Source organism: Pseudoalteromonas sp. J2K-J599, assembly GCF_059295115.2.
The window spans coordinates 749731-790956 of record NZ_CM200272.1 but is presented as its reverse complement, the minus strand read 5'-3'; the positions used below and the strand labels follow the sequence as shown (position 1 = coordinate 790956).

The window sequence follows — 41226 nt, the reverse complement described above, 5'->3', positions numbered from 1 at the left end:
AAAGGCCACATATTGTGGCCTTTTTAACATAATAGCTATCGGTCAACTTGTTCTAAATATAGCCTATCAACTAAAAAATCATACTCACGTTTTCGAGGATGAGCTTCGGGTTTTTTATAATCAGGTAAGATACCTAGTTTAACGTCTGGTTCTGGATTAATCAGAATAAATGGTAATGCGGCGCTCACATGATAGCGGTTTTGTGCTGTGTATCTCACATTAACTTGAGGGCTTACGCGAGTAGGGCGACGAATTCTTAATTTTTTCTTTTCACCTAAACTAGCAACCCGTAATTGTTCTTGAGCTACAAGTGATTGCCATTTTTGCTGATCTATCATTCTTGGATTTCGATAACTGGCCGATTTTTCGAGCATTTCGAGGGCCATTTTTTTAGTCAACGTTTTAGTTGCGTGCTTGTGCATCCAAGTAAACCTAACGGAAAATGGTGATTCGCTCTCACTGTGAATCTTACGATAAGCAGCAAGTGTTATTAAATTTGGTATTGCATTATGAACAGCCTCAAATCGGGCATCGTTATTATCAATTGCCAATATACACTCTTTGAAACTAGCTTTAGCTTTGTTAACTTGTGCTATACGATTATTTAAAGCTTGTTTATCTGCATTTTTAATAACAAGTAAACCAGGGTGCCTTTTTAAAACGCGACTGCTTAAGCCCGATTTTTTATAAATGTCAGAAAAGGAGTTTAAAATTGACTTTTGAGCCGGCGCTCCAGTTATTTTAGAGACAAGTATGGACTCAGGAACCTTATTTTCATCTAAATTACTTACATCAGGTAACTTATAGTACTCTGCTCTGGAAAACTCACATTCGTTTAATTCCTCAATTAACCTTAAAGTTAATTCGTTCATTAAATCAAACTGACTCCTAATTTGCACTTTAGTAACCACGACACACCTCAAAGAACACATCTTACTAATTCTATATTATTGCATGCACTTTGCATTGAGTAAATATTTAATAAAATAATGTTCGGTGTTCAGATAACGTATGAAGCAGTATACGTATGATGTGTTCTTGCTGGGTGAGTGGTTCTACCTATTCCTGTAATTTAGTACTGTTTTATTGATTAAAGAGTTAGTCCACTTAGGGCTTAATTGCCTAATAAATGAGGTATGTAATATGAACTTGGTGCGGTTGTGTTCTAAATAATAGTGTTAGTTTTGGTTGTTTCTCTAATTAGTGATTAATATTATAACGTGTTTTACTATGGGTTTATCATCCAAAAGCTTAGAATGTCATACATGCTTTTTGCATGCGAGCCATTTAAGGCATCACTGGCAGTTAAGTTTTTAGTTATGACAACTTGCTAAATAACGTTGGCGGCTGGGTGGGAAGATGAGTGGTGAATCAGCAGATTAACCTTGTGTAAGTTGTAAGTATATTCTGGCATAAGAATAATCAACAGCGTTATTCTACTAGGTTTAAAGTGCATATAAATAAGCAATACAAAATCCCTTATCATATATTTAAACCTGCACATAGCCCCTGTTAGTTAATAATTAATTTAGCGCGTAAAGTTAAGCTTACATTTAACGCAATTTTAGTATGATGTGTTCTTAGGTAAAATACATATAATATACCCTTGTGCCTTATTTATTCTCAATGTATTAAAATTAAAACTAATTAACTCTAATTGTTTGTTTTAAATCACTTTAGTTTATTTGAAATAAAAATAAAGTGATTGTTATATAACCACCTGAGTTAAGTAAAATTACTTTTATACTTAACTCATAACTAAATAATTGGAAAATAGTGAATTTAGTCCTTGAACATAGGGGTCTGCATACGTTAATTTCTTCTTATCAGGTAATGTAGGAATGAGGAAAAATTATGTCATCGTGGAACCCAAATAGCTGGAGAGAGCTGCCAATACTGCAGCAGCCACAGTACCCAGATCAAGAAATACTTAAATCAGTTGAAGGCCAATTAAAAACGGCTCCGCCTCTAGTTTTTGCAGAAGAAACAAGAAGCCTATTCAAACAACTTGAAGACGTGTGCGAAGGTCGTGCATTTTTACTTCAAGGTGGTGACTGTGCCGAGTCGTTTAGCGATTTTAATGCCGCTAATATTCGCGATACATTCAAAACAATTTTACAAATGGCTGTTGTATTGACTTACGGCGGTAAATGCCCTGTAGTTAAAATAGCGCGTATGGCTGGTCAATACGCTAAACCTCGTTCAGCAGACTTAGAAACAATTAATGGCGTGTCTTTACCATCTTACCGTGGCGACATCATTAATAATATTGAGTTTACAGAAGAGGCGCGCATTCCAGACCCACAACGTTTAATGACTGCATACCATCATAGTGCTGCTACGTTAAACTTATTACGTGCATTTGCACAAGGTGGCCTAGCCGATCTTCATCAGGTTAACCGCTGGAACATGGGCTTTGTTGCTGCAAATCCACTTAAAGAAAAATACCAACAACTTGCAGATAAAATTCAAGACGCACTAGAGTTTATGGAAGTGTGCGGAATTAACTCTACAATTGCGCCAAGCTTAAAAGAAACCGATTTATACACTTCTCACGAAGCTTTACTACTTGGTTACGAAGAGGCACTAACACGTCGTGACCATTTATCGGGTGATTGGTACGATTGTTCTGCTCACTTTGTTTGGATTGGTGAACGTACACGCCAACTAGACCACGCACATATTGAGTTCTTTAAAGGCATTAAAAACCCAATTGGTGTTAAAGTTGGCCCAGGTATGGACCCAGACGACCTAATTCGTTTAATTGACGCATTAAACCCTGATAACATTCCTGGTCGTTTAACGCTAATTACGCGTATGGGTGCAGACGTACTGCCAGAAAAACTCCCAGCTCTAGTAAGAAGAGTTCAACAAGAAGGCCGCAAAGTAATTTGGAGTTCTGATCCAATGCACGGTAATACTGAAAAAGCGACTTCAGGTTACAAAACGCGTAACTTCGATAATATCATGCGCGAGATCAGTCAATTCTTCGCTGTACACAAAGCTGAAGGTTCATACGCAGGTGGTGTTCACCTAGAAATGACAGGTCAGCACGTAACAGAATGTACAGGCGGTGCTTACGGTTTATCTGACGATGACTTAGCACAGCGTTACAAAACACAGTGTGATCCACGCCTTAACGCCGACCAAGTATTAGAGTTAGGCTTTTTAGTCGCTGATTTACTAAAAGACGCACGTAAATAATATTTATTGATACAAAAAAAACCGCTTAGTTGCGGTTTTTTTATTTCAAATTTGATGAGTAAGTCAGTACTTACGTCGCTCCAAGTCTGTCTCTATCAGTATTTTTGCAGAAATCTCTTCAACAGAATGATGCGTAGAATTAAAGTAAGCTATTTTGTGACGCTTATACAACATTTCTACTTCGCGCACCTCAATACGGCACTGTTTAATTGAAGCATACTTAGAGTTAGCCATACGTCGATGCCTTATAGCCGCAAGCCTCTCAGGGTCAATCGTCAGTCCAAATAACTTATGTTTATAAGGGACTAAACATTTAGGCAAACCTTCATTATCTAAATCTTCTTCTGTAATAGGGTAGTTAGCCGCTTTAATGCCGTACTGCAGTGCTAAGTATAAGCTTGTCGGTGTTTTACCACTTCTGCTAACGCCAATTAAAATGATGTCTGCTTCGGAAAAGTTTTTAATATTTCCACCATCATCATTCATAAGAGCATAGTTAACCGCATCAATTCTAAAATCATAACTTTTTTCGTGGATAGAATGCGTACGATGCATTTTTGGAACAGGGGCTACATTGAGCTCTTTTTCTATTTTTTCGCTATACGTAGTTAAAAAATCATACGTAACTGCATCAGCCGATTTTATAATTTCACTTAAATTGTGATTTACAAAAGTAAAAAACACGAAAGGCTTTTCACCTGTTTTTGCAGCGGTTGCATTAATTAAAGCTTTAATTTCGTGCGCTTTTTCTTCAGTTTCTACAAATGGAATTGTTTTATGATTAAAATCGATAGGAAACAACGACAAAGTCGCATGCCCAAATACCTCTGAAGTAATTGCTGTTCCATCTGATATATAAAAAGCAGTTCTCATAATTAACCTTTTTATTGCGTTTAAATCCCTAAAATGGGTTTCCCACGGTTTACGTGAGGACTGTTGCCAGTGTAGAATGATGACGACCTTTATAAAAGGTTTTCTTTCTTAACTCTCACAGTTAGACCTACAATTTGTTTTTTTTGGAGAAAGATCCGTGCAAGAATACGTTCTCTGGTATCAAGAGCTTGGTATGCAAGATGTTCCTCGAGTTGGCGGTAAAAACGCGTCACTTGGCGAAATGATTTCAAACCTCGCAAACGCAGGTGTACAAGTACCGGGTGGTTTTGCAACTACCGCAGATGCTTTTAATGAGTTTCTAGATCAATCAGGACTCACCGCCAAAATTCATGACATCCTAGATACACTTGATGTTGATGATGTAAATACACTCGCTAAAGTCGGTGCCGATATCCGCCAATGGATAATCGACACACCATTCCAACCAAACCTAGATCAAGCCATTCGCGACGCATATAGCCAACTCCATGGCGATACTGCAGCAGATGTTTCATTTGCAGTACGTTCATCAGCTACCGCTGAAGATATGCCAGATGCATCATTCGCAGGCCAACAAGAAACTTTCCTTAACGTTGTCGGTATCGATTCAGTCATGGTCGCTATTAAACACGTATTTGCTTCATTATTTAATGACCGTGCAATCTCATATCGTGTTCACCAAGGTTACGATCACCGTGGTGTAGCGTTATCAGCAGGTATACAGCGCATGGTACGTTCAGATAAATCAGCATCTGGCGTAATGTTTAGTATTGATACAGAGTCTGGTTTTGAAGACGTTGTATTTATTACATCAAGCTATGGCTTAGGTGAAATGGTTGTACAGGGCGCGGTTAACCCTGATGAATTTTATGTTCATAAACCAACACTCCTTAAAAACAAACCTTCAGTAGTACGTCGTAATATTGGTTCTAAAGCCATACAAATGATTTACTCAGAAGATAAAGCACATGGTAAGCAAGTAGACATCGTTGATGTTGACCCTGAGCTTTCTAATAAATTTTCGATTACAGATGAAGAAGTGCAAGATCTTGCCAAACAAGCTGTAATCATTGAAAAACATTACGGTCGTCCTATGGACATCGAATGGGCAAAAGACGGAAACGACGGCAAACTATATATAGTTCAAGCACGTCCAGAAACTGTCCGCTCAAACGAAGACTCAAACGTAATGGAACGTTTTCAATTAAATGGCACAAGTAATGTACTTGTTGAAGGCCGTGCAATTGGTCACAAAATTGGTAGCGGTGTTGTACGTGTTCTTGATTCAATCAAAGAAATGGACCAGGTACAAGTAGGCGACATTTTAGTAACCGATATGACCGACCCTGATTGGGAACCAATCATGAAACGTGCAGCAGCGATTGTTACAAATCGTGGTGGCCGTACGTGTCACGCGGCAATAATTGCACGCGAACTTGGTATTCCAGCAGTTGTTGGTTGTGGTAATGCAACTGATTTAATTAAAGCGGGCCAAGAAGTAACAGTATCGTGCGCCGAAGGCGATACCGGCTTTATTTACGAAGGTATTTTAGATTTTGAAATACTAACGTCACGCGTTGATAAAATGCCAGAACTACCAATGAAAGTAATGATGAACGTGGGTAACCCCGATCGCGCCTTTGACTTTGCACGCTTACCGCATGCAGGTGTTGGCCTTGCGCGAGTTGAATTTATTATTAACCGTATGATTGGCGTTCACCCTAAAGCGTTATTAAATTTTGATGCGCAAACCGATGCATTAAAAGCAGAAATTACTGACATGATTGCCGGTTACGAATCACCAGTAGAGTTTTACATAACAAAACTGGTTGAAGGTATTTCAACGCTTGGTTGTGCTTTTGCACCGGAGCGTGTAATTGTGCGTATGTCTGATTTTAAATCAAACGAATACGCAAACCTAGTTGGCGGCCAGCAATACGAGCCTGAAGAAGAAAACCCAATGATTGGTTTTCGTGGCGCCGCACGTTATATCTCTGAAGACTTCCGCGATTGTTTTGCACTAGAATGTGAAGCTATAAAACGCGTAAGAAACGACATGGATATGGCAAACATTGAAATCATGATCCCATTTGTACGTACCCTTGAAGAAGGTAAACGCGTAATTGAATTACTAGAAGAGCATGGCCTTAAACGTGGTGAAAATGGTCTTAAAGTAATCATGATGTGTGAGCTGCCTTCAAATGCATTACTTGCTGATGAATTTTTAGAAATGTTTGATGGTTTTTCTATCGGCTCTAACGATTTAACACAGTTAACGCTTGGTCTTGATCGTGATTCAGGTTTAATCGCACATTTATTTGATGAGCGTAACCCAGCAATTAAAAAACTACTTTCTATGGCAATTAAAACAGCTAAAGAAAAAGGCAAGTACGTAGGTATTTGTGGTCAAGGTCCTTCAGATCACGAAGACTTTGCTGCATGGTTAGTAGAGCAGGGCATTGACTCTGTTTCACTCAATCCAGACACAGTAATAGAAACATGGTTATACCTAGCTAAAAAATTAGCAAAGTAATAAATAGGTAAGCTATAAAAAATGCCAGCAATGTATTGCTGGCATTTTTTTATACCCAATTAAAAGTTAAATTAACGGGCTAATTTTTTATCTAAATAAGCACATGATTTAGTTAACGCCTTTTGGCAAAGTGATAAGTAATGTCGCGCTTTAGGGTAATAAAACGAAAAACACAATAAACCCGCCATAAAAAATATAAGTGATGGTCCTGGTACAACCGCAAAAAATAACCCTAGTAAAATAAATAGCACGCCACTGATCTGTAATAGTAATTTTTTCATATAACACACCTCATTACTCGTTAACTTGAGTATAATTTAAGCTGCATTAAAATCGACTAAAAGAGTGTTACAAACTGTAAAATCTTCAATTTCTATTCGCCATCACCATGATATAATTAGTCAAATGCCCTAAAATATCGCCGTCATGATAGCAACAATTACACAGCAAGATGCCGCGACAGAACTTGTCGCAAATTACCTAAACACCATTGCAAACCAAGGTTTTAGTGGAGATACCGATGCAAGTTATGCAACGCGTATTACTGCTTCAACCGATAACAGTGTGTATCAGGAAATACCCCAAGGTGTTATTTTTCCAAAAAGTGAAAAAGATATTCAACTCGCACTGCAAACTGCATCTCGCGACCCATTTTTATCTTTAACTTTTGGCCCTCGTGGTGGCGGAACAGGTACTAACGGTCAATCGTTAACACCAGGTATTGTTGTAGATTTGTCTCGCTATATGCGCGAAATCCTCGAAATAAATGTAGAAGAAGGCTGGGTACGCGTTCAAACCGGCGTAATAAAAGATCAACTTAATGACTTTTTAAAACCTTATGGTTTTTTCTTCTCGCCCGATTTATCTACTAGTAACAGGGCAACTATTGGTGGCATGATAAGTACTGACGCCTCTGGGCAAGGTTCGTTAGTTTACGGAAAAACAAGCGATCATGTTTTAGGGCTTACAACTTATTTAGTCGATGGTACACCTATGTGTACCTCACCAATAAACATCGACAAAGCAAAAATTATAGCCGAGCAAGACTCTCTAATTGGTAGTTTATATAAAACAGTTTTAAATATTTCAATTAATGAACGCGCTGCTATTTTAGCTAAGTTTCCACGGTTAAATAGGTTTTTAACCGGCTACGACCTAGAGCATGTGCTAAGTGATGACTTACTAACTTTTGATATGAGCCGACTAATAACAGGTTCAGAAGGCTCATTAGGTATAGTAACTGAAGCTAAATTAAACCTAACGCCTATTGCCGAATTCAAAACGCTTATTAATATCAAGTACGATAGCTTTGACTCAGCACTTCGTCATTCACCGTTTTTAGTTGATGCACGCGCAACATCGGTAGAAACCGTAGATAGCAAAGTTTTAAACTTAGCGCGTGAAGACATCATTTGGAATTTAGTATCGGACTTAATAACCGACGTGCCAAATAAAGATATGCAAGGCCTTAACATGGTCGAGTTTAATGCAGTATCAAACGATGATATAAAAGACAAAGTAGACACACTTTGTAAGCTTCTAGATGAATGCGTAGCAAAGCAAACTAATGGCGTTATTGGATATCAGTTAACCAGTGATAAAAGCGATATACTAAAAATTTACGCAATGCGTAAAAAATCAGTGGGTTTATTAGGTAATGTAAAAGGCACTCAAAAACCACTCGCCTTTGCAGAAGATACCGCTGTACCCCCTGAAAATTTAGCAGATTATATTGTCGAATTTAGAGCATTACTCGACAGTCATAATTTACAATATGGTATGTTTGGCCATGTTGATGCTGGGGTTTTACACGTACGCCCAGCACTTGATATGTGCGACCCAGAACAAGAAAAACTACTTAGAACTATTTCAGATCAGGTAGTAAAACTAACCGCTAAGTACGGTGGTTTAATGTGGGGCGAACACGGTAAAGGTTACCGAAGTGAATATAGTCCTGAATTTTTTGGTGAGCATTTATATACGCAACTTCGTAAAATAAAAACAGCTTTCGATCCTAACAACCGCATCAACCCCGGTAAAATATGTACTCCTATCGATAGTGAAGACTCACTAGTTAGTGTTGATGGACAAAAGAGATCGCACTTCGATAAGCAAATATCAATAGAAGTTAAAACCAGTTTTAACAATGCAATGACCTGTAATGGTAATGGCATATGCTTTAATTACGATGAAAATTCACCTATGTGTCCATCGTATAAAGTAACTGGCGATCGTCGTAATTCACCAAAAGGACGCGCAAGTTTAATGCGCGAATGGCTTCGTTTACAAGAGTCAAAAAATGTAGATTTACTCGAAGTAGAAAAGCAGCTTAACAAAGGTGAAGTAATCACCTGGTGGGAACGTTTTGTTCACAGCCGCGAAAAACGAAAAGGTATTTACGACTTTTCTCACGAAGTAAAAGCGTCAATGGATGAATGTTTAGCGTGTAAAGCATGTACAACTGCCTGCCCAATTAAAGTAGATGTTCCTACTTTTCGTTCGCGCTTTCTAAATTATTATCATAGTTATTATGCGCGTCCGCTAAAAGATTACCTTGTTGGTAACATAGAGAACAGCGCGCCATTAATGGCAAAGTTTGCAAAAGTTATAAACCCAATTGTTAAAACATCATTAGTAAGCAATGTTATTAAAAAAACAGTTGGCTATGTTGATACACCACAGTTAAGTATTCCTGCACTTTCAAAGCGTGTTACTAAAACACAAAAATTTGATTTTGATTTATTAAATAAATTAAATGCAGAGCAACAAAGTGAATATGTATTAATAGTACAAGACCCATTTACGAGCTTTTACGAAGCGGAATTAGTAGAAAGTTTTATTACTTTAATAATCCAACTTGGCAAAAAACCAATGCTATTACCTTTTAAACCAAATGGTAAACCGCAACACGTAAAAGGTTTTTTGCATGAATTTAAAGTTACAGCTAAAAATGCAGCTGAGTTTTTAAATAAATTAAATGATATTAATGCACCGCTAGTCGGTTTAGATGCGTCACTCGTTATGTGTTACCGCGATGAATATAATACAATTTTAGAAAATAACCGTGGTGAATTTAATGTGCAACTTGCGCATGAATGGTTAGAAACACAATCGTTTAAAACACTCAGTGCAAAACAAAATACAGATACCGAATTTACATTATTGAGTCATTGTACTGAAACAACTGCACTGCCAAAAGCAGCAAATGTTTGGCAAACAATCTTCAGTGATATTGGTTTAACATTAAAAACAACAAATACAGGTTGCTGTGGAATGGCGGGGACTTATGGCCACGAAGCACAAAATCAAGATAACTCACGTGCGCTTTACGAAATGAGCTGGAAACCAATTGTAGATAAAAATAAACCTGAGCAACTTTTATCTACGGGCTTTTCTTGTCGTAGCCAAGTTAAACGTTTTGAACAATTTAAACCAAAACACCCAATTGAATTACTAGCACAGGTACTTAGCTAATAAAAGTTAAAAAAAGGCGTAACTTAAAAATAAGTTACGCCTTTTTTTATTAATACCCATTCGCTTAATTAAATGATCGTTTTTGAGGCTGGAAAAACGCCTTGATACCTCGGCAAAAAATTCACTAATTTTTATAAAAGCTATTTAGATTTTTTAGCGAAACTGTCTGCAATTGGCTTTGTACTTATACCGTGAATAAATACACTAAACAAAATAGTCGTCATTGCTATTGTCGCTATTTGATATTTGTTTTCTATTTGCGTATCAATCACCATCAATGTAAAAACAATTGATGCTAATCCTCTTGGTCCAAACCACGCAAATGTAAAACGCTCTTTAATATTCAATGCCGTAAACTGCAGTGACAACATAACTGGAATTATTCTAATCAATGTTGTACTTAACAAAGCGTAAATTATAATTTCAGTATTTAATTTCGGAATAACTAAGTAAGCACAAACAAACCCGAACAAGCACCAAATCATTAGCGATGTAAAATCTGCAATGTGCTCTGAGTCTTCAATTAATTCTGTTCTAACTTCTTCAGTCGAAAATTTATCAAATAATAAGCCTGCAATAAACACCGCAATAAATCCACTGCCATGAAAATACTGAGTGACAGAAAAAACAGCCATAGCAAAACCGAGTAATAAAAATGGACTGGTATTTTGTGCAAAGTAATGACGTTTCATTGCAAAGTTTAAACTCGGTATAAAAACAGCGATACTTGTAATAGCTATTAATAGAGCCAGGCCAAGCTCTCGGCCAAACACACTTAATGTTTGTGTTGCAGTAATAGCTGAGTCAGGATTTTTAGCGAGTAATATAAATATTAAAAATATGGGCACACATAATCCATCGTTCAAACCACTTTCAGTATTTATTCCTTCGCGTATTTTTTCAGGCACTTGTGTACTTGCTAGTAACCCTTTACTTAATGCCGCATCGGTAGGTGTTAAAATAATAGCGAGCAACGCCGCTTGAATAAGTGAAAGCTCAGCAAAGAAAAATAAAGCAACAGCAATACCGAGTAATAAAGTTAAGGGTAGGGCAACAAACAACAGTAAACTAGGATACTGAAAACTATGCCTTAACACACTTAGCTTTGATTTAGCTGCATCAGAAAATAAAAATATACTTAGCGTAAGCTCTATAAATGGTAATAAAAGATCAACGCCTTCTTTTATTTTATTCCCTTCGTTGGGTAGCATTAAAGCTAAACATATTCCCCCAACAACAAAAAACATTGGGCCTGTTACTTCTGTTTTTTCTAACTGGCGAAGTGTTAAAGAATAAATTAAAAATAGTCCGCCTATAAATGATATTACTAAATACTCCATTAAATTTTCCTTTTAAGTCCTGATTTTGCTCGCTCTTTAATATTTGTTTGAATATAAATTTGATCGGTAGTCGCAATTTTAGAATGGCCTAAATCTTCTGATAAATGTTTGAGCGGTCTGGTTTGCGCATCATGTGTAGCACCAGTATGACGAAGCCAATGTGCAGTTGCAGCGCCAAGTTGTTCAGCGTCATCTTTAAAACCATCATCAAGTAATGATTGCTGAGCATAATCAAAACTTTGTTGAACTAAACGCCTAATTTGCCTTACGGTCATACCACCTTGACCGCGAATTTTATGAACTAACGGCTCAGATTCATCAACCCGAGGAAGGGCAGGTAGACCTCGATATAATCTGTATCGTTTTAAATATTCAACAAAATCATCACTTAAGGTTACATCTCGTAATTTATTACCTTTACCCATTATACGTAAAAACCAAAATCCATCATTATCTTGCCAAAAATGAGACATCACCGGCGACCATTGTGGGCGCTCAGATAATTCTGAAATTCGTAAATAAAGACCTTTTAAGCAGGCAAGCGTAAACAAATTTCGCTCAAAATCAGGGTTATGTTCGCATAAATCACGCGTTACACCAAAAACGTATTCCCATTGAATATCACTTAATGTATCAGGAATTTGAATTTGTGATTGAACAACTAAATACGGGCTATTTTTTTTAACAACAGGGACAAAGTTCGCGAATGTTTTTTCTTCGAGTAGGGCAAACTTATAAAATACATTTAAGGCAGTAAACATGGCCGATAAAGTTTGTTGGCTGGCAGTCGATTCTTTTAGCATAAAAGGGCGCCAATTTTGATTTAATCTACGAATTCCTTGCTCATCTTTATAACGCCATTGCACTGAAGTTGCAGCCCATTCTTTATCAGGTTCAACCATAAAATCAACGTAAGCTTCAACATCTTCACGTTTTAAATCGAATACTGATTTTTCTGCTATTAACCACGACCATAAATAAAAGCGTTCAAGTTCATTTCGAAAACGGCTATAAGTCGCTTCTGATTTTCTGCCATAAACATATAAAAACTGATATAAGAATGTCAGATCGGCTTTTGATTCAGTTACAGTCAAGCCAACTTCCTGTATAAAGGATGCAAGTTCTGGGTATTCTGAATTTAGAGTACCGTCATCTAGATGGGCAATTTGATATCTTAATTGTTTTAACGTATCAACCAAAGCAACAAGCATAATGTATAAATATTCAATTAAATAATAGGCTTACAGAATAACGTTAAAGTCCGATACTGTCTAGTATTGGACATAGTAAATCTCTAATTATTTTAATGCCGTGATTATTCTATGGTTGTTGGTTGCTATATCTTATTAAGGAAAACATTATGAAAAAACTAATTATACTAAGCATACTTGCTTTAACTGTTGCGTTAACTGGGTGTGCTACTACAGGTAGCGCATCACCAAGCGAAAAACGTTCACTTGTACAAAGTATGAAAACAAATACATTAGATAAATTATACGCTGAAAAACCTGATGTTAAGAAACAAATTGCTAATTCGGCTGGTTACGCTGTTTTTGATAACGCGAACGTAAATGTTGTTTTAGCCAGTTTTGGTGGCGGTTACGGCGTAGTTAAAAATAACCTTACAGGTAAATCGACTTACATGAATATGGGTGAAGCCGGTTTAGGGCTTGGTTTAGGTGTAAAAGATTTTAACGTTGTAATGGTTTTTCATAACCAAGCTGCATTAAATAGATTTATTGAACATGGTTGGGCTTTTGGCGGAAACGCTGATGCAGCAGCTAAATACGAAGATAAAGGCGGTGCACTGGTTGCCGAAGCGATTGCAGATCAAGTGACTGTATATTCTGTAACCGAAAATGGCCTTGCACTACAAGCTGTATTAAAAGGTACTAAGTTTTGGGTTGATTCAGAGCTTAATTAACCACCAAATTACTCTCCTAAAAGCGGGCTGGTTTGTATAATCACGCTCGCTTTATTAAAACCCATGCTATTTAACATAACGTATTTTATGGGTTGAAATACAATTCCTAGATAATGAGAGTTTCAATTATTTAGGTCAGGTCTCTTAGTTAAATTCTCCTATTGTTTCATGAATAGCATTCCAAGCAGATTCTTTATCCCCACTAAGGAGGTAAACCAGTTTATTAAGACTAATAGCGCAGAAGTTTCTTTTGTTTAAAAAGTCTAATTGTGATGGATGAATAAATTTATTAAGACGTTCATTAAAGTCATGTCCAATTGGGCCATTGAAGATAAATAATCCTTTATGTGGTGTTGGATGTTTAGTCATACCACCACTCCAAGTGAACTGCTCAGAAGACCCGAGCCCATGTTTTCTAGCATTTTCTTCACCTGATAAGTTAAAAACCCAGTCATCTAACTGTCTAAGATCACTTAACTTTGGAGATATATTTTTAGAAGATTTAACCTCAATTACAATACTATCTTGGATTGAGAAGTTATTATCTGGAGAGATAGTAAAATCTTCATATCCATTTCTACCGTTTTTAATATTGAAACCCGCTTTTTTAAAAAGTTCTTTAACCCTTAACTCTAAAGGTTTACCTGATAGATCTTTGTCATTACCTAATGATAGCTCTCCAGTTTCATGCAGTTTTTCTAAATTGGACCTCAGGAATTCTTCGGCTTCTCCGATAGTTAATACACTAGCTTCTTTTAAAATAGCTAAAAGCTTTTCTTCATATTTCATTTAAACCTACAAACTTAAAGTTGTAAAAAAATGTACAGAGTTTTCATCATACATCTAATTAATTTTTACATTTCCTACTAAGAATTTAACAGCGTTTAAATCTTCAGGCAATTATTAAATGATATTTAATAATTTTACGACTTAGTTTGGCGTGAAAGTATTTTATCAAACGCTTCAGCCAATTTTTCGGTTTCACTAAAAATGGTATTCCAATATTTAATGCGTGTATCGGCATCGAGATCGGTAAAGTCATTTCTGTCTGGAATTTTTCCGTAAGGTAAGCTTGCTACAAATTCTTTTGATGGGGTAATCATCACTACGTTGTCGTAATTAAGTGGTGATACTTTACGTTTTAAATTTTTATCAAACCACCCTGCTTTTGGCTCTGAATTAAAATGCGGATATAAAATTAAGCCTGGGTTATTAATTTTTAAGTCAAAGTGGTAATCGATAATTCCGCCGTCGCGATATATAAATTTTTTATACTTTTTTATTTATATTTTTGTATTGGTAATAGCCTTAGCTTTAAATAAAAAAGGGCTACACGCCCTTTTTTATTTAACTATATTGCTTATATAAATTATATTTTTCTTTTGTGTGTTCAGAAAAGTAGTCTGTGTATAATCATTTTTTAGTAAAATTAAATAACTATATTTCAATTATTTAACTAATATATATAATAAAGCTGCTAAAACACTCCCTATTATTGGACCAACTACCGGGATCCATGAGTAACCCCAGTTACTATCAATTTTACCTTTTATTGGTAATAAAGAATGTACAATTCGCGGGCCTAAATCTCGAGCTGGATTTATTGCATATCCAGTAGTCCCACCCAGAGAAAGTCCAATACCCCAAACAACAAAAGCAACAGGTATAGCGCCTATTGAACCTAAGCCTATTTTTACGCCAGAGCCATCGTCAATTTCAGCTGAAGAGAAGTAAAAAACACAAATTAATAAAACGAAGGTCCCTATTATTTCACTAAGTATATTTCTAAACGTATTTGGTATAGCTGGAGATGTACAGAAAACAGCTCGTTTTAAGGTGGGATCGTCAGTGGCATCGAAATGATCTTTATAAACTGCATAAACTAACGAAGCGCCAACCATCGCGCCAATAAATTCCGCTAAAATATAACTTGGAACTTCGGACCATGGAAATGATCCAGCTACGGCTAAGCCTATTGTTACTGCAGGGTTAAGGTGTGCTCCACTATAGGGACCGGCAACAACCACGCCGATAAAAACACCAAGTCCCCAAGCAGTGGTAATCGTCATCCAACCGCCGCCATGGCCTAGTGTTTTCTTTAGTATGTCATTGGCTACAACCCCGCCCCCAATTAAAATAAGCAGTGCAGTTCCTAGTATTTCAGCTAAGAAAGGTGACATTTTAATATTCCTTATTAATTATAAACATAAAACCACCCTCAATAATGATATCTATTGCATAAGTATAAACCATGAATATTTTGAAACTTTTTTACAGCTGAAAATTACCATAAGATAAGTATCAACTTATTTATTTTTACGCTTGGAGTATTTAGTGGTATCATAAAAATAGTCTCCACTAATAAACCTTAATAGATATGTTGCTATGGTTTTATAGTTAAGCGGCTTATTATTCGCTTTGTACTTTTTTTACCGCATTACACCATCCGGCATATAATTCATCACGTTTTGATTTAGTCATGTTAGGAACAAATCGTTTATCGCAATTCCAGTTAGTCGCTAATGATTCAAGTGATGGGAATACACCCGCTTTTAAACCTGCTAAGTAAGCTACACCCAAAGCAGTAGTTTCACTTATGGTCGAACGGTCAACTTCGGCTCCTAAAACATCTGACAAAAATTGCATAAGCCAGCCATTTATTACCATACCGCCATCAACTCTTAGTACCTGTGGTCTTACGCCATCAGCTTCCATTGACTTTTGAAGGTCTTTAGTTTGAAAACAAACTGATTGTAATCCAGCTGTTACGATCTCTTTTATACCCGTATCTCGGGTTAAGCCAAAAATTGCACCTCGCGCATTAGAATCCCAATAAGGAGCACCTAATCCTGTAAAAGCGGGTACCATATATATACCGTGATCTAGTGAGGTATTGCATGCAAGTGACTCTGTTTCTTCAGCTTTTTGGATTAATTGTAGACCGTCTCTAAGCCATTGAATTGCAGCACCTGCAATAAAAATACTCCCCTCTAGCGCATAAGTTGGTTTCCCATTTAATCTATAAGCTACTGTACTGAGAAGTCTATTTTCAGATTCAAGTACTTTATCGCCAGTGTTAACCATCATAAAGCATCCTGTACCATAGGTACTTTTAGCCATTCCTGGTTGAAAACAAGTTTGCCCAAATAACGCTGCCTGTTGGTCTCCTGCCATTGCAAGAATAGGTACTTCGTAACCTAAATAGCGTTCATCTGTTACACCAAAATCATCTGATGAATCCATTACTTCTGGTAACATCTCTATTGGCACATTCAGAAGTTCAAGTAATTCCACGTCCCATTCTTGGGTATGAATATTAAAGAGCATAGTTCGCGAAGCATTCGTTGCGTCTGTGCGGTGCTCTTTTCCGCCTGTCAATTTCCACAATAAATAAGTGTCGACAGTACCGAAGATTAAATCGCCTTTTTCTGCTTTTTCTCTAGCATCGGGACAATTTTCTAAAATCCAATTTATTTTAGTTGCAGAAAAATATGGGTCTATTAAAAGGCCGGTTTTTTTTCTAATTAACTCTTCTTTTTCTGCGGCCCTTAAATCATTACATAACTCTGACGTACGTCTATCTTGCCATACAATCGCGTTATAAACGGGCTCACCAGTAATTTTATCCCATACTATTGTCGTTTCACGTTGGTTAGTAATACCAATGGCAATAACCTTATCGTGTTGAGGGTCTAGGTGTTTCATTACAGCTGTCATTGTTTGCTGTACAGAAGCCCAAATATCTTCTGGTTTATGTTCTACATAACCATCTTTTGGAAAGTGCTGGTCAAATTCTTGTTGTTCTAGGTATGCAATATTACCATTTAAATCAAATAGCACACTTCTAGAACTAGTCGTACCTTGATCAATTGAAAGGATATAGTTATTCATTATTTTTTCACTTTTACTTTCGGTTATTTTCGTTTTTGTACTATTACATGGATTAATTGCTACATACAACAAAAATACAACTTTAATATATAATTATTTATATGTGATTTTCATTTGTTAGCTCTTAACCTATAATTTACTATTAACTAAATTTAAAATGCGAAAAAAATGACTCAAGACCAAAGACACGAATCCATACTAAAATTATTAAAAGAAAGAGATTCAATTTCTATTGAAGTACTAGTAAGTCATTATGAAGTTACACCACAAACAATAAGACGAGATCTGGCTTATCTTGCTAATTTAAATAAATTGAGACGTCATCATGGCGGCGCTAGTGCCATTTCAAGCATTCAGAATACAGCATATCAAACTAGAAAAATCATGGACTTAGAAGCTAAACAAAAAATAGCACAGCATGTAGTTCGTATGATACCTAATGGCTCTTCCTTATTTATAAACATAGGCACTACAACAGAAACAATCGCGAAAGCACTTCTTGGTCATGAAAATTTGAAAGTTGTAACTAATAATCTTAATGTTGCGGCTATATTAGGTGTTAAGAAAGATTTTTCTGTACTTATCGCAGGTGGAGAAGTTAGGCACAGAGATGGCGGGATTATTGGTGAGACCACAGAGGATTTTATTAAACAATTTCGTATGGATTTTGGCATTATAGGTATTAGTGGCATAGAAGAAAATGGTGCGTTACTTGATTTTGACTATCGTGAAGTGCGCGTAGCCCAGGCAATCATTGAAAATTCACGTAAAGTTTTACTTGCTGCAGATCACTCTAAATTCGGTCGGTATGCGATGGTAAAATTAGGTAATATCTCACAGGCAGATAACTTTATTACCGATGCTCAGCCACCCGAAAGTATACTTACTTTACTCAATGAGCACGATGTCGAACTGCATATCGCTCGGTAAAAGCTTAACATAACAGTTAAATAGATTTTCCCTCATCATGGGGAAATCATGAGCTTTCCATTTTAGCTACAGCATGATCGAATAGGTTTCTTATAAATAGAAGTCCCATACAATTAATTTTTGATGAACATTTTTCAATAATATCCGACGAATAACTGCAATCTAAAGTCGAATATAAGCTTCATGCTATCTTATTCATTCTCGTTGTAGGTGTGATCTGCACCGAAGATGGATGAAAAACATTGAATACGTTGCTAATAATGAGATTGATTTGCTTGAAAAATATGTCTCATTTGAAAGTAGTCTTCCAGTTCACAACACTATAGATGGTACTATTCACCTATATCATCTGAAAAGTCATACCTATTGTATTAAATTAGTGATCTATTATAGCGCTGAGGAAATAGCGCGATGACAAAGAAAAATTATGACATAGAGTTGTTATCTCCAATTGCTCTCTGCATTTTCCTGTATTGCTCCCCCTCCTGCCCCTATTCTGTCAGCTATTAATAATTTTTAACGTAGAGAGTTATTTAAGAAGACCTGGATTCAAATTGTAAGTGCATAACTTGTTTTGGGTAGATTAAGTGGTCAGTTGCTCATAAGCTAACTACTTTTTCTCCGGCAAGAGATTTTACAATGAGACATTACAAACAACTGACCTATGCGCAAAGATGCCAGATCGCCGTTCTAAAGAAAAGTGGTTTTACGCAACAAAGTATTGCTGAGCTAACTAATTTATCGCAATCTACGATTTCAAGAGAGCTTTCTAGAAATACAGGTAAGCGAGGTTACAGACACAAACAAGCTCATGAGCGGGCTTTGTTTCGCCGAAGAAGTGTAAGAAAACCGCTTAAGATGACACCTGAAATGATGGCTTTAATTACCCAGAAGCTTAATGAGAAGTGGAGCCCTGAACAAATAACGGGATGGTTGCGTAAAGAAAGTGAACGGTCTGTCAGCCATGAATGCATTTATCTGTATATCTGGGAAGATAAAAAAGCAGGTGGTGAGTTATACCTACATCTGCGCCGACACGGTAAGAAATATCACAAGCGCAGTCATGGTAAAACAAACCGAGGGCAAATAAAAAATCGCGTTAGCATTGAAGAACGCCCACAAATAGTTGATGAGAAAGGTCGTATCGGAGATTGGGAAATAGATACCGTCATAGGTAAAGGTCATCGAGGCGCCCTTGTTACCATTGTAGAGCGGGTCACCCAATTCACTGTATCAACGCAGGTGGCAGGCAAAACAGCACAAGCCGTCACTGCGGCGACGATAGAACTATTAAGGCCATATAGGTCAGCGCTTCATACCATCACGGCTGACAATGGAAAAGAGTTCGCTTATCACGAGCAAATCACAGAGGCTTTAAGTGTTCCTGTTTATTTTGCTCACCCTTATCACTCATGGGAGCGCGGATTGAATGAAAACACGAATGGATTACTACGCCAGTATTGGCCGAAGAGCACAGATTTTAAGGCGGTAACACCAGCGCAAGTTATACCAGTACTTGAGCAACTTAATAATCGTCCGAGGAAGACACTTGGATTTGAAACGCCTGCAAAATTGATGCAGGATCACTTGGCGGCTAAAGCCGCCTAAACGTTATGCACTTCAGATTTGAATCCGCGAGATAAAATGATCATGCTTTTAATAGGATAGATATTACAACAAAATTTTATACGTTGGACACAGGCTGCACATATAGCAACAAACGTTGGCGTTATAGCCATAGATGGTAAAACTATTTGTGGCTTTAATGATAAGAAACCAAAGAGACATACAATCGATATAACAAGCGCTTTTCAGCCGGCAATAGCTGTTGTATCAAGAAAAATAAAGATAGCTAACAATATACCTCCAACTGGCCCAGCCTTGCTTGATTTATCGGATATCAAAACGCCGTAGTAACTATTGATTTAATGGGGTGTCAAAAAACTATAGCGGAAAAAATTAAACTCCTAAGTTTTTTATTGCTTTACGGTGGGTTTGATATAGCTAGACTAATTTTCATTTATGTACTTTAATGTTTGCAAATGTTCGTTATTAAATGTTATTTTTAATAAAAAGAAAACCGAAGTAAATAATAACTTCGTACTGTTATAGCTATTCAGAGTCTTAAAATACAATAGTTATCTGCAGTAGCTTGGTCATCCTTGTTAATCAGATCAATTGATTTCGTTTGAAGGCTTACTTGTATCAAGTACTTAAATGTTGGGTAACAAATCTTGAGTTAAATAATAAAAATATCGAAAGTATTTTTATTATTACTCGTATACTTACTTACCTGCATGCCTAGTATAAGTTTTGATAGCACGATAAATACCGTTTAGGACATTAATACTTTAAATTTAATTGAGCTGGTCTAAATAGCTTGATATTAAAATAGGTAATTCAACAAATGAGTCAACTTAGAGACAACAATATTAAAAAACTTCCCCAAGATATTTATGATGTTTTGATTATTGGAGGGGGTATTAACGGTGCTGTATCTGCTGCCGCTTTAGCCGCTAAGGGCGCTAGAGTTGCCTTGATAGACAAAGGTGATTTTGCCGGTTTCACTAGTTCAAACTCATCAAATTTAGCTTGGGGTGGCATAAAATATTTAGAAAGTCATGAATATAATTTGGTTAATAAACTTTGTAAAAGTAGAAACCATTTAATGCGTAGCTATCCTTCTACTGTTAAAGAAATTCGCTTTTTTACAAGTATCCAAAAAGGCTTTAGATTTCCGGCATTCTTTGTTTATTTAGGTACTATTCTCTATTGGTTTATGGGACGTTTTTTTACTAAATCTCCTAGATACCTCAATGCAAAAAAAATAAAATCATCAGAGCCAGTCATTAACACAAAAAATGTAGAGGCTGGATTTGAATATTCAGACAGCTTTTTATTGGATAACGATGCTCGTTTTGTTTTCAATTTTATTCGCTCTAGTATGAGCCATGGGTGTATTGCCGCTAACTACGTAAGTTCGCAGGGCTCTACTCGCTCTAATGATATTTGGACTACAAATGCAGTAGACGAGATGTCTAAAGAGAAGTTTACTATCCGCTCTAAAGTTATTATTAACGCAGCAGGCCCATTTGTTGATCCTATTAACAATACAAATAGTCAAACCACAGCACATCACCATGTATTTTCAAAAGGTATTCACCTTATTGTTGATAAGGTAACTAACAGTAACAAAGTACTGACGTTTTTTGCAGATGATGGTCGGTTGTTTTTTGTGATCCCCATGGGCCCAAAAACGTGTATTGGTACAACCGATACACAAGTTCATAGTCCGCACTCACAAGTGACTGATGAGGATCGAAACTTTGTGCTTGATAATGCTAACAAATTATTAGAGTTAGAAAAGCCAATTACAAAAAGTGATATTATAGCCGAGCGCTGTGGAGTTAGACCATTAGCAATTAAAAAAGACGGTAATGGTAAGGCTGACTGGGTGCAATTATCACGCAAGCACGCTATAGATACAAATAGTGATCAAAAATATCTTTCTATCTTTGGCGGAAAACTAACAGATTGTATTAATGTAGGCGATGAAGTGGCTGATTTAGTCACTGGATTAGGTATTAAGTTACCTTATGAAGATTACAAATGGTACGGTGAACCTGACGACACCGTTAAAAATGAGTTCATGCATCGTGCAAAATTAATGAATTTGGATGGTTTAACACCTAAAACATCTACAGAGGTACTTAGTAAGCGGTTTTGGAGACGTTACGGCAGAAATGCGATTAACATGCTAGAAAAAATTCGTGAAGCACCTGAAAAAGGCGAACTCCTTATTAAGAATTCGGAGTACTTACGTGTGGAAATTGAACACGCTGCTGAGCGGGAAATGATAACTAAACTCAGTGATTTTTTACGTCGACGTTCTAAAATTTCACTGGTTGTAAGAAAAGAAGATATTCTTTCAGATCCTGGTTTACATGAAGTCTGCCAAATTCTATTTGGTAAGGATAATGCTGAAAATAAACTTCAGGAGTACATTGAAGAGATATCTAAATAACCATTTACATCTATTCTTACGACTTTAAAAGCTTGGGTTAAATGTTATAGAAGAAGTCTGTTAACACGATTAAAATTAATTATGTTAACTGACTTCTTATAGCAACTAATAAAATATAGTTTTATTTTTAAAAATTAATAACATTTTTAACTTTTTATCAAACGCTTCAGCTAGCCTTTCTGTTTCACTAAAAACTATATTCCAATATTTAATACGCGTGTCTGCATCAAGATCGGTAAAATCGTTTCTATCTGGAATTTTTCCGTAGGGTAAGCTCGCTACAAATTCTTTTGATGGGGTGATCATCACTACATTGTCATAATTAAGTGGTGACACTTTACGTTTTAAATTTTTATCGAACCACCCTGCTTTCGGATCGCTATTAAAATGCGGATATAAAATTAAGCCTGGGTTATTAATTTTTAAATCAAAGTGGTAATCGATAATTCCGCCGTCGCGATATATTCCTTGCGGCGAGCCTGCAATATTTTTTATGCCTTGCATAACAAGTGGTATTGAACCCGATGCAAGTAATGCATCTTTTAAATTATTTTGAGTAAGCGCTATGTTTTGCGTTTTAAAATTGTAGCTGTCGGTAATTGATAAGTCACTTGTTGCTGGGCCAAATATAAAACGCTCATACTGTGAGCCTAATAATTTTCGGTTAACGCGGTTTAGCATATAACTTTTTGATAAACCCAGTAGTTGTATTATTTTATTTTCGCTGGCAATAAAGCCATTCGATTTTGCTACTATAAAGTGCGCTTTAAATATTGGGTTATTTATAATTTCGGTTACGCCGTTATCGCCAAAAACATCTTCAAGTAATGCGCGCGCTTTTATTGTTATTTCACTTGGTGTTGGTTTATTACTTGAGTATCGGGTTTGCGAATACGATTTTGCTAAGCGCTCAATGGCAGCAACGGGATCGTTTTGTGCAAAACACGCAGAGCGAAAAGCGCCGGCAGATGAGCCAATTAAATTAAGTGGCCGGGTTCGGTTTTTAAAAAATTCACCAAAAATATACTTATCCAACCCAAATAAGGTAAACCACTTTGGCCCACCACTTGCACCTAAAAAAGAGGTGAAAAGTTCAGGTTTAAAGCCCTGTTCGTTAATAATTTTAGCCGCTGTTTTCCCTGCGTTAATCTCGATCATCTAAAAAATTGTGCCTTTTATTTTGGTTGCTTCTGTTATTTCTACAACACTGAAAGTGAATACTTATGCAAACAAAAAGCGATTTTATGTTGCCATAAAACCGCTTTTTATAGTTAAGTGTGCTTAAAGTACGTGAATTAATCCCAAATGCCGTCTTCGCATTTGCCCTGTACTTTTACATCTTTTACTTTAAATTCGGGCTCTAAACCTTTGTCTCTTTGTGCGTGGTAATCGCTCGTAACAGACAAAATAGTCGGCGTTAACAGTATAATAGCGATAACGTTAACCACTGTCATTAATCCTAAGGCAATATCGGCTAAATCCCAGACTTCTTTTAATGTGGCCGACGCGCCCCACAACATCATTGATAAATAAAGCAAAGTGTAAATGCCGCGCCCTACTTTGTTGTCGAGCTTAAATAAGTGCAAGTTGCTCTCTGCATAGGCGTAGTTTGCCACCACCGATGTAAAAGCAAATAAGGTTATAGCGGCTGCTACAAAGTAAACACCACCTTGTGCTAAGTGAGCAGTCATCGCGCTTTGTGTTAAACGAATGCCTTCCATTTCACCGCTTATGTCTATATCGGCCAATAAAATGATCACAGCGGTACAGCTACACAGTACGATTGTATCGAAAAATACGCCTAGCATTTGTATGTAACCTTGCGTTACAGGGTGATTAGGAATTGGGCTGGCACTTGCTGAAGCATGCGGCACACTACCTGCACCGGCCTCATTAGAATATAAACCACGTTGAATACCGTTTTTAATCGCAGCGCCCATTGCACCGGCGCCTGCTTCTTGTAAACCAAACGCTGATAAAAATATATCTTTAAGCATGGCGGGTACTTGCGTGAAATTTATAATCGTAATAATTACCGCCGCAAGTACAAACACAATGCCCATTATTGGCACAACACGCTCTGCAAATCGGGCAATTGCTTTAAAGCCACCGAGTATAATTGAGCCCGCTAATACGGTAATAACTAGGCCTGAATAAAATGTAGGAACTTCAAACGCGTAGTTAAGTGCGTCGGTAATTGTGTTAGTTTGCATTGCGCTAAACGTAAATCCGTAACCTAAAAACAAACACGCGGCAAACACAATTGCGAATGCTCGGCTACCCAAACCTTGTTGAATATAATACGCAGGCCCGCCTCTAAACTCGCCGCCACTATCGCGCACTTTATATACTTGCCCAAGTACGCTTTCGGCAAAGCCTGTAGCCATACCCAATATGGCTATAACCCACATCCAAAATATAGCGCCGCTGCCGCCAAGTGAAATTGCAACCGCCACACCGGCTAAATTACCGGTACCGACCCGCGCGCAAAGCCCTGTACACAATGCTTGAAATGATGAAATATCGTTTTTTTTACATTTGCTACTGCCTTTTAAAAGGCTAAACATATGTTTAAATTTAAGTATTTGAATTGCTTTTAGTCGTACTGAAAACCATACCCCTGTAAACAAAAGTATATAAATAAGTACTTGCCCTTCTCCCCATAAAAGGTTGTTTACGCTTTTGACGACGGTATCGAACATTGCTAATTCCTTCTTATATTTTTTATATTAATACCCTTTTTTGGGTATAAAGGCATTTGCTTGCGACATCGACTAAAAATTTAATGCAAATAAGGCAGCTAAGCTGCCTTAAAACTATACATTATTTATTTTGCAAATGAACTCCTGCAATCATGCACCTAACTGAGCCACCAGCCGACTCAATAGTAGGTATAGGTAATGGCACAAGCTTAGCCGTTTTTTGTATAACTGTTATTTGTGCCGGTGTAAGTGCATTAAACGCAGTTTGCGATAGCGCTAAAATACGACCATTTTTACCCTGTAGCTCAATAGCATTGCCACAAAAGTTATTAATTTGCTCAAGCGTTAAATCGATAACTTGATGATGGCTTTTCAAAAAATGTTTAGCTAACTGTGCACGTTGTTCAATTGGCACCATATTTAAACTGATCATTACAAATTTTGTAGCAATACACATTAAAACATTAGTGTGATAAACCGCAGTTCCTTGCTCGTCATATGCGTTAAACACTATAGGTGATAGTTTTAATTGCTCACATATTGTATTAACCACCGACTTGGTAGTTCTTTTTGATTCTACCGCGTAAGCGAGTTTATTTTGATGATCGACAACCAGTGAACCAGTGCCTTCAAGAAATGAATTTTCTTTCGATAAAAATGAATAATCAGTCACTGAAGATACTTTATAGTGATCCGTTAAAAAATCAATAATATCTTTTCGATATTCTAACCTTCTGTTTTCTACAAACATTGGATAGATTATTAATTGGCCACTTTGATGAGTTGAAAACCAATTGTTAGGAAAAACTGAATCGGGAGTGTGTGTTTGCTCATCTTCAAAAAGGTGAACTGTTACCCCTTCATTTTTTAATATTTGTACGGCATTAGTCACTTCTTTAAATGCTTGTTCACTTTGATTTTGTGCTAAGCATTCACTTTGAAATGCGTTATCGAGCATTGTGTGTGGGTTAGATGTAAAGTGATGTGGCCTTACCATCACTACAGCTCTGGGGGCTTGGTTTACTTCGCTCATGCCACGTGCTCTTTTACTAATGGTTGATCACTAAGCACTGAAAATAAATTACGAGGGTCCGCTTGTTGTGTAATTAAATCAAGCAAAGCAAACTCGCCCGTTTTAATTAGCTCATCGCGTATAAATACCAGTGCTGTAAAGTCTTCGCTCGCAAAGCCAACGCCGTCAAAAATGGTTAATTCATCTTGGCTAGTACGCCCAAGCGACTGCTTATTAATAACTTTATGAAACTCAGTTACTGTAAAGCTTGGACTCATTTGTTGAATTTCGCCCTCTATTCGAGTTTGTGGTTCGTACTCAACAAATACATTAGCACGCTCAAGCAATCTAGCATCTAACTCTGTTTTACCTGGGCAATCACCACCTATGGCATTAATGTGCACACCTTGTGGGATCATGTCATTTGTTAAAATAGTGGCGTTAGTTTTATCAGCAGTACAGGTAGTGATAATATCTGCCCCTTTTACTGCCTCTTGTACACTATTACAAATAGCCACGTTTAACCCGCATGCACTTAAATTAGCAAATGCTTTTTTAGAGGCGCTTTTATCTATATCGTATAAACGAATATGCGTAATACCTAGTACCGCTTTAAAAGCGAGTGCCTGAAACTCTGATTGAGCGCCATTGCCTATTAAAGTAAGGGTTGTTGAGTTTTTAGGTGCTAAATATTTAGCTACCATTGCAGAAGTTGCAGCTGTACGTAGTGCTGTTAGTAAACACATTTCGCTTATCATAACCGGATAGCCACTATCTACATCGGCTAAAATACCAAATGCAGCGACTGTTTGAAGTTCTCTAAAGGTGTTTTTTGGGTGACCATTTACATATTTACAGCTGAACATTTGGCCATCACTTACAGGCATTAGCTCTATTACACCCTCTGGTGAGTGTGCTGCATAGCGAGGTGACTTATCAAACTCAGTCCAACGGGCAAAGTCGGTTTCTAATTTATGTGTTAGATCTAGCAAAACGTTTTCGACCCCTAAGCTATTTATAAGCTTAGCCATTGCCTGAACGCTAATAAATGGAACGCCTTGTTTTGGCTGTGCTATAAAATGACTCATGCTGAAACCTCTTGAATAATGTATTAGTTAATTTAAAACAAGTTTAGCGAGGCTACGTGCTATTTAATATGGCAATTAATTACACAAATAGTACTAATTTTTATCATTTTGCTATGCAGTTATGTACAATTTATGTATTTTGGTCAGTAACTTCTTTTAAAGGTTTGATTTATGACTCCTTATATTTATGACTCTCTTGATAATGCTTTAATAGCTGAATTACGAAAAGACGGCCGCGCTTCTATTTCAGCTTTAGCCGGTTCTTTAAATGTATCACGCGGGACAGTGCAAAATAGGTTAGACAGATTATTTAGCTCAGGCGCAATATTAGGGTTTACTGTACGCGTTCACGAACACATAGAAACAGAAGCCGTGCGCGCAATTATGATGATAGAAGTCGTTGGTAAATCTACCTCACAAGTAATTAAAACAATGCGCGGAATACCCGAGCTTATAAAATTACACACCACCAATGGTGCATGGGATTTAGTTGCAGAGCTTCAAGCTGCAAATTTAAGTGAGTTTGATGGAGTGCTAAGGCAAGTACGCGAAATTGATGGTATTTTAAATAGTGAAACAAGCATATTGCTTTCATCAACTTAAGTTATTTTTAATATTTAAAAGAATACTTAAATGACACCCATTTATAATGTTTTAAGTATTCACAGCCAGATTCAAGGTCGAAGTGCACCACCTTTACTAAACTATAAGTTCAGGAGGTGTGCCATGGGTACCCAATATTCACATTTATCTAACTTTGAACGTTGTCGTTTATTTGAGTGGTATCATTACCAAAAAAAATCAATACGTGAGGTGAGCCGATTACTAAATCGCTCACATAGCACTATTAGCCGAGAGTTAAAGCGTAATAAATATGATTATTACGTACCAACTTATTACCCTCATCCAGCTCAAATGTATTACGAAGTAAGGGTAAGGGAGAGAGCTAAGCGAGTTAAGCTTAAGTCTGTTGAAGCTCAACGATATGTGACTGATAAGCTCAAGCTTGGGTGGAGTCCAGAGATCATAGCTGGGCGAATAAAATTTGATAAAACCTTACCCAACGTATCTCACGAGGCCATTTATCAATATATATATACAAGAATGAACCATCACTTATTGTGTATTTAGCTAGGCAACATAAAAAACGTAAGAAAAAATATCCAACCCGTAAAACGAAAACAGTTTGGGGTCAAAGATGTAGTATTTTAGACAGGCCAGATGACATTAATCTCAGAAAAAACTTTGGGCATTGGGAAAGTGACTCTGTTGAATCTAGCGACAGAAAATGTGCGCTGAATGTGTTACTTGAACGAGTTTCTAGAGTGTGTCATATCACCAAATTACCATCTAAAAAAGCTCTAGCGACATCGAATGCAATATGTAAAAAACTATCTATTTACCCACCGAGTGCTTGTTTATCGATAACTTATGACAATGGCTCTGAAAATACAGAGTTTAAAAAAGTAGAAGCCATTTTGAAGAATAAATCTTATTTTTGTGAGCCTTACCACAGCTGGGAAAAAGGTGCTGTAGAACAAATAAATGGTTTAATTAGAAGGTATTACCCGAAGAAAACAAACTTTAGCAAAGTAAGCCATCAGCAATTAAAAAAAGTAGAGGAACAACTAAATAATCGCCCTAGAAAATGTTTAGGATTTAAAACACCAAATGAAGTCTATAATGAATTAGGTGGTGCACTTCCAATTAGAATCTAGGGGTTGATAAATGTACAAATTAGGGTGGGTGTCATTTAAATAAAAGGCATTTAAATGAATAATACTGCAACTTTTAGTCGCAGTATTATTCATGATTTGGGAATCCGATTGGCTTAATTGTAACTATACTCGCTTTGTGAGTAATTATGCGTATTGCTGATCTCAGATTGGCTTTGCTGCGCTAAATAAGATCGACCTGCAGCTAAGCCTAATTTATGATCAAAACGTAAATCGTTATTTGAACTACCTAATAATTTGCTATGCAGTTTTTCGTCTGCAAAAATTTGTATTATTTCCACATCACTTGGTGGATTTGCAATAAACTCAAGCTCATCTAAATACGCTTTTTCGTGCTGTATCAAGTAGTCCAATGTTTTTGGACAATAGCCTGATGCTATAGCAAATGTTCTTAGCTTTTGTACCCATGCAGATTGCGCTTGAAAATTAGCGTCAACCGTTCTTATTACAACAATTTTACGAGCACCTCGGTTGTAAGCCTCACGCACGGGGAGTGGAGCGGCTAAACCGCCGTCTAGATAAAAATCGCTCTGTGCTTGTTCTTCAACAAGATGTGTTTCATTCGCTGCTTTTGCGTTTAACCAAGGTGTTAACTTTACACCTTGTTTGTATAAAAACGGAAGTGCGCTAGAAGCCTTTAACAAATCACGCCATTGACTGCTATCACCTGTAGGCGATAAGTAATAAGCTTTTCTGTCTCGTGCATTTGTGGCTGTTATAAGTAGTTCACGCTCACCTAAACTAGTTTTCGCTGTTTTGAAATCTATAGCTCTGTTTACTTCAGTGGTTTTGTCAAAGTACCAATCTAGATCAACTATATGCTTACCCACTAATCCGCGACCAAGCTGAAAAAAACGCTTATTGCGCGAAAGTCCTCTAATCAGGCGTTTAGCGTAGCCTTTTTGACGCGCTAAGTAGCTAGTTAAGTTTTGTGAACCCGCTGAAGTACCAATAAATAAATCAAAAGGGTCATAGCTTTGCTCTAACCACGCATCAAGTACGCCAGCTGTGAATATCCCTCGCTGCCCGCCACCTTCAGCAATCAGAGCAACTTTTGGCTGCGCTGTTTTGTTAACTGAATTAGCTGTTGCGGTGTTTAGAGAGTTCACGGTGTACCTGCCTTTAATTTTATGATGTCTGGTTTAATAGCTACATTATAAAAAACAAAAGTGATATCTTAAAATTGATTGTTTAAATCAGTTCAATTGAAAAAACAGAACGGTATATAAAGCAAAATATTTACTAAAAATAGCAATCAAATTTACTTTGAATATTTAAATAACAAATACAGACATCACTTAAAGTTAATAAAATGAGTTAAAAAAGTTTAACTTTTGATGATGTCTGTATATTAACAAGCCCAGAGTGTACGCTTGCTTAACTAACTATATTTTAGTGTTTTATTTCCATTAAAATTTCGAGTGCACGGTGGCGTTTTTCACTATCGAATACATCATTGGTAAATATAAACTCATCAACTTCTAGCTGTTTAGCTATCATCTCTAACTTGTGTTTAATACTTACATGTCCGCCTACTACGCTTAGACTTAAAAAGTTCTCTACATGAGCGCGTTCTTGTTCGCTCCACAACCCGTCCATGCTTTCAACAGGCGGTTTTAGCCACAGCTCATTACCGCGTATAAGTTCGAGTACACGTTGCTTAGAAGTAGTCGATAAATATTGCGCTTCATCGTCGGTATCTGCAGCCACTAAAGGCAGTGCAAGCATTACGTATGGCTTATCAAGTACGCTTGATGCTTTAAATTCGCGCTTATACAACGCTATTGCATCGTGCACAAAGCGCGGTGCAAAATGCCCTGCAAATACATACGGTAACCCTTTTTGCGCCGCTAGTTGCGCGCTAAATAAACTCGAGCCTAATAACCAAATCGGAACGTTTGTGTCCTCCCCCGGTATAGCACGTATAAGGTGCGTACCATTGTAAGGACCTAACAATGTTTGCAGTTCAGTTACCTCACCTGGGAAATTTTCTGCGCGGCTCATATCGTTGTTTAATGCACGACTCGTTACAGGATCGCTACCTGGGGCACGCCCTAGCCCTAAATCTATTCGCCCTGGATATAAGCTCTCTAATGTACCAAATTGTTCAGCAACAACTAATGGGGAGTGGTTTGGCAGCATAATACCGCCTGACCCAACGCGTATCTTTTTGGTATTACCTGCAATGTGACCAACCAAAATTGAAGTGGCCGCACAAATTATACCTGGCATATTATGATGCTCAGCAAGCCAAAAACGGTTAAAGCCAAGCTCATCAGCACGTTGAGCGTATTTAGTACTTTTATGAAGAGTGTTAGTAACGCTGTCCCCTTTGATCATGGGGGCAAGTTCTAATAACGAAAAAGGAATGGAATTTAACAAAATAGCAGCTCCTAAAAATGCATGCTAACAATGTATTACATCATTAGCATAAAACACTTAAATGGGTCTGCTATTAGGCCAATTCAAGTTACGCAGTGGTATTAGAGCAAAATAGGTATATGTTATTTTGCTCTAAGGTATTCAAGCAAGCTGTGCATCACGTTGGCGCAGCTTTTTATAGCCTTCTGAATCCACGCCTTTTTTCCAATACCCTGAGGAAACAATATTACCGCGTGGTATATTAAATTGCTCTGTTAACAATGTCTTTGCTTTACGCACAAGCCCAGCTTCCAATGCCATAAATACAATGGGAGGCTCTGCTGTAATGTGCAAATTTTGAAGCGCGCTTAGTAGCACTTCGTCAGCGTTGTCGGTAACAAGCCAATTAATATCGCGGCTTGTTTCTAAATCAATAATGTCTTGCTCAGTGGGCGCATGTACAAAAGCATCAATTTTTGAAGTTAAAGGTAATTGCTGCGCATACCCCTTTATTGCATTTACCGATGTTAAATCCCCTAGCAACACATAATGCGAATGCCCATAATTATCTAGCTTTTTAGGGCCTGGGCCTGCAATACCTACCTCATCACCTACTTTTGCAATTTTAGCCCAGTCAGTTGCCGGACCTTGGTGCATATTTATAACAAAATCAAGTGTTAACGCGCCTGTTTGTGCATCTACATGCCTTATTGTGTAAGATCGCATACACGCTGTTTTTAAGTTAAAATCTACTTCACCATTTTTTGGGATCAGTACTTTTACATAGTTACCAATGTGCTGTGAGGTTAAGTCGTTAAAATCATCAGAGCCTACAACAATGCGTTGTAGGTGTGGTGTGATTTGCTGCGTACTTAATATGTTAGCTTTGCGAATTTGTTTACCCATGCATTACCTCGTTTTACAAAACTTGGACTTTAATACCAACTTGCATAAATCTTTGATCAATTTAACAAATTAAATAAACCCCATATATAAGCAGATTGGTATAATAATTAGCTGCTATAAAAGCAGACATTGCACAACGCCCCATTGGTTGATAAAATCAACTATAACAAGTTAATTGACTTTGTCAACTACATTGAGAGTTTTATGAATACACCTTTATCAAATACGCTGTTTGAATTGATGCAAAATTACCGCGTCACAATTCGTGAAGCAATTAACGCAGGCGAACTTGGTATAAATGCTATGCACGTACGCTGCATACATATTATCGCGAACGTAAATAACTGTACGGCTAACGATATTGTTACTAAAACGCAGCGCGACAAAGCGCAAATAGCACGTTTAATTAAAGATCTTATTGGCTTAAATTTAATAAATAAACAGGCAAGTGAGCACGATAAGCGCTGCTTTATTTTGTCGCTCACAGAGCAAGGTAAAGTTCTTTTTGATAAGTTATTAGCCTCAGAGCAGAAAATAAATAATCAAATGTGTAAAAACTTAAACCCTCAGCAAATCAAAGACTTTTTAGATATCGCACAGCAAATGATCAAAAATATGGATTGATCGGTTATACATTTCTTGGCATAACTTACACAAAACGCATATACTGTACACTTATACAGTATATGCGTTTTAGGTTGTGTTATGTTTGTAATTCCCATTTATATAGAAGCAGGCGTGTGTGGTTTTGAATCGCCCGCAGCGCAGTACACCGAGCTAGGTGTAACCCTTGATGAGCTTTTAATAAAGCACCCAAATGCTACCTTTATTGGCCTAGCATCGGGTAACTCTATGCAAGAAGTCGGAATTTTTGAAGGGGACTTATTAGTTATCGACCGTGCAGAGCCTGCAGAAAATGGTGACGTTATTGTTGCTAACTTAAATGGTCTTTTTGTATGTAAGCTGCTTGATAAAACCAATGCGCGGCTGCTTTCAGCTTCTTCTTTACATAAGCCTGTACAACTAACCTCTGCAGACGAGTTTCAGCTCGAAGGCGTAGTAACGCTATCAATAAGAATGCACAGGCAAAGCCCAGAGTTACTAAAATGTATGCCTTAGTTGATGCTGTGTCGTTTTATGCCAGCGCCGAAAAAGTATTTGACCCTGCTATTCGATCAAAACCCGTGGTTGTACTTACCAATAACGATGGCTGTGTATGCGCTATTTGCCCTATTGCTCGGCGCTTAAATATTCCTAAATTTGGCCCGTACTTTAAAGTTAAGCATTTACTTGAACAAAACAACGTTGTTATTCGCTCTAGTAATTACGAGCTTTATGCTGATTTAAGCGACAAGATGATGAATATCATCGCTCGCTTTTGCGATACACAGCACATATACAGTATTGATGAATCGTTTTTGCACTTTGATGGCTACACATCATTAATTAAAGACTGGCATGAATACGGTCATACAATAAGGCGCACAGTATGGCGCGAAACAAAGCTTCCTGTAGGTGTAGGTTTTGGCCCGACCCCTACTTTAGCAAAAGCCGCTAACCATGCCGCTAAAAAGCTCAGTGGTTTTAATGGTGTTGCAGTAATAAATAGCGAACAAACTCGCCAAGCTATTTTACAAAGAATGAGCTGCGAAGATGTGTGGGGAATAGGCCGGCGGCTAGCTAAAAAACTTAAAATAATGAATATACACACCGCCTGGGATCTTGCTCAGCAAAATCCTAGAGCAATGCGCCGTGCATTTAGTGTGGTTGTTGAACGCACAGTAAGCGAGCTTAACGGAATAACATGTTTAAACTGGGATGATGTGCGACAAGACAAGCGGGAGATTTATTCAACCCGTAGTTTTGGAGAGCGCATATGTGAGCCAACAGCACTTAAAACAGCGCTAATTAACCATGTAACCACAGTGGCTAATAAACTAAGAGCGCAACACTCGCTCACTCACCAGCTTTATATTTTTGCAGCCAGTGGCGCGCACGAAAATAAATATTATAAAAAATCGTTTGTGTATAAGTTCCCCTCACCCACTAACGACACCTGCGTGATGGCTAATGCTGTATCTGAGGTATTTAATAAGATTTACCAACCCGGTATACGGTTTTATAAGTGTGGTGTGGGTGCGGTAGAGCTAATATCAGAACAGTTTCAGCAAAATGACTTATTTAATAAAAGCCCAGATAATCCTAAACTTATGCAATGCTTAGACACAATTAACAATCGATACGGAAAAGGAATGCTAAGCCTTGCAAGTAGTAAATTAAATGACCGGTGGCACATGAACCGTGATTTTTTGTCGCCGCAGTACACTACGCGTTGGCGCGATATCCCTAAAATATACTGCGAATGATTTGCTACTTACTACTTACTAGATGCTTTATTTACTCTCATCTGCTTTTTTAAATGTGCACTCTACATTGGGTTCGCTCAATGTGTATTTAAGTGTGTTATCAGCTAAAAATTTGATACTTTGACTGATTGTTTTTTCGTTTGCAGGGCTTTCACAACGGCTCATTCTTAAGCCGTTTTCAAGGCCATCACTTTTATATTTAAGCGTGCTGGTTATAAAGCAAAAGTTTGGTTTTTTAATGGTTCGGGTACCATTGTGGAGCGATCCAAATACAATTTGCTCACCAAGTTTAAAACCAGCACTTAAATCACTTTCATCTGTCAAACTCAAATTGCTGTTAACGCATAACCCTGAGTTGCTCGACACAACTTCGTAGGCTCCCAATTTTGACTTTAAAAGCGGTATAAATCGTGTTTTATTACTCGGCTCAGAAAAAGCATTTGCACTTGTAAAAGCGACAGTTAATAAAGCGAGTGTTAAATATTTCATTTCGTGGGTGTATCCTCGTGAGTCAGCGTGTTAAATAATAGCAAAATGCCTAATCACTTAGCTTTTATAACTTTTAACAACTATAACAGAGATTTACTATAAAAGGAGAGAAGTCGTATTCAGGAACTAAGACACGAGCAGCTAAGGGAGTTTTGCTCGACTATTACTGATTCTTACATGTGTGTAAGCCAGTAAGATAACGCAAGAGCAATTACCGATCCCATTAGGTTACAAACCTCGTGCCACAAATAAATCCCTTAGATTGAACACATTTAAATCCACAAAGATTCATCCTAGATACTGCATTACAAACCATTTTGCTGTTAAGTACTTTAGTTAATACGTACTTAAACAACAAAACGATTTATATCAATGCGCTTACTTGTAGGGAAATTGAACTCATAAAATTGTTTGAATAGCGCTCAAATCACTGTTTATTTTATTGCCAGTACTTTGCAAATAATAAAGGGTAGCTTTGCTTTAAAAACTTAGGTTTGTCTTTAAAACGTTTGCCTTTGGGTTCATCGCTGCCTGATGGAATAAACGGTAATTCATCTTCGCTGCGTTCTTCAAATAATAAACCGGCTATTAAATCATACTCATCAATATACGGGTAAGGCTGCTCATTTAAGTAATAAACAGGTGTACACTGCGCTAGCGAATCAGCATTTTCTAAAGCGTTTTCAAATACTGTTTTACCGCGCGAAATTAACCAACATCTAAACTCGCTAAAACCGTAATCGTCGTTACATCCAGCCATCACAAAAGCGGCACCAAACAAATCCCAGGTAAAACATTTACGCATATGTATGCCAAAATGCTTATCAAAATCAATAAGGTGTTGATCGCTTAAATCATTAAGTTTAGTTTTTAGGTTATCGCTCACACTTTGCGGATCGAGCCCTAAATCAGGCGTTGTTACTAATTCCCAAAAAGCCTGTTCTGTTAACGCTGCCATTATAAAATCTCTTTTACTCGGCCAACTTGACCATCTTCTAAACGTACTTTAATGCCGTGTGGGTGATTTGGTGATTTTGTTAAAAGGCGCTCAACCACACCCTCAGTTAATGTGCCGCTGCGTTGATCTTCTTTTAATACAATATTTACTGTGGTACCTGGTGAAATTTGCGAACGCGTAGGAACAGCCATAATTTAAACCCTAAAAATAATTTATCTAATTATAACGTCCATGTGATGTCATACCAACTAAACCGCTGTTAATTGGCTAAAAATGAGATGTGTGCTGGTTTTGCGTTCAACTTAATAGCTGCTAGCTGGCTAAGTATAATCTGCGTTAACTCATCAAGTTGCGGTTTTGCACTTTCAAGGGCTATATCATCATTAAAATAGCATTGTACTTTTAACGTATTGGCCTCATTATTTAAATCAATGGTATGCGTTAGATAATCAAAACCAATTACGCTTTCTTTTATAGCTTCGCATGCATTAGTAAGTGCTAGTCTAATGTGCTTATCGCGCTGCTTTTGAGTTTTAGTCATAATATAAAGGTTACTTATTTAGTTTCTGCTTGTTGCTGTTTTTTAAACTCTTCGTAGTTAGAATCTTGTTTATCTAAGCATTCGTAATATTCTTTGTCAGCTTTATAGTTACACTCATCAAGGCGCGCCGATTGTAATTCATGAAAACGTGCATCAGAGCTGCAACCAGCCAAAACACATGATCCAATAATAAGTAATGCGCTGCTTTTTAGTTTATTGATAAACATTAAATTTCCTTACACTTTCTATATCGAAAAAGCGTTAAATTATTACGATACTATTGTATATTAGCGCCATAAAATCTTAATATCCAAAGGATCTATTACTATGATGTCGCAGTTACAAAAGTTGTTTCAGCGTATAGACAAAAGCAAGATATTTCAATCATTTGTTATAGCTGTAATTATTGTTTCTGCCCTTACAGTAGGTGCACACACTTACTCACTACATCCTACCGTAGAGCTTGCTCTAAATTGGATGGACGTTGGCATTACTGCATTCTTTTTAATTGAACTAATAATCCGCTTTGTTGCAAGCAAAGGCATTAAAGACTTCTTTTCTAAGGGATGGAATATATTTGACACTATCATAGTATTGGGCAGTTTATACCCTGCTGCTGGCTCTACAATGTTAATAGCTAGGCTGTTGCGCATATTTAGAGTGTTACGATTGGTTTCGATGATCCCAGAGCTGCGCTTATTGGTTAACTCATTGCTTAAAGCCATTCCACAAATGGGTTATATAGCCCTATTAATGTTTGTTATTTTTTATATATACGCTGCAATGGGCAGCATGATGTTTGCTGAAATAAACCCCGTACTTTGGCAAGATGTTTCAATCTCCATGCTTACTCTGTTTAGGGTGGCAACATTTGAAGATTGGACCGACATAATGTATGAAACAATGGCGGTGTACGAACTAAGCTGGATTTATTACCTTACGTTTATATTTTTAACCGCATTTGTATTTTTAAATATGATGGTAGGTGCCATTTTAGAAGTAATGAGTGAAGAGCACCGCAAAGCGCGAGAAGAGCTCGCAGACGACAGCTCATTACCTGCAACGCAAGGGCAAGTAAACGAACTACAATCCCAAATTGCTGAGCTTAAAGAGCTATTGAGTAACCGCAAAAACTAATCTGAGAAAAGTACTAAAGCACCCACTTAAAGTTTAAAAAGTGGGTGCAGCTTAAGTATTTAACTAAAACGAACATTACCAAAGAGCTTTAATTCTCCTCGTTATCAGATTTTTCATCCGTATCTTCAAAAGAAATAACGTTATCTACTTTCATTTTAAACGCATCAAAAAATGCGTTTTCTAATACCGAAATCACAGCTTGAAAAGTCGAAACATCCGTATTATCTAATTGCCCCTCTATAGGGATACGTGCAGCAACAAGTTTAGACTCATCGTTTTCGAGTATAGAGCCCAGTAAATCAACACTGCCTTCAAATATGGCCGTAAATATTCCATCGTCATCTTTTTCTATATCTTCGCGCCACGAGAACACACTCAAGTTTTGAACGCCCGCTTTTACATAACCATTTAAGTTATTGTCTTTAGCCACCAATTCCATAGCGCCATCAATGCCACCCGCTTCAATATCAAAAGGCGTGTATACCTTAAATACAGTATCGAGGTTTTTAACAGAGAAACGCTGTACCTCTGCGTTAAAATCAAAATTGGCTTGTTTGCTAAAGGGATCTAATTTGCCATCAAACTTTAATGCGGCCTCCCCCATTAATGCACCTTCTACGCTTAGAGTAGTCACTAGTGTTTTTGATAGGTTTTGCGCGTTGGTTATATTTTCAATTCGAGCGTTGATATTTGATATAAAAGTGGGTTTTTCACCACTATTCGTTGAGTTAACTAAAGTTAACTTGCCTTGCTCAATTGTTAAGGTATCAATAGAAAACAGTACTAAATTATTGGCGAGACCTACCCAAGTAGTTTCGTCTTTTACTTGTTTATTTTGCTCAGAAGCATTGGGGTCTTTATCATAAATAACTATTTTAGGGCGCGTAAACGCCATGTTTGTTACTAAATTCCCTTTTAAAAGGGCTGACCACGCAAGTGAAAAATCGAGAGTTTGAATACTCAGCAAAGGCTTAGGAGCTGAAGTTGCATCAACAGCATAAATTTCAACGTCGTCAATTGCGTAGGCACCGCGATATAAAAACAAATCTACGTCACCAACATGCCCAGTAACACCTTGTGTGTGTTTTAGCTGATAATTTACGTAGTGCTGAACTACATAAGGCGCGGCTATTCGCGTTAGTATAAGTAACACAACCAGCGCTATTACACCTTTAAGGTATTTGTCGTGAAATATTTTGGATGAAAAATGCATTGTAATTTCCTTTACTAAAAACGGGGGCCTTTTGACCTTTCAGGGTTAAATTTTTCTATATAAAGGGCTGCGTATGTTTAATATTTATTTTTATAAAGCACTTATGAAGATAGCCACACAACATAAACTCTGCTTTACCTAAAACCTAAACGTACAGCTACAAATTTAACCTAGAAGAATAAATAAGCCCTAGCTGAATTCTTTAATTAAGCAAATAAATAAACGTGTAAAAATTACTAATAATTGTAATTTAAATACCTGTTAGGAATAAAATTATAAACAAAGCAAAGCCATATAAGCTTAAAGCTCTAAACAACAGTTATTACAGCAAGGGATATACCACTATTCAAATACACAACTTAAGAAATGATTGCATACATATCTATTTACAATTTAGCTAACTAATAACCGGCGTTAGGTCGAATAAACCGCTTTCATCTACTAAAGTAAAATTAACGCAAACAAGAATAAAAATACATGAATCCTATTTTTTATATATTAGTTACCCTCTTTTTCACCAGTATTATTTGGTCTGTCATATTTTTAATGTCGTGGTATACGTTAGGTAAAAAGCAATATGCCATGCTTTGGACAATCGCATTTGCATTCTCTGCATGCCAATGGGCAACAATGTTGGCAGAACCATTATTTAACTCAAACACATTATATTGGATGTTAGGAAGTAGCTTCTCTGTAGGTTCAGTACTGCTAGGTACGTGGGGGCATTGCATTAGGGTAAACTCGGGTATAAAAATTCGCTATTTAATTATCTCAGCAATAGTTACTCTTGCTGCTGTCTATTATTTTACAGCTATATATGTGCATGTTGGCTTATTTATGTCCTTGTATGTGTATTATGATGTGATTTTACTTGTACTCAATGCAGTTATTATTTTCAGGCATAAACAAAAATCACTTCCTGCCGAAATAGGCGCTAGTATTACTTATACGCTATGTGGATTACTTTTATTTGTTGCAGCAAGCATAGCGTTACTGCAAGGCAGCCAAGTAAATGAAGAATATATAGCGCTGTATACATTAATTAATTTTATTACTGTCCCTACTGCACATGTAGGCATGGCCGTATTCATAATATTTATGATGGCATCAGATTTAGCTGAAAAAATGAACCATCTTGCAATGAGCGACGAACTTACAGGCTGCTTAAATAGGCGTGGATTCTATAATAAAAGCCAAGAGCAACTAAAAGATAAACTTAATAATTATAACTACGTCAGCTTAATTTATTGGGATATAGATAAATTTAAAAAAATAAACGATGAATTTGGACATGCAGGTGGTGATTTAGTTTTAGTAGAAGCTGCAAAAATAATGCAAAACTGCATAAACCCATGTGATTTATTTGGCCGCATTGGCGGCGAAGAATTTGCTTTATTAATAGCAAGAAACGACGAATCGTCAGCTAAAGATCTTCCCGAAAAACTAAGAAGTGCACTGGCCAGTTACCCAATTCATTTTAACGATAAAGTAATTAATGTAACGGCAAGTTTTGGCGTAATAAATATTAAATGTAATAAAACGACAATTGAGAGTGCAATAAATGAAGCAGATAAAGCACTCTACCATGCCAAGAATGAAGGGCGTAATCAGGTGGCTCATGTGAATACATTAAGTTAATAAAAGTTCATTATTACTAGGGGTATTGACCTTTAGCGACTGATTTTTCAGTAGCAGGATTATGTACAAAGCATGATGAAAACGCTAAGCAAAACGCACGGCACTGTTGGATCATCCCTACATAAACAAACTTTGTGAAAAAGTCAGCGCTCTAACTAATAAGTTTAAGCGCGTCGGCAAATCTAACTGGTTTACTGAATATGAAACCTTGATACTTATCAATTTGTAAGCTTTGTAATAACGTTAACTGAGCTGGGCTTTCTACGCCCTCCGCTATTACTTGGCAACCTATCATATGCGACATGTTAGTTACCGCAGAAACAATACTTTTATCTTTTGAGCATTCACAAATGTTATCAATATAAGATTTATCTATTTTAATGTAATCAACTGACAGCTCTTTTAAAACCGATATAGAAGAAAACCCGGTACCAAAATCATCAATAGAGATACGTACACCGGTATTTTTTATGGCCGTAATCACTTTTGACAAATACGGTAAATTTTTAATCATGACTGTTTCTGTTATTTCTAAATGCACATTGTATGGTTTAACTGCGTATCTATTTAAAAGCGCAACTAAAAAATCTAAAAAATTATGGTTTTCTAGTTGCAAGACAGACACATTAATCGACAATCCAATCTTACTATTCACCGCATTTAACTTACTTAAACTCGCAATGGCTTGCTCTAGTACAAACTCACCTAATATATTAATTTTTCCATATCGCTCTGCAATATCTATAAATTCTGAAGGGGGGATAAATTCATCATTAAATTGCCAACGAAGTAATACTTCAAACGTGGTTATTTCATTTGTGCTTATATCAACAATGGGTTGATAACAAAGATGAAAGTCACCTTTTTCTACGCACTCTTTAATTGA

General features: G+C 37.0%; 37 protein-coding genes and 1 pseudogene (1 of these 38 only partly in view). 15 read left to right on the top strand and 23 right to left on the bottom strand.

Annotation, left to right across the window (positions count from 1 at the left end; translation table 11 throughout):
* Window positions 1–35: 35 nt before the first annotated feature.
* Window positions 36–911, bottom strand: a complete 876-nt coding sequence (locus AC5NT5_RS20305; RefSeq protein WP_494513571.1) for a DNA replication terminus site-binding protein — start codon at window positions 909–911, stop codon at window positions 36–38.
* A gap of 943 nt (window positions 912–1854) precedes the next feature.
* Here AC5NT5_RS20305 and AC5NT5_RS20300 point away from each other — a divergent pair.
* Complete coding sequence (locus AC5NT5_RS20300; RefSeq protein WP_024596521.1) at window positions 1855–3204, top strand: class II 3-deoxy-7-phosphoheptulonate synthase; 1350 nt, start codon at window positions 1855–1857, stop codon at window positions 3202–3204.
* A 63-nt stretch (window positions 3205–3267) separates the two neighbouring features.
* On the opposite strand, the gene ppsR is transcribed toward AC5NT5_RS20300, so the two are convergent.
* Window positions 3268–4077, bottom strand: coding sequence for a posphoenolpyruvate synthetase regulatory kinase/phosphorylase PpsR (gene ppsR / locus AC5NT5_RS20295; RefSeq protein WP_007583184.1), 810 nt, complete (start codon window positions 4075–4077; stop codon window positions 3268–3270).
* 157 nt (window positions 4078–4234) lie between these two features.
* Here ppsR and ppsA point away from each other — a divergent pair, with 157 nt between their 5' ends.
* On the top strand, window positions 4235–6610 hold the full coding sequence (gene ppsA, locus AC5NT5_RS20290; RefSeq protein ID WP_007378803.1) for a phosphoenolpyruvate synthase: 2376 nt from the start codon (window positions 4235–4237) through the stop codon (window positions 6608–6610).
* 71 nt (window positions 6611–6681) lie between these two features.
* Here ppsA and AC5NT5_RS20285 read toward each other — a convergent pair whose 3' ends face one another.
* Complete coding sequence (locus tag AC5NT5_RS20285; RefSeq protein WP_024596520.1) at window positions 6682–6891, bottom strand: PGPGW domain-containing protein; 210 nt, start codon at window positions 6889–6891, stop codon at window positions 6682–6684.
* Window positions 6892–7036: 145 nt separating this feature from the next.
* Between AC5NT5_RS20285 and ydiJ the strand changes: the two genes are divergently transcribed.
* Entirely contained in the window at window positions 7037–10084 is a 3048-nt protein-coding gene (gene ydiJ, locus AC5NT5_RS20280; protein WP_494513570.1) for a D-2-hydroxyglutarate dehydrogenase YdiJ, read from the top strand.
* A gap of 140 nt (window positions 10085–10224) precedes the next feature.
* On the opposite strand, the gene AC5NT5_RS20275 is transcribed toward ydiJ, so the two are convergent.
* On the bottom strand, window positions 10225–11424 hold the full coding sequence (locus AC5NT5_RS20275) for a cation:proton antiporter (protein WP_024596518.1): 1200 nt from the start codon (window positions 11422–11424) through the stop codon (window positions 10225–10227).
* Window positions 11424–12635: a tyrosine-type recombinase/integrase gene (locus AC5NT5_RS20270; RefSeq protein ID WP_024596517.1), complete on the bottom strand. Its 1212-nt coding sequence runs from the start codon at window positions 12633–12635 to the stop codon at window positions 11424–11426. Before AC5NT5_RS20270 ends, AC5NT5_RS20275 begins: the two co-directional genes overlap by 1 nt.
* 149 nt (window positions 12636–12784) lie before the next feature.
* On the opposite strand from AC5NT5_RS20270, the gene AC5NT5_RS20265 reads away from it, so the two are divergent.
* Window positions 12785–13348 carry a lipid-binding SYLF domain-containing protein gene (locus AC5NT5_RS20265; protein WP_024596516.1) on the top strand — a complete coding sequence of 188 codons (564 nt, stop codon included), beginning with the start codon at window positions 12785–12787 and terminating at the stop codon, window positions 13346–13348.
* Between the two features lie 144 nt (window positions 13349–13492).
* On the opposite strand, the gene AC5NT5_RS20260 is transcribed toward AC5NT5_RS20265, so the two are convergent.
* The 4 genes and pseudogenes from AC5NT5_RS20260 to glpK form a co-directional block, all read right to left on the bottom strand.
* Entirely contained in the window at window positions 13493–14137 is a 645-nt protein-coding gene (locus tag AC5NT5_RS20260) for a hypothetical protein (protein WP_182725213.1), read from the bottom strand.
* A 134-nt stretch (window positions 14138–14271) separates the two neighbouring features.
* Window positions 14272–14610: pseudogene (locus tag AC5NT5_RS20255) on the bottom strand (patatin-like phospholipase family protein); the annotation flags it as partial.
* 186 nt (window positions 14611–14796) lie between these two features.
* Complete coding sequence (locus AC5NT5_RS20250; protein ID WP_024591022.1) at window positions 14797–15528, bottom strand: MIP/aquaporin family protein; 732 nt, start codon at window positions 15526–15528, stop codon at window positions 14797–14799.
* A gap of 229 nt (window positions 15529–15757) precedes the next feature.
* Window positions 15758–17239, bottom strand: a complete 1482-nt coding sequence (gene glpK / locus AC5NT5_RS20245) for a glycerol kinase GlpK (protein WP_024591023.1) — start codon at window positions 17237–17239, stop codon at window positions 15758–15760.
* A gap of 168 nt (window positions 17240–17407) precedes the next feature.
* On the opposite strand from glpK, the gene AC5NT5_RS20240 reads away from it, so the two are divergent.
* From AC5NT5_RS20240 to AC5NT5_RS20230, 3 genes are all read left to right on the top strand, one after another.
* Window positions 17408–18169, top strand: coding sequence for a DeoR/GlpR family transcriptional regulator (locus AC5NT5_RS20240; RefSeq protein WP_165743954.1), 762 nt, complete (start codon window positions 17408–17410; stop codon window positions 18167–18169).
* 639 nt (window positions 18170–18808) lie between these two features.
* Window positions 18809–19777, top strand: a complete 969-nt coding sequence (locus AC5NT5_RS20235) for an IS30 family transposase (RefSeq protein WP_058154177.1) — start codon at window positions 18809–18811, stop codon at window positions 19775–19777.
* Window positions 19778–20576: 799 nt separating this feature from the next.
* Window positions 20577–22193, top strand: a complete 1617-nt coding sequence (locus AC5NT5_RS20230) for a glycerol-3-phosphate dehydrogenase/oxidase (protein ID WP_024605636.1) — start codon at window positions 20577–20579, stop codon at window positions 22191–22193.
* Between the two features lie 105 nt (window positions 22194–22298).
* Here AC5NT5_RS20230 and AC5NT5_RS20225 read toward each other — a convergent pair whose 3' ends face one another.
* From AC5NT5_RS20225 to ocd, 4 genes are all read right to left on the bottom strand, one after another.
* Entirely contained in the window at window positions 22299–23351 is a 1053-nt protein-coding gene (locus tag AC5NT5_RS20225) for a patatin-like phospholipase family protein (RefSeq protein WP_494513569.1), read from the bottom strand.
* Between the two features lie 137 nt (window positions 23352–23488).
* Entirely contained in the window at window positions 23489–24895 is a 1407-nt protein-coding gene (locus AC5NT5_RS20220) for an alanine/glycine:cation symporter family protein (RefSeq protein ID WP_024609079.1), read from the bottom strand.
* A 121-nt stretch (window positions 24896–25016) separates the two neighbouring features.
* On the bottom strand, window positions 25017–25928 hold the full coding sequence (ctlX, locus tag AC5NT5_RS20215) for a citrulline utilization hydrolase CtlX (protein ID WP_165742682.1): 912 nt from the start codon (window positions 25926–25928) through the stop codon (window positions 25017–25019).
* Entirely contained in the window at window positions 25925–26995 is a 1071-nt protein-coding gene (gene ocd, locus AC5NT5_RS20210; RefSeq protein ID WP_165742681.1) for an ornithine cyclodeaminase, read from the bottom strand. Before ocd ends, ctlX begins: the two co-directional genes overlap by 4 nt.
* Window positions 26996–27166: 171 nt before the next feature.
* On the opposite strand from ocd, the gene AC5NT5_RS20205 reads away from it, so the two are divergent.
* The 3 genes from AC5NT5_RS20205 to AC5NT5_RS20195 all read left to right on the top strand — a co-directional run bounded on the left by AC5NT5_RS20205 (window position 27167) and on the right by AC5NT5_RS20195 (window position 28713).
* Complete coding sequence (locus tag AC5NT5_RS20205; RefSeq protein WP_494513568.1) at window positions 27167–27598, top strand: Lrp/AsnC family transcriptional regulator; 432 nt, start codon at window positions 27167–27169, stop codon at window positions 27596–27598.
* Window positions 27599–27721: 123 nt separating this feature from the next.
* Window positions 27722–28126 carry a helix-turn-helix domain-containing protein gene (locus tag AC5NT5_RS20200; protein ID WP_354630260.1) on the top strand — a complete coding sequence of 135 codons (405 nt, stop codon included), beginning with the start codon at window positions 27722–27724 and terminating at the stop codon, window positions 28124–28126.
* Window positions 28117–28713 carry an IS30 family transposase gene (locus tag AC5NT5_RS20195; protein ID WP_354630261.1) on the top strand — a complete coding sequence of 199 codons (597 nt, stop codon included), beginning with the start codon at window positions 28117–28119 and terminating at the stop codon, window positions 28711–28713. The genes AC5NT5_RS20200 and AC5NT5_RS20195 overlap by 10 nt, the downstream gene beginning before the upstream one ends.
* 113 nt (window positions 28714–28826) lie before the next feature.
* Here AC5NT5_RS20195 and AC5NT5_RS20190 read toward each other — a convergent pair whose 3' ends face one another.
* From AC5NT5_RS20190 to AC5NT5_RS20180, 3 genes are all read right to left on the bottom strand, one after another.
* The gene (locus tag AC5NT5_RS20190) at window positions 28827–29840 is read right to left on the bottom strand and encodes a patatin-like phospholipase family protein (RefSeq protein ID WP_494513567.1); all 1014 of its coding nucleotides are present in this window, start codon (window positions 29838–29840) and stop codon (window positions 28827–28829) included.
* Between the two features lie 283 nt (window positions 29841–30123).
* Window positions 30124–31113 carry an LLM class flavin-dependent oxidoreductase gene (locus AC5NT5_RS20185; RefSeq protein ID WP_024597585.1) on the bottom strand — a complete coding sequence of 330 codons (990 nt, stop codon included), beginning with the start codon at window positions 31111–31113 and terminating at the stop codon, window positions 30124–30126.
* Window positions 31114–31254: 141 nt separating this feature from the next.
* The gene (locus tag AC5NT5_RS20180) at window positions 31255–31998 is read right to left on the bottom strand and encodes a siderophore-interacting protein (protein WP_024597584.1); all 744 of its coding nucleotides are present in this window, start codon (window positions 31996–31998) and stop codon (window positions 31255–31257) included.
* Between the two features lie 204 nt (window positions 31999–32202).
* Here AC5NT5_RS20180 and AC5NT5_RS20175 point away from each other — a divergent pair, with 204 nt between their 5' ends.
* The 3 genes from AC5NT5_RS20175 to AC5NT5_RS20165 all read left to right on the top strand — a co-directional run bounded on the left by AC5NT5_RS20175 (window position 32203) and on the right by AC5NT5_RS20165 (window position 34364).
* Entirely contained in the window at window positions 32203–32622 is a 420-nt protein-coding gene (locus tag AC5NT5_RS20175; RefSeq protein WP_004334811.1) for a MarR family winged helix-turn-helix transcriptional regulator, read from the top strand.
* 81 nt (window positions 32623–32703) lie between these two features.
* Window positions 32704–33117, top strand: a complete 414-nt coding sequence (locus AC5NT5_RS20170) for a S24 family peptidase (protein WP_004334808.1) — start codon at window positions 32704–32706, stop codon at window positions 33115–33117.
* Window positions 33105–34364 (top strand): Y-family DNA polymerase, encoded by a 1260-nt coding sequence (locus tag AC5NT5_RS20165; protein WP_024597582.1) that lies wholly within the window; start codon window positions 33105–33107, stop codon window positions 34362–34364. The genes AC5NT5_RS20170 and AC5NT5_RS20165 overlap by 13 nt, the downstream gene beginning before the upstream one ends.
* Before the next feature lie 27 nt (window positions 34365–34391).
* On the opposite strand, the gene AC5NT5_RS20160 is transcribed toward AC5NT5_RS20165, so the two are convergent.
* The 5 genes from AC5NT5_RS20160 to AC5NT5_RS20140 form a co-directional block, all read right to left on the bottom strand.
* Entirely contained in the window at window positions 34392–34853 is a 462-nt protein-coding gene (locus AC5NT5_RS20160) for a hypothetical protein (protein ID WP_004334802.1), read from the bottom strand.
* Between the two features lie 439 nt (window positions 34854–35292).
* Entirely contained in the window at window positions 35293–35811 is a 519-nt protein-coding gene (locus AC5NT5_RS20155) for a DUF4240 domain-containing protein (protein WP_024598177.1), read from the bottom strand.
* Window positions 35811–36002, bottom strand: coding sequence for a YwbE family protein (locus AC5NT5_RS20150; RefSeq protein WP_007583223.1), 192 nt, complete (start codon window positions 36000–36002; stop codon window positions 35811–35813). The genes AC5NT5_RS20155 and AC5NT5_RS20150 overlap by 1 nt, the downstream gene beginning before the upstream one ends.
* 68 nt (window positions 36003–36070) lie before the next feature.
* The gene (locus AC5NT5_RS20145; protein ID WP_290192620.1) at window positions 36071–36352 is read right to left on the bottom strand and encodes a hypothetical protein; all 282 of its coding nucleotides are present in this window, start codon (window positions 36350–36352) and stop codon (window positions 36071–36073) included.
* Window positions 36353–36366: 14 nt separating this feature from the next.
* Entirely contained in the window at window positions 36367–36579 is a 213-nt protein-coding gene (locus tag AC5NT5_RS20140) for a hypothetical protein (protein ID WP_494513566.1), read from the bottom strand.
* Between the two features lie 100 nt (window positions 36580–36679).
* Here AC5NT5_RS20140 and AC5NT5_RS20135 point away from each other — a divergent pair, with 100 nt between their 5' ends.
* Complete coding sequence (locus tag AC5NT5_RS20135; RefSeq protein WP_024597578.1) at window positions 36680–37489, top strand: ion transporter; 810 nt, start codon at window positions 36680–36682, stop codon at window positions 37487–37489.
* Between the two features lie 88 nt (window positions 37490–37577).
* Here AC5NT5_RS20135 and AC5NT5_RS20130 read toward each other — a convergent pair whose 3' ends face one another.
* Complete coding sequence (locus tag AC5NT5_RS20130) at window positions 37578–38702, bottom strand: DUF748 domain-containing protein (RefSeq protein ID WP_024597577.1); 1125 nt, start codon at window positions 38700–38702, stop codon at window positions 37578–37580.
* A gap of 477 nt (window positions 38703–39179) precedes the next feature.
* Between AC5NT5_RS20130 and AC5NT5_RS20125 the strand changes: the two genes are divergently transcribed.
* Window positions 39180–40340, top strand: coding sequence for a GGDEF domain-containing protein (locus AC5NT5_RS20125; RefSeq protein WP_165723860.1), 1161 nt, complete (start codon window positions 39180–39182; stop codon window positions 40338–40340).
* Window positions 40341–40491: 151 nt separating this feature from the next.
* Here the strand turns inward: AC5NT5_RS20125 and AC5NT5_RS20120 are convergent, their stop codons facing one another.
* Window positions 40492–41226, bottom strand: the 3' portion of a protein-coding gene (locus AC5NT5_RS20120; RefSeq protein ID WP_494513565.1) for a putative bifunctional diguanylate cyclase/phosphodiesterase. It continues 1155 nt past the right edge of the window; the window shows 735 of its 1890 coding nt (coding positions 1156–1890); its start codon lies beyond the right edge, outside the window; the stop codon is at window positions 40492–40494.

What these genes read in the sequence shown, in the direction of transcription:
- AC5NT5_RS20175 (WP_004334811.1), top strand. Translation starts at nt 32,203, where the DNA reads ATGAATACACCTTTATCAAATACGCTGTTTGAATTGATGCAAAATTAC.
- ctlX (WP_165742682.1), bottom strand. Translation starts at nt 25,928, where the DNA reads ATGAGCGAAGTAAACCAAGCCCCCAGAGCTGTAGTGATGGTAAGGCCA.
- AC5NT5_RS20300 (WP_024596521.1), top strand. Translation starts at nt 1,855, where the DNA reads ATGTCATCGTGGAACCCAAATAGCTGGAGAGAGCTGCCAATACTGCAG.
- AC5NT5_RS20220 (WP_024609079.1), bottom strand. Translation starts at nt 24,895, where the DNA reads ATGTTCGATACCGTCGTCAAAAGCGTAAACAACCTTTTATGGGGAGAA.
- AC5NT5_RS20205 (WP_494513568.1), top strand. Translation starts at nt 27,167, where the DNA reads ATGACTCCTTATATTTATGACTCTCTTGATAATGCTTTAATAGCTGAA.
- AC5NT5_RS20200 (WP_354630260.1), top strand. Translation starts at nt 27,722, where the DNA reads ATGGGTACCCAATATTCACATTTATCTAACTTTGAACGTTGTCGTTTA.
- AC5NT5_RS20225 (WP_494513569.1), bottom strand. Translation starts at nt 23,351, where the DNA reads ATGATCGAGATTAACGCAGGGAAAACAGCGGCTAAAATTATTAACGAA.
- glpK (WP_024591023.1), bottom strand. Translation starts at nt 17,239, where the DNA reads ATGAATAACTATATCCTTTCAATTGATCAAGGTACGACTAGTTCTAGA.
- AC5NT5_RS20160 (WP_004334802.1), bottom strand. Translation starts at nt 34,853, where the DNA reads ATGAAATATTTAACACTCGCTTTATTAACTGTCGCTTTTACAAGTGCA.
- AC5NT5_RS20140 (WP_494513566.1), bottom strand. Translation starts at nt 36,579, where the DNA reads ATGTTTATCAATAAACTAAAAAGCAGCGCATTACTTATTATTGGATCA.
- AC5NT5_RS20265 (WP_024596516.1), top strand. Translation starts at nt 12,785, where the DNA reads ATGAAAAAACTAATTATACTAAGCATACTTGCTTTAACTGTTGCGTTA.
- AC5NT5_RS20135 (WP_024597578.1), top strand. Translation starts at nt 36,680, where the DNA reads ATGATGTCGCAGTTACAAAAGTTGTTTCAGCGTATAGACAAAAGCAAG.
- AC5NT5_RS20270 (WP_024596517.1), bottom strand. Translation starts at nt 12,635, where the DNA reads ATGCTTGTTGCTTTGGTTGATACGTTAAAACAATTAAGATATCAAATT.
- AC5NT5_RS20250 (WP_024591022.1), bottom strand. Translation starts at nt 15,528, where the DNA reads ATGTCACCTTTCTTAGCTGAAATACTAGGAACTGCACTGCTTATTTTA.
- AC5NT5_RS20275 (WP_024596518.1), bottom strand. Translation starts at nt 11,424, where the DNA reads ATGGAGTATTTAGTAATATCATTTATAGGCGGACTATTTTTAATTTAT.
- AC5NT5_RS20285 (WP_024596520.1), bottom strand. Translation starts at nt 6,891, where the DNA reads ATGAAAAAATTACTATTACAGATCAGTGGCGTGCTATTTATTTTACTA.
- AC5NT5_RS20150 (WP_007583223.1), bottom strand. Translation starts at nt 36,002, where the DNA reads ATGGCTGTTCCTACGCGTTCGCAAATTTCACCAGGTACCACAGTAAAT.
- AC5NT5_RS20260 (WP_182725213.1), bottom strand. Translation starts at nt 14,137, where the DNA reads ATGAAATATGAAGAAAAGCTTTTAGCTATTTTAAAAGAAGCTAGTGTA.
- AC5NT5_RS20130 (WP_024597577.1), bottom strand. Translation starts at nt 38,702, where the DNA reads ATGCATTTTTCATCCAAAATATTTCACGACAAATACCTTAAAGGTGTA.
- AC5NT5_RS20240 (WP_165743954.1), top strand. Translation starts at nt 17,408, where the DNA reads ATGACTCAAGACCAAAGACACGAATCCATACTAAAATTATTAAAAGAA.
- AC5NT5_RS20170 (WP_004334808.1), top strand. Translation starts at nt 32,704, where the DNA reads ATGTTTGTAATTCCCATTTATATAGAAGCAGGCGTGTGTGGTTTTGAA.
- ocd (WP_165742681.1), bottom strand. Translation starts at nt 26,995, where the DNA reads ATGAGTCATTTTATAGCACAGCCAAAACAAGGCGTTCCATTTATTAGC.
- AC5NT5_RS20155 (WP_024598177.1), bottom strand. Translation starts at nt 35,811, where the DNA reads ATGGCAGCGTTAACAGAACAGGCTTTTTGGGAATTAGTAACAACGCCT.
- ydiJ (WP_494513570.1), top strand. Translation starts at nt 7,037, where the DNA reads ATGATAGCAACAATTACACAGCAAGATGCCGCGACAGAACTTGTCGCA.
- AC5NT5_RS20180 (WP_024597584.1), bottom strand. Translation starts at nt 31,998, where the DNA reads ATGGGTAAACAAATTCGCAAAGCTAACATATTAAGTACGCAGCAAATC.
- AC5NT5_RS20125 (WP_165723860.1), top strand. Translation starts at nt 39,180, where the DNA reads ATGAATCCTATTTTTTATATATTAGTTACCCTCTTTTTCACCAGTATT.
- AC5NT5_RS20165 (WP_024597582.1), top strand. Translation starts at nt 33,105, where the DNA reads ATGTATGCCTTAGTTGATGCTGTGTCGTTTTATGCCAGCGCCGAAAAA.
- AC5NT5_RS20145 (WP_290192620.1), bottom strand. Translation starts at nt 36,352, where the DNA reads ATGACTAAAACTCAAAAGCAGCGCGATAAGCACATTAGACTAGCACTT.
- AC5NT5_RS20230 (WP_024605636.1), top strand. Translation starts at nt 20,577, where the DNA reads ATGAGTCAACTTAGAGACAACAATATTAAAAAACTTCCCCAAGATATT.
- AC5NT5_RS20235 (WP_058154177.1), top strand. Translation starts at nt 18,809, where the DNA reads ATGAGACATTACAAACAACTGACCTATGCGCAAAGATGCCAGATCGCC.
- ppsR (WP_007583184.1), bottom strand. Translation starts at nt 4,077, where the DNA reads ATGAGAACTGCTTTTTATATATCAGATGGAACAGCAATTACTTCAGAG.